59 protein-coding genes and 1 other RNA gene (1 of these 60 cut by a window edge) are annotated in these 53,446 nt (G+C 65.7%); 27 read left to right on the forward strand and 33 right to left on the reverse strand.

Going from position 1 to position 53,446, the window contains the following annotated elements:
• Window positions 1-139: 139 nt before the first annotated feature.
• Window positions 140-1,081 carry a nucleoside hydrolase gene (locus tag ACT6QU_RS08250; RefSeq protein ID WP_444564140.1) on the reverse strand — a complete coding sequence of 314 codons (942 nt, stop codon included), beginning with the start codon at window positions 1,079-1,081 and terminating at the stop codon, window positions 140-142.
• A 113-nt stretch (window positions 1,082-1,194) separates the two neighbouring features.
• Here ACT6QU_RS08250 and ACT6QU_RS08255 point away from each other — a divergent pair, with 113 nt between their 5' ends.
• Both ACT6QU_RS08255 and ACT6QU_RS08260 read left to right on the forward strand, forming a co-directional pair.
• Window positions 1,195-1,620: an Hsp20 family protein gene (locus ACT6QU_RS08255; protein ID WP_444564139.1), complete on the forward strand. Its 426-nt coding sequence runs from the start codon at window positions 1,195-1,197 to the stop codon at window positions 1,618-1,620.
• Window positions 1,621-1,699: 79 nt separating this feature from the next.
• A complete protein-coding gene (locus ACT6QU_RS08260; RefSeq protein WP_024586905.1) occupies window positions 1,700-1,960 on the forward strand; it encodes a DUF1150 family protein in 261 nt (86 codons plus the stop codon).
• A 99-nt stretch (window positions 1,961-2,059) separates the two neighbouring features.
• On the opposite strand, the gene ptsN is transcribed toward ACT6QU_RS08260, so the two are convergent.
• The 6 genes from ptsN to lptC all read right to left on the reverse strand — a co-directional run bounded on the left by ptsN (window position 2,060) and on the right by lptC (window position 7,001).
• Window positions 2,060-2,524: a PTS IIA-like nitrogen regulatory protein PtsN gene (gene ptsN, locus ACT6QU_RS08265; RefSeq protein WP_444564138.1), complete on the reverse strand. Its 465-nt coding sequence runs from the start codon at window positions 2,522-2,524 to the stop codon at window positions 2,060-2,062.
• Window positions 2,525-2,570: 46 nt separating this feature from the next.
• A complete protein-coding gene (gene hpf, locus ACT6QU_RS08270; RefSeq protein WP_024586907.1) occupies window positions 2,571-3,158 on the reverse strand; it encodes a ribosome hibernation-promoting factor, HPF/YfiA family in 588 nt (195 codons plus the stop codon).
• A gap of 235 nt (window positions 3,159-3,393) precedes the next feature.
• On the reverse strand, window positions 3,394-4,887 hold the full coding sequence (gene rpoN / locus ACT6QU_RS08275) for an RNA polymerase factor sigma-54 (protein ID WP_444564137.1): 1,494 nt from the start codon (window positions 4,885-4,887) through the stop codon (window positions 3,394-3,396).
• A gap of 109 nt (window positions 4,888-4,996) precedes the next feature.
• Complete coding sequence (gene lptB / locus ACT6QU_RS08280; protein WP_444564136.1) at window positions 4,997-5,776, reverse strand: LPS export ABC transporter ATP-binding protein; 780 nt, start codon at window positions 5,774-5,776, stop codon at window positions 4,997-4,999.
• An 8-nt stretch (window positions 5,777-5,784) separates the two neighbouring features.
• Window positions 5,785-6,348 (reverse strand): LptA/OstA family protein, encoded by a 564-nt coding sequence (locus tag ACT6QU_RS08285; RefSeq protein WP_024586910.1) that lies wholly within the window; start codon window positions 6,346-6,348, stop codon window positions 5,785-5,787.
• Window positions 6,348-7,001, reverse strand: a complete 654-nt coding sequence (gene lptC, locus ACT6QU_RS08290) for an LPS export ABC transporter periplasmic protein LptC (RefSeq protein WP_444564135.1) — start codon at window positions 6,999-7,001, stop codon at window positions 6,348-6,350. The genes ACT6QU_RS08285 and lptC overlap by 1 nt, the downstream gene beginning before the upstream one ends.
• Window positions 7,002-7,293: 292 nt before the next feature.
• Here lptC and sppA point away from each other — a divergent pair, with 292 nt between their 5' ends.
• From sppA to ACT6QU_RS08305, 3 genes are all read left to right on the forward strand, one after another.
• Window positions 7,294-8,262: a signal peptide peptidase SppA gene (sppA, locus tag ACT6QU_RS08295; protein ID WP_444564134.1), complete on the forward strand. Its 969-nt coding sequence runs from the start codon at window positions 7,294-7,296 to the stop codon at window positions 8,260-8,262.
• A 157-nt stretch (window positions 8,263-8,419) separates the two neighbouring features.
• Window positions 8,420-8,710, forward strand: coding sequence for an integration host factor subunit beta (locus ACT6QU_RS08300; protein ID WP_024586913.1), 291 nt, complete (start codon window positions 8,420-8,422; stop codon window positions 8,708-8,710).
• Between the two features lie 28 nt (window positions 8,711-8,738).
• The gene (locus ACT6QU_RS08305; protein WP_444564133.1) at window positions 8,739-9,044 is read left to right on the forward strand and encodes a DUF1049 domain-containing protein; all 306 of its coding nucleotides are present in this window, start codon (window positions 8,739-8,741) and stop codon (window positions 9,042-9,044) included.
• On the opposite strand, the gene ACT6QU_RS08310 is transcribed toward ACT6QU_RS08305, so the two are convergent.
• Window positions 9,041-9,745, reverse strand: a complete 705-nt coding sequence (locus tag ACT6QU_RS08310; RefSeq protein ID WP_444564132.1) for an HAD family hydrolase — start codon at window positions 9,743-9,745, stop codon at window positions 9,041-9,043. The genes ACT6QU_RS08305 and ACT6QU_RS08310 overlap by 4 nt on opposite strands.
• A gap of 59 nt (window positions 9,746-9,804) precedes the next feature.
• Entirely contained in the window at window positions 9,805-10,203 is a 399-nt protein-coding gene (locus tag ACT6QU_RS08315; protein ID WP_444564131.1) for a hypothetical protein, read from the reverse strand.
• A gap of 293 nt (window positions 10,204-10,496) precedes the next feature.
• Between ACT6QU_RS08315 and ACT6QU_RS08320 the strand changes: the two genes are divergently transcribed.
• The 6 genes from ACT6QU_RS08320 to ACT6QU_RS08345 all read left to right on the forward strand — a co-directional run bounded on the left by ACT6QU_RS08320 (window position 10,497) and on the right by ACT6QU_RS08345 (window position 17,099).
• On the forward strand, window positions 10,497-11,414 hold the full coding sequence (locus ACT6QU_RS08320) for a class I SAM-dependent methyltransferase (RefSeq protein WP_444564147.1): 918 nt from the start codon (window positions 10,497-10,499) through the stop codon (window positions 11,412-11,414).
• Window positions 11,411-12,262, forward strand: a complete 852-nt coding sequence (locus ACT6QU_RS08325; protein ID WP_444564130.1) for a TrmH family RNA methyltransferase — start codon at window positions 11,411-11,413, stop codon at window positions 12,260-12,262. Before ACT6QU_RS08320 ends, ACT6QU_RS08325 begins: the two co-directional genes overlap by 4 nt.
• Window positions 12,259-12,759 (forward strand): signal peptidase II, encoded by a 501-nt coding sequence (lspA, locus tag ACT6QU_RS08330; RefSeq protein ID WP_444564129.1) that lies wholly within the window; start codon window positions 12,259-12,261, stop codon window positions 12,757-12,759. The genes ACT6QU_RS08325 and lspA overlap by 4 nt, the downstream gene beginning before the upstream one ends.
• Before the next feature lie 60 nt (window positions 12,760-12,819).
• Complete coding sequence (gene acuI, locus ACT6QU_RS08335; RefSeq protein ID WP_444564128.1) at window positions 12,820-13,809, forward strand: acrylyl-CoA reductase (NADPH); 990 nt, start codon at window positions 12,820-12,822, stop codon at window positions 13,807-13,809.
• 87 nt (window positions 13,810-13,896) lie between these two features.
• On the forward strand, window positions 13,897-16,134 hold the full coding sequence (locus ACT6QU_RS08340) for a response regulator (RefSeq protein ID WP_444564127.1): 2,238 nt from the start codon (window positions 13,897-13,899) through the stop codon (window positions 16,132-16,134).
• 134 nt (window positions 16,135-16,268) lie between these two features.
• Window positions 16,269-17,099 carry a GNAT family N-acetyltransferase gene (locus tag ACT6QU_RS08345; protein WP_444564146.1) on the forward strand — a complete coding sequence of 277 codons (831 nt, stop codon included), beginning with the start codon at window positions 16,269-16,271 and terminating at the stop codon, window positions 17,097-17,099.
• A gap of 7 nt (window positions 17,100-17,106) precedes the next feature.
• Here the strand turns inward: ACT6QU_RS08345 and ACT6QU_RS08350 are convergent, their stop codons facing one another.
• The 3 genes from ACT6QU_RS08350 to gyrB all read right to left on the reverse strand — a co-directional run bounded on the left by ACT6QU_RS08350 (window position 17,107) and on the right by gyrB (window position 21,147).
• Window positions 17,107-17,745, reverse strand: a complete 639-nt coding sequence (locus ACT6QU_RS08350) for a trimeric intracellular cation channel family protein (protein WP_444564126.1) — start codon at window positions 17,743-17,745, stop codon at window positions 17,107-17,109.
• A 134-nt stretch (window positions 17,746-17,879) separates the two neighbouring features.
• Window positions 17,880-18,557: a nucleotide exchange factor GrpE gene (grpE, locus tag ACT6QU_RS08355; protein WP_024586923.1), complete on the reverse strand. Its 678-nt coding sequence runs from the start codon at window positions 18,555-18,557 to the stop codon at window positions 17,880-17,882.
• Window positions 18,558-18,672: 115 nt separating this feature from the next.
• Entirely contained in the window at window positions 18,673-21,147 is a 2,475-nt protein-coding gene (gyrB, locus tag ACT6QU_RS08360; RefSeq protein WP_444564125.1) for a DNA topoisomerase (ATP-hydrolyzing) subunit B, read from the reverse strand.
• A 251-nt stretch (window positions 21,148-21,398) separates the two neighbouring features.
• On the opposite strand from gyrB, the gene ACT6QU_RS08365 reads away from it, so the two are divergent.
• Window positions 21,399-23,432 carry a sensor histidine kinase gene (locus tag ACT6QU_RS08365; RefSeq protein ID WP_444564124.1) on the forward strand — a complete coding sequence of 678 codons (2,034 nt, stop codon included), beginning with the start codon at window positions 21,399-21,401 and terminating at the stop codon, window positions 23,430-23,432.
• Between the two features lie 52 nt (window positions 23,433-23,484).
• Here ACT6QU_RS08365 and ACT6QU_RS08370 read toward each other — a convergent pair whose 3' ends face one another.
• Complete coding sequence (locus tag ACT6QU_RS08370; protein ID WP_444564123.1) at window positions 23,485-23,928, reverse strand: response regulator; 444 nt, start codon at window positions 23,926-23,928, stop codon at window positions 23,485-23,487.
• 266 nt (window positions 23,929-24,194) lie between these two features.
• Here ACT6QU_RS08370 and ACT6QU_RS08375 point away from each other — a divergent pair, with 266 nt between their 5' ends.
• Window positions 24,195-25,562: a cytochrome P450 gene (locus ACT6QU_RS08375; protein WP_444564122.1), complete on the forward strand. Its 1,368-nt coding sequence runs from the start codon at window positions 24,195-24,197 to the stop codon at window positions 25,560-25,562.
• Between the two features lie 54 nt (window positions 25,563-25,616).
• Here the strand turns inward: ACT6QU_RS08375 and ACT6QU_RS08380 are convergent, their stop codons facing one another.
• The 6 genes from ACT6QU_RS08380 to rph form a co-directional block, all read right to left on the reverse strand.
• A complete protein-coding gene (locus tag ACT6QU_RS08380; protein WP_444564121.1) occupies window positions 25,617-25,976 on the reverse strand; it encodes a YraN family protein in 360 nt (119 codons plus the stop codon).
• Window positions 25,969-26,865 (reverse strand): 16S rRNA (cytidine(1402)-2'-O)-methyltransferase, encoded by an 897-nt coding sequence (gene rsmI / locus ACT6QU_RS08385; RefSeq protein ID WP_444564145.1) that lies wholly within the window; start codon window positions 26,863-26,865, stop codon window positions 25,969-25,971. The genes ACT6QU_RS08380 and rsmI overlap by 8 nt, the downstream gene beginning before the upstream one ends.
• A gap of 164 nt (window positions 26,866-27,029) precedes the next feature.
• The gene (hemW, locus tag ACT6QU_RS08390) at window positions 27,030-28,181 is read right to left on the reverse strand and encodes a radical SAM family heme chaperone HemW (RefSeq protein ID WP_444564120.1); all 1,152 of its coding nucleotides are present in this window, start codon (window positions 28,179-28,181) and stop codon (window positions 27,030-27,032) included.
• Between the two features lie 216 nt (window positions 28,182-28,397).
• Complete coding sequence (gene rdgB, locus ACT6QU_RS08395; RefSeq protein ID WP_024586931.1) at window positions 28,398-29,045, reverse strand: RdgB/HAM1 family non-canonical purine NTP pyrophosphatase; 648 nt, start codon at window positions 29,043-29,045, stop codon at window positions 28,398-28,400.
• A complete protein-coding gene (locus ACT6QU_RS08400; protein WP_444564119.1) occupies window positions 29,046-29,477 on the reverse strand; it encodes a VOC family protein in 432 nt (143 codons plus the stop codon).
• A gap of 181 nt (window positions 29,478-29,658) precedes the next feature.
• On the reverse strand, window positions 29,659-30,375 hold the full coding sequence (gene rph / locus ACT6QU_RS08405) for a ribonuclease PH (protein WP_444564118.1): 717 nt from the start codon (window positions 30,373-30,375) through the stop codon (window positions 29,659-29,661).
• Window positions 30,376-30,532: 157 nt separating this feature from the next.
• On the opposite strand from rph, the gene hrcA reads away from it, so the two are divergent.
• Window positions 30,533-31,600, forward strand: coding sequence for a heat-inducible transcriptional repressor HrcA (hrcA, locus tag ACT6QU_RS08410; protein WP_444564117.1), 1,068 nt, complete (start codon window positions 30,533-30,535; stop codon window positions 31,598-31,600).
• A 217-nt stretch (window positions 31,601-31,817) separates the two neighbouring features.
• Window positions 31,818-31,994: a hypothetical protein gene (locus tag ACT6QU_RS08415; RefSeq protein ID WP_161632253.1), complete on the forward strand. Its 177-nt coding sequence runs from the start codon at window positions 31,818-31,820 to the stop codon at window positions 31,992-31,994.
• A gap of 66 nt (window positions 31,995-32,060) precedes the next feature.
• Here ACT6QU_RS08415 and rpsU read toward each other — a convergent pair whose 3' ends face one another.
• Window positions 32,061-32,333, reverse strand: a complete 273-nt coding sequence (rpsU, locus tag ACT6QU_RS08420; RefSeq protein ID WP_024586936.1) for a 30S ribosomal protein S21 — start codon at window positions 32,331-32,333, stop codon at window positions 32,061-32,063.
• 270 nt (window positions 32,334-32,603) lie between these two features.
• Between rpsU and rpe the strand changes: the two genes are divergently transcribed.
• A complete protein-coding gene (gene rpe / locus ACT6QU_RS08425; RefSeq protein ID WP_444564116.1) occupies window positions 32,604-33,293 on the forward strand; it encodes a ribulose-phosphate 3-epimerase in 690 nt (229 codons plus the stop codon).
• Window positions 33,294-33,498: 205 nt separating this feature from the next.
• A complete protein-coding gene (locus ACT6QU_RS08430) occupies window positions 33,499-34,605 on the forward strand; it encodes an acyltransferase family protein (RefSeq protein ID WP_444564115.1) in 1,107 nt (368 codons plus the stop codon).
• 53 nt (window positions 34,606-34,658) lie between these two features.
• Here ACT6QU_RS08430 and ACT6QU_RS08435 read toward each other — a convergent pair whose 3' ends face one another.
• The 3 genes from ACT6QU_RS08435 to ACT6QU_RS08445 form a co-directional block, all read right to left on the reverse strand.
• Complete coding sequence (locus ACT6QU_RS08435; protein ID WP_444564114.1) at window positions 34,659-35,276, reverse strand: ribonuclease D; 618 nt, start codon at window positions 35,274-35,276, stop codon at window positions 34,659-34,661.
• A 5-nt stretch (window positions 35,277-35,281) separates the two neighbouring features.
• Window positions 35,282-36,673, reverse strand: a complete 1,392-nt coding sequence (locus ACT6QU_RS08440; RefSeq protein WP_444564113.1) for a M20/M25/M40 family metallo-hydrolase — start codon at window positions 36,671-36,673, stop codon at window positions 35,282-35,284.
• Between the two features lie 204 nt (window positions 36,674-36,877).
• On the reverse strand, window positions 36,878-37,498 hold the full coding sequence (locus ACT6QU_RS08445; RefSeq protein ID WP_444564112.1) for a L,D-transpeptidase: 621 nt from the start codon (window positions 37,496-37,498) through the stop codon (window positions 36,878-36,880).
• A gap of 204 nt (window positions 37,499-37,702) precedes the next feature.
• Here ACT6QU_RS08445 and ACT6QU_RS08450 point away from each other — a divergent pair, with 204 nt between their 5' ends.
• Window positions 37,703-38,206 (forward strand): MmcB family DNA repair protein, encoded by a 504-nt coding sequence (locus ACT6QU_RS08450; protein ID WP_444564111.1) that lies wholly within the window; start codon window positions 37,703-37,705, stop codon window positions 38,204-38,206.
• Between the two features lie 31 nt (window positions 38,207-38,237).
• Here the strand turns inward: ACT6QU_RS08450 and ACT6QU_RS08455 are convergent, their stop codons facing one another.
• On the reverse strand, window positions 38,238-38,522 hold the full coding sequence (locus ACT6QU_RS08455; RefSeq protein WP_444564110.1) for a SelT/SelW/SelH family protein: 285 nt from the start codon (window positions 38,520-38,522) through the stop codon (window positions 38,238-38,240).
• A complete protein-coding gene (locus ACT6QU_RS08460; protein WP_444564109.1) occupies window positions 38,522-39,271 on the reverse strand; it encodes a YebC/PmpR family DNA-binding transcriptional regulator in 750 nt (249 codons plus the stop codon). The genes ACT6QU_RS08455 and ACT6QU_RS08460 overlap by 1 nt, the downstream gene beginning before the upstream one ends.
• 153 nt (window positions 39,272-39,424) lie before the next feature.
• Here ACT6QU_RS08460 and ACT6QU_RS08465 point away from each other — a divergent pair, with 153 nt between their 5' ends.
• On the forward strand, window positions 39,425-40,216 hold the full coding sequence (locus tag ACT6QU_RS08465) for an MBL fold metallo-hydrolase (RefSeq protein ID WP_444564108.1): 792 nt from the start codon (window positions 39,425-39,427) through the stop codon (window positions 40,214-40,216).
• 18 nt (window positions 40,217-40,234) lie between these two features.
• Here the strand turns inward: ACT6QU_RS08465 and ACT6QU_RS08470 are convergent, their stop codons facing one another.
• From ACT6QU_RS08470 to ssrS, 4 genes are all read right to left on the reverse strand, one after another.
• Window positions 40,235-41,014 carry a TerC family protein gene (locus tag ACT6QU_RS08470; RefSeq protein WP_024586946.1) on the reverse strand — a complete coding sequence of 260 codons (780 nt, stop codon included), beginning with the start codon at window positions 41,012-41,014 and terminating at the stop codon, window positions 40,235-40,237.
• Window positions 41,015-41,128: 114 nt separating this feature from the next.
• Window positions 41,129-41,953, reverse strand: a complete 825-nt coding sequence (locus ACT6QU_RS08475; protein WP_024586947.1) for a TIGR00282 family metallophosphoesterase — start codon at window positions 41,951-41,953, stop codon at window positions 41,129-41,131.
• Window positions 41,954-41,960: 7 nt separating this feature from the next.
• The gene (locus ACT6QU_RS08480; RefSeq protein WP_444564107.1) at window positions 41,961-42,542 is read right to left on the reverse strand and encodes a 5-formyltetrahydrofolate cyclo-ligase; all 582 of its coding nucleotides are present in this window, start codon (window positions 42,540-42,542) and stop codon (window positions 41,961-41,963) included.
• A 102-nt stretch (window positions 42,543-42,644) separates the two neighbouring features.
• A non-coding RNA gene (gene ssrS / locus ACT6QU_RS08485) (6S RNA) lies at window positions 42,645-42,802 on the reverse strand.
• Between the two features lie 380 nt (window positions 42,803-43,182).
• On the opposite strand from ssrS, the gene ACT6QU_RS08490 reads away from it, so the two are divergent.
• Both ACT6QU_RS08490 and ACT6QU_RS08495 read left to right on the forward strand, forming a co-directional pair.
• Window positions 43,183-43,452 carry a hypothetical protein gene (locus tag ACT6QU_RS08490; RefSeq protein WP_444564106.1) on the forward strand — a complete coding sequence of 90 codons (270 nt, stop codon included), beginning with the start codon at window positions 43,183-43,185 and terminating at the stop codon, window positions 43,450-43,452.
• Between the two features lie 128 nt (window positions 43,453-43,580).
• Window positions 43,581-44,420 carry an AAA family ATPase gene (locus ACT6QU_RS08495; RefSeq protein ID WP_444564105.1) on the forward strand — a complete coding sequence of 280 codons (840 nt, stop codon included), beginning with the start codon at window positions 43,581-43,583 and terminating at the stop codon, window positions 44,418-44,420.
• Window positions 44,421-44,472: 52 nt separating this feature from the next.
• Here the strand turns inward: ACT6QU_RS08495 and ACT6QU_RS08500 are convergent, their stop codons facing one another.
• The 3 genes from ACT6QU_RS08500 to ACT6QU_RS08510 all read right to left on the reverse strand — a co-directional run bounded on the left by ACT6QU_RS08500 (window position 44,473) and on the right by ACT6QU_RS08510 (window position 47,056).
• A complete protein-coding gene (locus tag ACT6QU_RS08500; protein WP_444564104.1) occupies window positions 44,473-44,934 on the reverse strand; it encodes a hypothetical protein in 462 nt (153 codons plus the stop codon).
• Between the two features lie 66 nt (window positions 44,935-45,000).
• Window positions 45,001-46,071, reverse strand: a complete 1,071-nt coding sequence (locus ACT6QU_RS08505) for a TraB/GumN family protein (RefSeq protein WP_444564103.1) — start codon at window positions 46,069-46,071, stop codon at window positions 45,001-45,003.
• Window positions 46,072-46,105: 34 nt separating this feature from the next.
• The gene (locus ACT6QU_RS08510) at window positions 46,106-47,056 is read right to left on the reverse strand and encodes a tyrosine recombinase XerC (protein ID WP_444564102.1); all 951 of its coding nucleotides are present in this window, start codon (window positions 47,054-47,056) and stop codon (window positions 46,106-46,108) included.
• Between the two features lie 78 nt (window positions 47,057-47,134).
• Here ACT6QU_RS08510 and rimM point away from each other — a divergent pair, with 78 nt between their 5' ends.
• The 6 genes from rimM to ACT6QU_RS08540 all read left to right on the forward strand — a co-directional run bounded on the left by rimM (window position 47,135) and on the right by ACT6QU_RS08540 (window position 52,652).
• Entirely contained in the window at window positions 47,135-47,674 is a 540-nt protein-coding gene (gene rimM, locus ACT6QU_RS08515; RefSeq protein ID WP_444564101.1) for a ribosome maturation factor RimM, read from the forward strand.
• Window positions 47,671-48,357, forward strand: a complete 687-nt coding sequence (trmD, locus tag ACT6QU_RS08520; protein ID WP_444564100.1) for a tRNA (guanosine(37)-N1)-methyltransferase TrmD — start codon at window positions 47,671-47,673, stop codon at window positions 48,355-48,357. Before rimM ends, trmD begins: the two co-directional genes overlap by 4 nt.
• A 203-nt stretch (window positions 48,358-48,560) precedes the next feature.
• On the forward strand, window positions 48,561-49,082 hold the full coding sequence (gene rplS, locus ACT6QU_RS08525) for a 50S ribosomal protein L19 (protein ID WP_444564099.1): 522 nt from the start codon (window positions 48,561-48,563) through the stop codon (window positions 49,080-49,082).
• Window positions 49,083-49,199: 117 nt separating this feature from the next.
• Window positions 49,200-49,703, forward strand: coding sequence for an MgtC/SapB family protein (locus ACT6QU_RS08530; protein WP_252926817.1), 504 nt, complete (start codon window positions 49,200-49,202; stop codon window positions 49,701-49,703).
• 225 nt (window positions 49,704-49,928) lie between these two features.
• The gene (gene leuC / locus ACT6QU_RS08535; RefSeq protein ID WP_444564098.1) at window positions 49,929-51,341 is read left to right on the forward strand and encodes a 3-isopropylmalate dehydratase large subunit; all 1,413 of its coding nucleotides are present in this window, start codon (window positions 49,929-49,931) and stop codon (window positions 51,339-51,341) included.
• Window positions 51,342-51,443: 102 nt separating this feature from the next.
• On the forward strand, window positions 51,444-52,652 hold the full coding sequence (locus ACT6QU_RS08540; RefSeq protein WP_444836869.1) for a GGDEF domain-containing protein: 1,209 nt from the start codon (window positions 51,444-51,446) through the stop codon (window positions 52,650-52,652).
• Here the strand turns inward: ACT6QU_RS08540 and ACT6QU_RS08545 are convergent.
• Window positions 52,646-53,446, reverse strand: the 3' portion of a protein-coding gene (locus ACT6QU_RS08545) for a hypothetical protein (RefSeq protein ID WP_444564096.1). It continues 30 nt past the right edge of the window; only the last 801 of its 831 coding nucleotides appear in the window; its start codon lies beyond the right edge, outside the window — the gene reads right to left on this strand; the stop codon is at window positions 52,646-52,648. The two genes, ACT6QU_RS08540 and ACT6QU_RS08545, sit on opposite strands and share 7 nt — an antisense overlap.

Below are 53,446 nucleotides of genomic sequence, written 5' to 3' on the forward strand. Positions count from 1 at the left end.
CCCAAGCTGACCGCTCATCAAACCGCCTCCAAACAAAGACGACTGAATCACAATCAGCCAATTTTGCAACGATCTCCCTTGTGGGGAGGGATAAAGGGTGGGGGTCAATTCAGAAAAAACCCTTTGCAACTCCCCCAGATCAAAGTCGCCCCAGCCGCTCCGTCAACAACCCAAAAAAACCATCCGCGTCGATGTCGCGCATGACCTTGGCGTTCTTCGGCCGGCCGGTCGTGCCCCACCAGTCGACGACGGTCGCGCCCATCGTCAGTTCCGACATGGTCTCGACGGTGACGTTGCAATCGCGCCCCAAGAACAGCTCCGGCTTCAAAAGCCAGGCGATGACACAAGGGTCGTGCAGCGGCCCGCCATCGGTGCCGTATTTCTGTTCGTCGTAGCGCTCGAAGAAATCGAGCAGCGCTGCCGTCGCCTCGCCGACCGGCGTTCCAATTGCGCGGATCGCCTCGACCCGGGCGCGCGTCGTCAGCGCCTTGTGGGTGACGTCGAGCGGCATCATCACGATCGGCACGCCCGATTTCAGCACGACGTCGGCGGCGTGCGGGTCGACATAGATGTTGAATTCGGCGGACGGCGTGACGTTGCCCTGCTCGAAATAGCCGCCGCCCATCAGCACGATCTGCTTGATGCGGCTTGCGATCTTCGGCTCCTTGATCAGCGCGAGCGCGATGTTGGTGAGCGGCCCGAGCGGGCAGAGCGTGATCGTGCCCTCCGGCTCGGCCATCAGCGTCTCGACCAGATAGTCGACCGCGTATTGCTTCTGGAGCTGCATGGTCGGCTCCGGCAGGTCCGGGCCGTCGAGGCCGGTTTTGCCGTGGACTTCCTCGGCGGTGACGAGCTGGCGCATCAGCGGCCGGACTGCACCGGAATAGACCTTGATGTCGGGGCGGCCGGCAAGCTCGCAGATCTTGCGCGCATTCGTCTCCGTCAGCGCCAGCGGCACGTTGCCGGCGACCGCCGTGATGCCGATCACCTCCAGTTCGGGGCTCGCCAGGGCCAGCAATATGGCCACGGCATCGTCCTGTCCGGGGTCGGTGTCGATGATGATCTTTGCGGCCTGCGACATGTGATTGGTCCCTCGCGTTCGACTTGAACTGCGTATGGCGACAATCCATATCAGGGTCAACGGCCAGAACGCCTTCGGGGTCCGGCCAGACCGTCGCTCTTCGAGGACACGAAATGACGCGCATGACACCTTTCTCGAATCCGCTTCTGCTCGGGTTCGACACGATGGAAAAGACGCTCGAACGGGTCGCCAAATCCGGCGATTCCTATCCTCCCTACAACATCGAGCGCCTGGCATCGGGCGAAAATGCCGGCCATCGCCTGCGCATCACGCTGGCCGTGGCGGGCTTCGCCGAAAGCGATCTCGACGTGTCGATCGAAGAGAACCAGCTCGTCGTCCGCGGCAAGCAGGTCGACGACGGGGAACGCGATTTTCTCCACCGCGGCATCGCCGCAAGGCAGTTCCAGCGCATCTTCGTGCTTGCCGACGGCATGCGTGTGACCGGTGCGGCCCTGAAGAACGGGCTTTTGGGCATCGATCTCGACCGTCCGGAACCGGAACGGCTGGTAAAGAAAATCAACATTTTAGTGAAAGATTGATCGCAGGATCAATCGGAACCGAAAGGCTCGGCTGCGGGTTGGTCCTGTGAGACGTCCCGCCAGGCTCAGGAGGCTGACGATGACTGAGAACGAACATCACGACAATCCGCTGACGAACGACGAACTCGCGCATCTGGGCGAGGGAACCGTCGCCTATCTGCGCCAGATGGATTCGGACGATCTGCGCGGCAAGTTCCCCGGCATGCCGGAAATGGCGTCGGGGCTGCGGCTCTGGGCGGTCTTTGCCGCCGATGGCCGGCCGATCCTTCTGACCGACCAGCGCGAGACGGCGATCGCCGGCGCGATGCAGAACGATCTCGTGCCCGTCAGCATTCACTGACACACCCGTTTCGACCGGATTTCCCTGCGCGCCCGAACGCTGCAGGGGAACATGAAAAAGGCGGCCCGAAGCCGCCTTTTTTCGTGCCGTGAGCAAAGCTCAGGCGGCGTTGGTGGTCGCGTTTTCGGCCAGGAAAGCGTGGATCGCGGAGGCGTCCGTGGTGCCCCTGATCTTGGCGACCGTCTCGCCGTCGCGCAGCACGCGAGCGGTGCGCGACAGCGCCTTCAGGTGATCGGCGCCCGCGCTTTCCGGCGCGAGCAGCAGGAAGACGAGATCGACCGGCTGGTCGTCCAGCGCCTCGAACTCGACCGGATGGTCGAGCCGGGCGAAGACGCCGGTGATCTTCGCGATACCGGGCAGCTTGCCATGCGGAATGGCGATGCCGTTGCCGACGCCGGTCGAGCCGAGGCGTTCGCGCTGCAGGATCGTGTCGAAGATTTCACGCTCGGGCAGGCCGGTGATCGATGCCGCCTTTTCGGCCAGAAGCTGCAGAAGCTGCTTCTTGGAATTGGCCTTCAAGGCCGGCATCACTGCCGAAGCCTCGATCAGATCGCTCAGATCCATTGGAAATCCTCTTGATCCCGCATTCGGCGAACGTTTCTCGCCGGTGCTAGTTCGCGTTCGCGCCCAAAGCCGAAGACGGGTCGATCCAGCCGATATTCCCGTCGGGGCGTCGATAGACGATGTTGACCGAATCCGTCCCGGCATTGCGGAAGACGACGACCGGCGTGTCCTTGGTGTCGAGTTCGATGACCGCGGTCGCGACTGACATGGTCTGCAACGCGACGGTCGATTCGGCGACGACGGCGGGTGCGTAATCGTCCGGCACCTCGTCGTCTTCTTCGCCGACAGGCGACATGATCCGATAGGCCATGTCGATGGCGTCAGCGCCGTTGGCGCCGGTATTGTGCGACTTCAGGCGGCGCTTGTAGCGGCGCAGGCGCTTTTCGATGCGCTCTGCCGCGCCGTCGAAGGCGAGCTGCGGGTCCTGCGCCTGTCCGGTCGCCTGCAGCACCATGCCCGTGTCGATGTGGATCGAGCAGTCGGCGGTAAAGCGCGAGCCGGCCTTCTCGACGGTCACCCGTCCCGAAAATCCGCCGTCGAAATACTTGTCGACGGCATCGCCGATACGGCTCTCGATCCGCGTGCGGAACGCTTCGCCGATCTCCATGTGCTTTCCCGAAATGCGCAGACTCATGACCTATCTGACCTTCTGTTCATGCTGACCGGGCCGTTGGTGACCCATCTGGGTACATAGGCGAGTGTATACCCGTCGCCAGCCTGCACAAGGTTTTCCGGCGCCGTCTCCCCACGACGTCGGGGGTCGGGCCGGAGGCGAACATGCGCCGAAGACCGGATGGCATTTGCGCCCCGGCCCATTGCGGCGCGGCTTCTAGTCCCTTAACGAAACCTTGTCAATGAAGCCGCCCGGCTCAGCCCGAAAACGCCGCTCTTGCGCGCTTTTCGCGGCGGCGCTGGACGGAGGAGGCGATGTTCATTCCCTCGCGATATTTCGCCACCGTGCGCCGCGCGATGTCGATCCCGTCCGCCTTCAGCGCGTCCATGATCGCGTCGTCGGAGAGGACGTTCTCGGGCCGCTCGGCGTCGATCAAGGCGCGAATGCGGTCGCGCACCGCTTCCGACGAATGCGCGTCGCCGCCGCCGGAGGCCGCGATGGCGACGGTGAAGAAATAGCGGAACTCGAAGACGCCGCGCGGCGTCATCATGAACTTGTTCGACGTCACCCGGCTGACGGTGGATTCGTGCATCCCGATCGCGTCGGCGACGGTCTTCAGGTTGAGCGGGCGCAAATGCCGCACGCCATGGGCGAGGAACGCGTCCTGCTGGCGCACGATCTCGGTCGCGACCTTCAGGATGGTTCGCGCGCGCTGGTCGAGCGAGCGTACCAGCCAGTTGGCGCTCTGCAGGCATTCGGAGACGAAATCCCGGTCCTCGCGCTGCCGCGCGCCCTTGGAGACGGTCGCGGCATAGGTTTGGTTGACGAGAATGCGGGGCAGGGCGTCGGGGTTGAGGTCGATCGCCCAGCTCCCGTCCGGCGCCGCGCGGACCACCACATCGGGCCGGATGATCTCGGCCGTGTCGACGACGAAGGCGAGGCCGGGCTTCGGGTCGAGGCCGCGCAGTTCGGCCAGCATGTCGAGAAGGTCCGCCTCGTCGACGCCGCAAATCTTTTTCAGCGTCGCGAAATCGCGCCGGGCGACCAGTTCCAGATGGGCGACCATCGCCGCCATCGCCGGGTCGAGCCGGTCGCGCGCGGCAAGCTGCAGCGCGAGGCACTCGGCAAGGTCGCGCGCGAAGAGCCCGGCCGGGTCGAAGCGCTGGCAAAGGCCAAGCACGCGTTCGGCCTCGGCCGCCGGCACGCCCAGCCGGTCGGCGATCTCGCCGGTGTCGGCGCGCATATAGCCATCCTCGTCGAGCGCGTCGGCAAGCTCCCCCGCGATGAACCGGTCCTGCGGCGCGCGGATCGACAGCGCGATCTGCTCGCGCACATGCTGGCGAAGGTCGGGCTTGCCGGGCGCGAAATCGAAACTGTCGAAGCCGGTATCGGTCGGTCCCGAAGCTGACGGCGCCGAAGAGGAAAGCGCCGCGAGAGCCGGTTCGTCGGGAAAGACGTTTTCCAGCGAGGTGTCGAGCTGGTCGGCCATGCGTTCCGAACTCGAGCCATCGCTGGCCTCGAACCATTGATCGACGCCGTCCTCGGCGGATGGCTCGTGGCCTGGCGCGTCCTCGTCGGGAGCGTCGTCGGCCTCTGCCCGTTCGAGCAGCGGATTGCGCTCGATTTCCTCATCGATGAACTTGTCGAGCTCGAGCTGGGTGAACTGCAGGAGACGGATCGACTGCAGCAATTGCGGTGTCATCACCAGCGATTGCGACTGCCTAAGCTGAAGTCTGGCCCCAAGCCCCATTTCGACCCGATCCCGTAAGGGCCTTTTTCGGCCTCTCGTCAGGGCGATACAAAACTGGCGCGGGACTTGCTTGTCAAGCCGATTGGACTTCGGGCCGGCGCAAATCCGGCTAAAGGGTAAAGCCTTCGCCCAGATAGAGCCGGCGCACGTCCGGATTGGCGACGATTTCGGTCGGCCGGCCATGCGTCAGCACCTGGCCGGCATGGATGATGTAGGCGCGGTCGATCAGCCCGAGCGTCTCGCGCACATTGTGGTCGGTGACGAGCACGCCGATGCCGCGCGCCGTCAACTGGCGCACCAGATGCTGGATGTCGGACACCGCGATCGGATCGACGCCCGCGAAGGGTTCGTCGAGCAGCATGAAGTTCGGGTTCGACGCCAGCGCGCGCGCGATTTCCAGCCGCCGCCGCTCACCGCCCGACAGCGAGATCGATGCGGCCTTGCGCAGATGCGAGATGTTGAATTCTTCCAGAAGCTCGTCGAGCCGCTCCTCGCGGATCTTCCGGTTTTTCTCGGTGACCTCGAGAATGCCACGAATGTTCTGCTCGACCGAAAGGCCGCGGAAGATCGACGCTTCCTGCGGCAGATAGCCGATGCCGAGGCGAGCGCGGCGATACATCGGCAGCGAGGTGACGTCGTTGCCGTCGATCTCGATCGTGCCCGCATCGACCGGCACGAGCCCGGTGACCATGTAGAAGCAGGTCGTCTTGCCCGCGCCATTGGGGCCGAGCAGCCCGACGGCCTCGCCCGCGCGCACGCCCAGCGAGACGCCCGAGACGACCTGGCGCCCCTTGTAGCTCTTCGTCAGGCCGCGCGCGATCAGCGTGCCCTTGAAGCGGCGCGGATCGGTGGTGCTGGCCGTGGCCGCAGGTTCCGGTCGGTTGAGCATCGGGCCGATTACTGCCTCTGCGAGCCGGGCTGGAGCAGCATGCGCACGCGCCCGCCGCCCTGGTTGCCGCAGCCGTCGAGTTCGGCGACGCCGGTGTTCATCTGGACGCGAAGCTGGCAGCCGACGATGACGTTCTCGCCTTCGGTCAGCACGACCTCGCGGCCGGAAAGCGTCAGAAGCTCGGTGCCCATGTCGAACGTCCCGCGATCGCCGGTGGCGACCTGCGTGGCGGTCTGGATATAGACCGTTTCCTCGACCTCGATGCGCTCGATGTCCGAAGCGCCGGTCGAAGGCGTCGAGGCGCCGGAGCCGTCGCTGACGTAATGGACGACCATGCGCCCGGCGCGCAGCGTCGTCTCGCCCTGCACCACCTGAACGTTGCCGGTGAAGACGGCGGTGCCGTCATTGTCTCGCACTTCGAGCCGGTCGCTCTCGATCTCGATCGGCTGGTCGCCGTCGAGCTGCAGCCCCGACATGCGGCTTGCCTGCTGGGCCGTCGCGACGGACGCCATGACGAGCGCAAGCCCGAGCACGGCCGCGCCGCCGAAAATCCCCCTGATCCCCGTCCCCATTACTGCGTCACTCCACTGGCATTGGACGCGGACTGCAGTTTCGCCCCGTCGATGCGCATGCGCACCCGGTTCTCGAAGATCAGCACCGCGCCGTCATCGGCGATCTGCATGGAGTCGGCGGTAACGTTCGTTCCGTCAAGATCAATTTCGACCGGATCGTTCGTTTGCAGCGCTCCGCTCGAAATGTCGACGACTGCCGACTGGAAGCGCGCATTGATGCCCTTCTCCGTCTGCACGCTCATCGGGCTCGTCACGTCGAGCCGGTTGGCCGTGCGGTCGAACGTGCCGCTTTCTGTGATCACGGTAACCCAGTCGTCGCCTTCGAGCGGCAGCCGGGCGTTGATCTGTTCCAGGTCGATCCGGTCGCCTGCACCGATCACCTGCGAGGCGCGCGCCGCGCTCATCGAATAGGGGCGGTTGTCGGAGGTGAAGCCGTCGAGCTTGGGGTTCTGCATGACGAGGCGCCCGTCTTCGACCGAGGTCGAGCCGAGCTGGAAGCCGATGGAGCCCGGCGAGGACAGCCATGCGGCGGCCCCGAAGATGACGACGAGCGCCACCGCGCCGACGGGCAGGGCGCGTTTCATGAACCGCACCCGGCTCGAATGGCGCTGCGCGCGCACGAAGCGGTCGTCCGGCCTTGAAATGTCGGTCATCTCGAACCTCTGCCAGGGCCTTGAGAACGGCCCTGCTTCTCGATCTGTGCTGCGATCGGCATGCGGATCGCAGGATTTGTCGCTGCTATGCGCCGTTTTGCCTGAAACTTCTATGAACGAAATCTTCGAACGACTTGGATAAGCGCCCAATATGGTGATTTTCCGGCTATTGAACAGGGGTGCCTCTCACGCAAGGTGATGCGGCCATGTGCGTGGCTGCCCTGCGCCGCCTCTTCTATCCGCCTCTGCCATCGGATAAGAAAAGCCTTCGCGAAGAAGAAGGACGACCGGCATGGCCGCACGAGCCGACGATCTGATCGACCGCAGACGGTTGCGGCGCAAGCTCTCATTCTGGCGCGTCGCCGCCATCCTGCTCGTCGCGGCGATCGTCGTCGCGACCACGGGCTATTTCTGGCGCGACGGCACCGGCGTGGGCATTGCGCACATCGCCCGCATCAAGATCGAGGGCACGATCACCGAGGACGAGGAGCTTCTGGAGCGTCTCGAGCGCGTCCGGGAATCGGCGATGGTCCGCGGCGTGATCCTGCACGTCAATTCGCCCGGCGGCACGACCGCGGGCGGCGAGGCGGTGTTTGAGGCGGTGCGCAAGCTGGCTGCCGAAAAGCCGGTCGTCGCGCAGGTCGGAACGCTCGCCGCCTCGGCCGGCTACATGATCGCCAGCGCCGCCGACCACATCGTCGCGCGCCAGTCCTCCATCGTCGGTTCGATCGGCGTCCTCTTCCAGTATCCGGACGTCACCGGGCTGATGGACAATCTCGGGATCAAGGTGGACGGCGTGAAGTCCTCGCCGCTCAAGGCCGAGCCCTCGCCCTTCACGCCGACGACCGAGGAAGAACGCGCGATGATCCGCGCCCTCGTCATGGACAGTTATGAATGGTTCGTCGGCCTCGTTCAGGATCGCCGGCCGCTCGATCGCGCCGAGGTGCTGGCGCTTGCGGACGGCTCGATCTTCACCGGCCGTCAGGCGCTGGACAGCAAACTGGTCGACAGCCTCGGCGGCGAGGAGGAGGCGGTGCGCTGGCTGGGCACGCGCGGCGTCGATGGCGAACTCGAAGTCGTCGAGTGGAAGCCGCGCAATCAGGGCGGCTGGTGGGGTGTCGGATCGCAGGCGACCATCGCCTCGCTTCTCGGCCTCGACCGCCTCGTGAACGCGCTTTTCGCCCGCGCCGGACTGGAGCCCTTGTTTCTTGACGGGCTTGTATCGGTCTGGCAACCTCGCTCCTCATCGACGGCCGACTAAAAATTTAATGAAATCATTCGGCTAGAGCATCGTTGTCAGGAATGGTAACCGGTTTTGCGGATCGGTGCGATGCGCGATGGGTCATGTGGATCGCCACAAGCTCCGACGAGGGGGCAGGCGGTCCTGCTGCGGCGGGTCCTGGGAGAGGGATGGGACGATGATCAAATCCGAACTGGTGCAGACGATTGCCAACCGCAATCCGCATCTTTTCCTTCGCGACGTCGAGAATATCGTCAACGCGATCTTCGACGAGATTACCGAGGCCCTGGCACAGGGAAACCGCGTGGAACTGCGCGGCTTCGGGGCCTTTTCGGTCAAGAACCGGCCAGCGCGCGTCGGGCGGAACCCGCGCACGGGCGAGGCCGTTGAAGTGGAGGAAAAGTGGGTCCCCTTCTTCAAGACCGGCAAGGAACTGCGCGAGCGGCTGAACACCGACGCCTCGTCCTGAGCAGCCAAGCCCGCCAAACGGAGCACCTATGCGCAAATTCGTCGGCCTCGCCATCTATCTTCCGGTAGCGATCCTCCTGATCGCGCTTGCGGTGGCGAACCGCGGCTGGGTGCCGTTCTCGCTCGATCCGTTCAACGCCGACAATCCGGCGCTCACCTTCCAGGCGCCGCTTTTCGTTCTTCTGTTCCTGACGCTGGTGCTGGGCATGTTCCTCGGCTCGATCGCGACCTGGCTGCGCCAGGCGCCCTATCGCAAGATGGCCCGCCAGCAACGCGCCCAGCAGCCCGAATCCACGGACGCTTCCGGCAAGGTCGTCGCCCGCCCACGCGCCTAGCCGTCGATTTCACCGACCAGCGCGGCCAGCCCGGAAAGGTCCGCCATCTCGCGAAAGCGCGGATGTGCGTCCGGCTTGTCGGCGTGCTCGAAGCTCCATGTCAGGTCGTGCGGCACGTAGACGCCCCAGCTCCCCGCATCGAGTGCCGGGACGACGTCCGACTTGAGCGAGTTGCCGATCATCATTGCCGTGGACGGGTCGTGCCCGCCGACCGAGAAGATGCGCGCATAGGTCGCCTCGCTCTTGTCCGAAACGATTTCCACCGCGTCGAAATGCTCGCCGAGCCCCGATGCGGCGAGCTTGCGCTCCTGGTCGAAAAGGTCGCCCTTTGTGATGAGGACCAGACGATAGCGCCCCGCAAGCGCCTCCAGCGCCTCGGCGGCATGCGGCAGCGTCTCGACCGGATGGCGCAGCATCTCGCGGCCGGCCGCGAGGATCTTCGCGATCGTCTCCGCCGGCACCCGCCCATCCGTGATCTCGATCGCCGTCTCGATCATCGACAAGGTGAAGCCCTTGATGCCGAAACCGTAATGCCCGAGATTACGCTTCTCGGCCTCGAGCAGCCGCTGCGTCAGATGCTCCCTTTCCGCGTGATCGGCCAGCAGCGCGGCAAAATGCGCCTCGGTCATGCGGAAGAACTGTTCATTCTGCCACAATGTGTCGTCGGCATCGAAGCCGATGGTCGTGAGTGCGCCTGCCATCTGCCGCCAATCCCTTTCGGACCGGCGGCAGAATTCATTGCATGCGAGCGATGTCAAGCTCAGCCGAAGGGGAAGCGCCGTCCGCTGGCGTTGATCATCGTGTAGCTGGTTCCGTTGGTGACGACCCGGTCGCAGCGGTTGGCGCCGGTGTTGAACTTTACACAGACGCGACCGTCAGTAATCTCGTAGCGGCCCGGGTCGGCGCCGCGATAGAGATAGGTGCCGTCGGCCTTGTAGGTCATGCCGCCGGACATCGTCCGGCCCACGGCTACGGCGCGGATTTCATCCGCAGTGGCCGGACGTTCGGCCGCGGCTGCCGGCGCCGATGCTGCCGCGGCGTTGGCCGCGGGGTCCGCGCTTTGGCAGGCTGCAAGCGCCAGGGGCGCCGCAACTGCTAGAGCGACGGCAAAAATAGAGTGCGCCCGGCGAATGCCGGACAACAACATGATGTTGGACATAGGAGCATCTCTTCTGTCTTGAAGCAGGAATGGTGGCCCCTCTAAGTAAATATGCATATTTTTACTTGAACCGCAAGTATCCATGTTGCGGACGCCGGCCCAAGCCACGAACCGCGTGGTGCCGGCTTTCCTGCATTCCTTGCGGTTGCCGCGCCTCTATGGCAGAAGCGCGCGCATCTGTCCTGAACGAGAACGAGAGCTTGAAATCCAGGGAGCGCAACAGGCGCCGCGACCGGCCCGAGACGTCCGACCGTGCGCCGCAATCCGCGCCGGCGCCGAAGGCCGCGCGCGATCTGTCGCGCCGCAAGGGCGCGTTGCCGGCAGAAAACCTGCCGCTGATCCTCGAGGTCGCGCCGAATGACGACTATGCGCTGATCGATTCCGGCGCCGGGCTGAAGCTCGAGCAGTACGGCCCCTACCGCATCGTGCGCCCGGAAGGGCAGGCGATCTGGCAGCCGGCGCTCGGGCCCCGCGATTGGGAGAACGTCGACGCGGTCTTCACCGGCGACACCGACGAGGAAGGCATGGGCCGCTGGCGCTTTCCGAAAAGCCCGCTCGGCGAGACTTGGCCGATGAAGCATGACGGGATCGACTATCTCGGCCGCTTCACCTCGTTCCGCCATGTCGGCGTCTTCCCCGAGCAGGCCTCGCACTGGTCGCAGATGGAAGACTGGATCAAGGCGGCCAAGCGGCCGGTCAAGGTCCTGAACCTCTTCGGCTATACCGGCCTCGCCTCGCTGGTTGCCGCACGCGCCGGCGCCGAGGTCACCCATGTCGACGCCTCGAAGAAGGCGATCGGCTGGGCGCGCGAGAATCAGGAAATGGCGGGCCTCGCCGACAAGCCGATCCGCTGGATCTGCGAGGACGCGATGAAGTTCGTCGAGCGCGAGGAGCGCCGCGACAGCCGCTACGACATCATTCTATTCGACCCGCCCGCCTATGGGCGCGGCCCCAAGGGCGAGGTCTGGCAGCTTTTCGAGGACCTGCCGGCGATGGCCGACATCTGCCGCTCGATCCTGACGGACAGGCCCATCGGCGTCGTCCTGACGGCTTATTCGATCCGCTCGTCCTTCTTCGCGATCCACGCCTTGATGCGCGACATCTTCGCAGGTCAGGGCGGGTGCGTGGAATCGGGCGAACTCATCATTCGCGAGAAGTCCGCCGGCCGCGCGCTGTCGACCTCGCTCTTTTCGCGGTGGGTGGCGCAATGAGCGAGCCGAGGACGCCCCGCGTGGGCCAGGTGAAGGAAATCACCAGCCTCTCCAATCCGATCGTCAAGGACATCAAGGCGCTGGCCTTGAAGAAATTCCGCGACGAACAGCACGCCTTCATGGCCGAGGGGTTGAAGCTCGTCATCGACGCGCTCGAGGGCGGCTGGACGATCCGGACGCTGATCTATTCCAAGGCCGGCATCGGCAATCCGGCGGTGGAGAAGGTCGCCGCGCGCACCGTCGCGCTGGGCGGTCTGGTGCTCGAAGTCTCCGAAAAGGTGCTCGGCGCGATCACCCGCCGCGACAATCCGCAGATGGTCGTCGGCGTCTTCGAGCAGAAGCTGACGAAGCTGCCCGACATCCGCCTTTCTGCCGGCGATGTCTGGGTGGCGCTCGACAGGGTGCGCGATCCGGGCAATCTCGGCACCATCATCCGCACGGTCGACGCGGTCGGCGCCAAGGGCGTGGTCCTCGTCGGCGAGACGACCGATCCGTTCTCCCTCGAAACCGTACGCGCCACGATGGGCTCGGTCTTTTCCGTGCCCGTCGCGCGCGCGACGCCGGAGGCCTTCCTCGCCTGGAAGGCGAAGGCGGGCGCCATGCTCGTCGGCACGCATCTCAACGGCTCCGTCGATTATCGCACGCCGCGCTATCAGGGCCGCCCGGTCGTCCTCCTGATGGGCAACGAGCAGCAGGGCCTGCCGGACGAACTGGCCCGCGCCTGCGACGAACTGGTGCGGATTCCCCAGGCCGGACGCGCCGATTCGCTCAATCTGTCGGTTGCGACCGGCATCATGCTTTACGAGGTGCGCCGCGCCGCCCTCGAAATCGGAGACAGACTGGCGTGAGCGAAACCCATCCCCGCAATCCGCGCGTCCTGATCGGCTACGGCCTCGTCGTCATCGTCGCCGTCGCGCTCGACCAGTGGATCAAATTCTGGGTCGAAACGCACATGGCGATGCACGAGCGCATCGATATCGTGCCGATGCTGGCGCTGTTCCGCACCCACAACACCGGCATCGCCTTCTCGCTCCTGTCCGAGTTCGGCTCCGTCGGCCTCGTCGTGATGACGGGCGCGGTGACGCTGTTCGTCCTCTATCTCGCCGCCAAGTCCGAACCGCACCAGCGCTGGGCGCGGCTCGGCTTCGCGCTGATCATCGGCGGCGCGATCGGCAATCTGATCGACCGCGTCTGGCTCGGCTACGTCGTCGATTACGTCCTCTTCCACCTGCCCAACTGGTCGTTCGCGGTGTTCAATCTCGCCGACGCCTTCATCACGGTCGGTGCGATGCTGGTGGTCCTCGAAGAGATCATCGCCTGGCGCAAGTCCCGCACGCCAAGTTGACGGCGCGCATCTGACGTCGGAAACTCGCTGCAACGCAAAAGCAGATTTCAGGGAGTTTCGATGTCGGAGAGTTTCAAGGCCATCCTCGTCTCGCGCGACGACAACAAGGTCCAGTCGGTCAACACGGTCGATCTGACCGACGCCGACCTGATGGAGGGCGACGTCACCATCGCCGTCGAGGCCACCACGGTCAATTACAAGGACGGGCTGGCGATCACCGGCAAGGCGCCCGTCGTGCGCAAATGGCCGCTGATCCCCGGCATCGATTTCGCCGGCACGGTCTCGGCTTCGAGCCATCCGGACTGGAAGGCCGGCGACAAGGTCATCCTGAACGGCTGGGGGGTCGGCGAGACCCATCACGGCGCCTATGCGGGCCGCGCGCGGGTCAAGGGAGACTGGCTGGTGCGCCTGCCCGCCGGCATGACCGCGAAGGATGCGATGGCGGTCGGCACCGCCGGATACACGGCGATGCTCTGCGTCATGGCGCTGGAGCGGCACGGCATCGTTCCCGCCCGCGGCCCGGTCGTGGTGACGGGCGCCGCCGGCGGCGTCGGCTCGGTCGCGATCGCGATCCTCGCCCGCCTCGGCTACCGCGTCATCGCCTCGACCGGCCGGACTTCGGAAAGCGACTATCTGAAATCGCTCGGCGCGAGCGACATTATCGACCGCGAGGAACTGTCGCAGCCGGCCAAGGCGCTCGGCAAGGAACGCTGGGCCGGCGGCATCGATGCGGTCGGCAGCCACACGCTGGCGAACGTCCTGTCGATGACCTCCTATGGCGGCGCGGTCGCTGCCTGCGGGCTGGCCGGCGGCATGGACCTGCCGACCAGCGTTGCGCCCTTCATCCTGCGCGGCGTTTCGCTGCTCGGCATCGATTCGGTGATGGCCCCGCGCGAAATCCGTGAGGAGGCGTGGAAGCGCATCGGCACCGATCTCGATGCCGCCAAGCTCGCCTCCATCGCCACGACCATCGGTTTCGACGGCATCGAACAGGCGGCGCGCGACATCGTCGACGGCAAGGTCAGGGGCCGCGTGGTCGTCGAAATGTAGAGCCCTTTGAGGGGCTTTCGGCGCAATCGCTAAAATTGGAACGATTGCGCCGATCCTTCCCTAACGGGGCCGTGGCATGGTTCGGCGATGAAGCCGGGCCTCCATACGCGCCGCGCGGGCAGCGAGCCGACCGCCGCCATCGGGCACGCGGACGACGCGTCGTCGCGCCGCGTCGTCGCCTCGCCGCCCATGGCGATGGATCTGCCGGATGCGCCGCAACCGGCGATCTATACGGCCGGACTGCCGGTCGCCGGTTTCCTGATGGCGATCGCTGCCGTCGCCTTCCTGACCGACGCGTCCTATCTCGTTTCCGTACCGCTCGTCGCCGGCGCACTGACGCTGGCCGGCCTTTCGCTCTTCGCCCCGCAGCGTGCCATGCGCAGGAAGGCGGGTCCGGCGCGGCTGCGTCTGCCCGCGCCTGCGGTGCCGCCGCTCGACCCCTGGTCGACGCCGGACCTGATCGAGGCGCTGGGCCTCGGCCGCATGACCCGTGACGGCGACGGCCATATCCTCGCGATCAACGCTGAACTCGCGCGGATGCTCGGCCACGAGCCGACAAAACTGCGCGGCGCCACGTTGAAATCCCTGGGCGTCGACCTTGCGAGCGCACCCGATGCCGCCTTTGCTGCCAGACCCGCGATCAGCGCTTTGGAATTCGCGCTGCCCGGCCAGCCGACGGAGCGCTGGCTTTCCTGGCTGGAACTGTCCGAGCGCCGCCAGGACGGCACGGTCCGCCATCATGCGGTCGCCCGCGACATCACCCAGCGCAAGACCGCGGAAGCGGCAGGCGAGGTCTCGCGCCGGCAGGCGGTCGAGGCGAGCCGCGCGAAGTCGCGCTTCCTCGCCACCGTCAGCCACGAGATCCGCACGCCGATGAACGGCATCATGGGCATGGCGCAGCTTCTCGGCCAGACGGCGCTGTCGCCCGAACAATCGACCTATGTCGGGGCGATCTCGACCTCGTCGAGCGCGCTTCTGGCGCTGATCGAGGATCTGCTCGACTATTCCAAGATCGAGAGCGGCCGTCTCGATCTCGACCGCCGCCCGACCGACCTGCGCGAATTGTGTGAGAACGTCGTCGAACTTCTGGCCGCGCGCGCCCATGCCAAGGGTATCGGACTCGGCCTCTACGTCGCCGCCGACGTGCCGGAGCGCGCGCTGCTCGACGGCGGCAAGGTCCGGCAGATCCTTCTCAACCTCGTCGGCAACGCGATCAAGTTCACCGATCGCGGCGGGGTCCTGGTGAAGCTGGTTCGCAAGCGCGTCGATGGCGTCGAGATGATCCGGCTGAGCGTGCGCGACACCGGGCCCGGCCTTGCGCCCGCCGATTTGTCGCGCATCTTCATGGAATACGAGCAGGCAGGCTCGGACGCGGCGCTGCGGCAGGCGGGGGCGGGGCTCGGTCTGGCGATCTCCCAGCGCATAGCCGAGGCGATGGGGGGCCGGCTGACGGCGGCGAGCAAGCCTGCCTACGGCAGCATCTTCGCGGCGCAGATTCCCATCGAGGTGCTGGAGGAATCGTCCCCCGGCGCGCCGCTGTCCGGCAAGCGCGTGCTGATCGTCTCGCGCAACCGCATGGAGGCGGAGGCGATGGCGCTGTGCGTGCGCGATCATGGCGGCATGGCCGCCGTCGCGCGCACGGTCGAAGAGGCGGCTCACCTTGCCGAAGGCAGCGGCTTCACGCTTCTGGTAGTCGACGCCGCACTGGAGAACGACGATGGCGCGCTGTTGCGCCGGCTTCGTCAGGTCTGCGGTCATGACGCGCCCGCGATCACCCTGGTCGACCCCAAGTCGCGCGGCCGGATGGGGCATTTGCGCGCCCACGGCTATGGCCATTTCCTGCCGCGCCCGCTCCGGCGCGACACGCTGCTAAAGGTCCTGCTCGAACGGATCGAGCAGGCGAGGCCAACACGGCGCATGACGCTCGCCCAGGCGCGCACCGCGCTCAGCGTCCTCGTCGCCGAGGACAATGAGATCAACGCGCTTCTCGCCCGCTCCGCTCTGACCCGCGCCGGCCATCGCGTCGAGACCGTCGCCAACGGGCGGCTCGCGCTGGAAGCCGCCACGATGCGGCCCGGCATGCGTTTCGACGTCATTCTGATGGATCTGCAGATGCCGGTCATGGACGGCTCGCAAGCCATCGCCGCGATCCGCGCCCATGAAGCCGAGAACGGCCTGCCGAGCGTGCCGATCCTGGTCCTGACCGCCGACGACCGGGCCGAAAGCCGGCAAACGATCCTCGCGCTCGGCGCATCCGGCGTCATCGCAAAGCCCGTCGACCCGGCCCGCCTCATCGCCGTTCTGGACGAGACGGCGGCTCGCTGACCTGCCGGCGGCGTGACTTTCGCGCCTGTCATGATAATGTTGCCCAAGGCGGCTATGGATCGCACATCCGGTGATGTGGAGACTGGCCGATGAACCCGATCCTTCTTCCGCGCGACGAGACGACCGGCCTTGTCATGACCGATGCACCCCGCCCGCAGCTATCGACCGGCCCGCAGACATGTCTCGGCCGCATCGGCGCGCTGGAAGTGCATCTGGCGACGAGCGCCTGCGAGATCGAGGCGGCGCAAAGGCTGCGCTACCGCGTCTTCTACGCCGAACGGGGCAACGGAGCGCCGTGCGACCTTTCGCGCGACGCCGATCGCTTCGACAACATCTGCGATCATCTCCTCGTCATCGATACGTCCCTTGCGGTCCCGAACCGGGAGCGCATCGTCGGCACCTACCGATTGCTGCCACAGGAAAAGACCTCGGCGACGGGCGGCTTCTATTCGAGTGCCGAATTCGACATCGAGGCGCTGGCGGCGCGCCACCCGGGCCTCAACATCCTCGAACTGGGACGCTCCTGCGTCCTCCCCGCCTATCGTTCGCGTCGCACGGTCGAGCTTCTCTGGCAAGGCATCTGGGCATATACGCGCCGCCACGGCATCGACATCATGGCCGGCTGCGCCTCGTTCGAGGGCACCGTCCCGGCCCGCCATGCCGAGGCGCTCTCCTTCCTTCATCACAATTGCCGCGCAACCGGCGACTGGGCCGTGCGCGCGGTCGCGGACCGGCTCGTGACGATGGATTTGATGCCCGCCGAGGCCGTTCGCACGCGCGAGGCCCTTGCAGCCATGCCTCCCCTGATCAAGGGCTATCTGCGCCTTGGCGCGATGATCGGCGAGGGCTGCGTCATCGACCACGAATTCGGCACCACGGACGTCTTCGTCGTCCTGCCGGTCGCAAAAATTTCGGCGCGCTACATCAATTACTACGGCGCCGAAGCCCAGCGCTTCGCCGCATGATTCCGGTCTATTCCGTCGGAATGTCTTCCGGAGCCCGGCCGGGCCGGCTCCTGTAGGCGGGGAACGTCCAGCCATAGGCCAGCGCACCGCCGCGCACGCAAAACGCGATGGAAAACGCGATCAGCGCCGCGCCGCCGGCAGGTGATCCGCCAAGGTCGGCGAGGACATAGGCGACCGACCCGGACAGCGCCGCGGTGACGTAGATTTCGGGCCGCAGCAGCACCGATGCCTCGCCCGCCAGAAGATCCCGCAGGATGCCGCCGAACGTCGCCGTCAGCACGCCTGTGACCACGCCGATCACCGGCGATCCCGTCACTTCGAGGCCCTTGTAGGCGCCGAAGACGCTGTAGGCCGCAAGGCCCACCGCGTCGAGCCACAGCAGCAACCGGTAGCGCGATTCGACCAGATGCGCGCCGAAGAAGACGGCGATGGCGACGATGGCGCAGACGAGCAGATAGTTGTGATTGGCGATCCAGAAGACCGGCACGTCGAGAACGAGGTCTCGGAAAGTGCCGCCGCCGATCGCCGTCACCCCGGCGAGGAACAGGAATCCGATAATGTCGAGCTGCTTGCGCGAGGCGGCCAGCGCACCGGTCGCCGCGAACACCGCGATGCCGGCATAGTCCAGGAAAAGGAGCAGGTTCAATTTGGCCTCCCGCGCGAAATCGCGCTCGGACCATCCGAGCAAGTGCGGGTTAAGGTCCAATGAAAGCGCGCGGTTAACGCCGCCCGGATGTGCGATTGCCCACGAAAAAGGCGCCCGCAGGCGCCTTTGGATCGCTATGCGTCCTTTTCGGACTGCGCATTGGGCGGGCCGGGTTCGGCCGGCGCATCCGCCGGTCCCGCCTTCGGTCCGCCCTTGGAGACGCCGACCATCGCCGGGCGCAGCACGCGCTCGCCGATCACGTAGCCGGTCTGGACGACCTGCAACACGGTGTTGTTCGGCACGTCCGGGTTGGGAATCTCGAACATCGCCTGGTGGAAGTTCGGGTCGAAGCGCTCGCCTTCGGGCGCCAGACGCTTGACGCCGTGCCGCTCCAGTGCGCCGAGCATGTCGCGCTCGGTCATCTCGACGCCTTCGATCAGCGCCTTGAAGCCGGCATCGTCCGAACCCTTCGCCTCGGCCGGGATGGCGTCGAGCGCGCGGCGCATATTGTCGGAAACCGACAGCATGTCGCGGGCGAAATTGGCGACCGCATAGCTCTTGGCATCAGCGATCTCACGCTGAGTGCGCCGGCGCAAATTCTCCATCTCGGCCGCCATGCGCAGCGCGCGGTCCTTCAGTTCGGCATTCTGCTTGGCCAGGTCCTCGTTTTCCCCGGCAAGCCGCATGAAGGCCTCGAAATCGGCCTGGCTGTCCTGGCTTTCCGCCATGTCGGCGCTGGCCTCGATGTTCGGATCGGTGTGCGTCTCACCGCTCTCGCCGCTCATGCGTTCGTTTTCCGGACGATCGTTCATGGCTGATCCCGTCTTCCTTCGAAAATTCGTGAGTTGGCGCCGATATCGATGTTCGCGGCGCCAAAATCAAGGGGCCGCGCCCGAAGACGCGGCCCCGTATGGCTCGTCTGGGCGGTCAGATGTCGAGATTGGCGACCGACAGCGCGTTCTCCTGGATGAACTCGCGGCGCGGCTCCACCTCGTCGCCCATCAGGCGCGAGAACAGCGAATCCGCGTCGGTCGCGTCGTTGACCTTCACCTGCAGCAGCGAGCGCGCATTGGGGTCGAGCGTCGTCTCCCAGAGCTGGTCGGCATTCATTTCGCCCAGCCCCTTGTAGCGCTGCAGCGACAGGCCCTTGCGGCCGGTGGCGAAGATCGCGTCGAGCAGCGCCATCGGCCCCGCGATCACCTCCGCCTTGTCGTTGCGGCGCAGCACCGGCTGCTTCATGTAGACTTCCTGAAGCCGCTGGGTATAGCGGTCGATGGCCCGCGCGTCGGCCGAGCCGATCAGCCCGGCATCGAGCGTGACGATTTCGCGTACCGAGCGCACGGTGCGCTCGAAGACGACGCCGCCGGCACCCTCGTTCGACGGATTGACGCGGCCTTCCCAGCCCCGCTCAGTCTCCTCGGAGATCATGTCGAGCCGATCGGCAACGGTCTGCACGATGGCCGGCACCTGCGCCGCGTCGCCCATGCGCTCGGCATTGAGCGCGCCGCCGATCGCCGCCTGCTCGACCACCGAGCGCGAATAGCGCGTGTGCAGACCCTGGATCAGCGACCGGACGCCCAGCGCGTCGTTGATGACGGCCCGCAGATCCTGCCCGGCCCGAACCTCGCCCGTCGACAGTTCGAGCGAAGCCTCGTCGAGACCCTGCCCGATCAGATAATCCTCGAAGGAAGGCTCGTCCTTGATGTACTGGACCGACTTGCCTCGGCTGACCTTATAGAGCGGCGGCTGGGCGATATAGAGGTGCCCGCGCTCGATCAGCTCCGGCATCTGGCGGAAGAAGAACGTCAAAAGCAGCGTGCGAATATGCGCGCCGTCGACGTCGGCGTCGGTCATGATGATGATCTTGTGGTAGCGCAGCTTGTCGGCGTTGAACTCGTCCTTGCCGATGCCGGTGCCGAGCGCGGTGATCATCGTGCCGATCATGTCGGACGAAAGCATCCGGTCGAACCGCGCGCGCTCCACGTTGAGGATCTTGCCGCGCAGCGGCAGGATCGCCTGGTTCTGGCGCGAGCGCCCGCCCTTGGCCGAGCCGCCTGCCGAGTCACCCTCGACGATGAAGATTTCGGACTTGGCCGGATCGCGCTCCTGGCAATCCGCCAGCTTGCCGGGCAGTGAACTGATTTCGAGCGCACCCTTGCGGCGGGTCAGTTCGCGCGCCTTGCGCGCAGCCTCGCGCGCCGCCGCCGCCTCGATCACCTTGCCGATCAGCACCCTGGCCTCGGCCGGATGTTCCTCGAACCAGGTGCCGAGCGCGTCGTTGACGAGGTTTTCGACCACCGGGCGAACCTCGGACGAGACCAGCTTGTCCTTGGTCTGCGAGGAGAATTTCGGGTCAGGCACCTTGACCGACAGGACGGCCGTCAGCCCCTCGCGGGAATCGTCGCCCGTGATCGAGACCTTTTCCTTCTTGGTCAGACCGGAAACATCGGCATAGCTCGTCACCTGGCGCGTCAGCGCGCCGCGGAAACCGGCCAGATGCGTGCCGCCGTCGCGCTGCGGGATGTTGTTGGTGAAGCACAGCACGTTCTCATGGTAGGAATCGTTCCACCACATGGCGACTTCGACGGTGATGCCGTCGCGCTCGGCTTGAATCGCGATCGGCGCGGGGATCAGCGATTTCTTGGACCGGTCGAGATATTTGACGAACTCTTCCAGCCCGCCTTCATAGAAAAGTTCCTGCACCTTGACGTCGGCATGACGCTTGTCGGTGAGGACGATGCGCACACCTGAATTCAGGAAGGCGAGTTCGCGCAGGCGATGCTCCAGCGTTCCATAATCGAAATCGATCATCGTGAAGGTTTCGGCGGACGGGAAGAAGGTGATTTCCGTGCCGGAGCGCCCGTCATTGGTGCCGGGCTGCTTGTCCTCGACATAGGTGCCGGTAACCGTCAGCGGCCCGTCGGCATTGCCATGGGTGAAGCTCATCTCGTGGAACTTGCCGTTCCTGCGGATCTTCATCTTCAGCCATGCCGAGAGAGCATTGACGACCGAGACGCCGACGCCGTGCAGGCCGCCCGAGACCTTGTAGGAATTCTGGTCGAACTTACCGCCGGCATGGAGCTGGGTCATGATGACCTCGGCCGCAGAGACGCCCTCGCCCTTGTGCATGTCGGTCGGGATGCCGCGCCCATTGTCGGTCACGGTGACCGAACCGTCGGGATTGAGCGTGACGGTGACGAGATCGGCATGGCCGGCGAGCGATTCGTCGATCGCGTTGTCGACGACTTCGTAGACCATGTGGTGCAGGCCCGAGCCGTCATCCGTGTCGCCGATATACATGCCGGGGCGCTTGCGCACCGCGTCCAGTCCCTTGAGAACCTTGATGGATTCGGCGCCATATTCGGCCGGTTCGCCGGGGAGGTTTTCGGGCGTGTCGCTCATGAAATTCCGATCTTCGTGGATGTCGTCGTCAAGCGCGCGGACAAGTCATGCGACTCAGGCGCTTTTGGTGACCCGAATATAGGGGCGAACGCCTGATTTTCCAAGTTTTGCACGGCTTTGCGGCGCCTTCACGTCCACTTTTCCAAAGCCTTGCGCAAACTTGTCGCGACCTGCGTGTTGTCATGGTGAACCAACGGCGATTAAACACGTTGGAAGCCTTGAGAGGCCGGGCCGGATTTGGGGGAACTTTCTTGCGTCGACAGCTTGCGTTTTTTGCTGCCGCATTGTGCCTGCCGCTTCTGGCTTTCATGGCCTACATCCTGTTCAACCTGGCCATCGCCGAGCGCGAGAGGCTGGAGGCGCGCGCATCCGAAGCCGCGCGCGACCTGTCGGCCGCGATCGATCGCGAATTGCTGAGCCTGACCTCGGCGCTCGAGGTTCTCGCGGTATCGCCCCAGCTTCAGTCCGGAGACATCGAGGCTTTCCACGCCAAGGCCTCGCAGGTCGATGACAGGCTCGGCTTCAACGCGGTGCTGCGCACGCCCGACGGCCAGCAGCTCGTCAATCTGCGCCGCCCGTTCGGCTCGGAATTGCCGCGTACGCCTCAGCCGACGGACGCCGACGTTCTGGCTTCGGACGAACCGTTAATCCTCGATCTTTTCGACGGCCCGGTCGCTGGCGAACCGCTTTTCGCGGTGACGATGCCGATCGTCGTCGATGGCGAGCCGCGCTACATCCTCAGCCTGGCCGTTCCCGCAACCCGAATCCGCGAACTGCTCCTCGCACAGCAATTGCCCGAAAGCTGGACCGTCGCGGCGATCGACAACAACGACCGCATCGTCGCCCGCAGCAGGCGGCACGAGGAATTCGTCGGCGAGATCGCCACGGACGATCTGCGCGCCAATACGGCCGGCTATTTCGGAAGCTGGAACGCGACGACAGTCGAAGGCGAGGCGGTTTTCGGCACCTATTCGCGGTCGCTGGTTTCGGACTGGCGCATCGCCATCGGCGTCATGCAGCGCGAACTCAACGCGCCCGCGGTGCGATTCGTGCAGTTCTTCGTCCTGCTCGGTCTGCTTGCACTTGGTCTTTCGGCCCTGCTTGCCTCGCTGTTTGCGCGCCGTCTGGCCCAGTCGGCGACGGGCCTGGCCGCCCAGGCGCATCAACTGGCCGATGGCGAGCCGGTCACACCACGTCCGTCGCGCGTGCGCGAATTCTCGGAAATCGGCGCGATCCTCGTCGCGGCGTCCGAGCGCCTGCGCGGCCGTGAAGCGGACCTGAAGGAAAGCGAGGCGAAGTTCCGCGCCATCGCCGACACCATGCCGCAAATGGTCTGGTCGACCACGCCGGATGGCCTGCACGACTACTACAATGCCCGCTGGTACGAGTTCACCGGCGTTCCGGTCGGATCGACCGACGGCGAGGGCTGGAACGGCATGTTCCATCCCGACGACCAGCCGCGCGCCTGGGAGCAATGGTCCCATTCGCTGCGCACCGGCGAGCCCTACGACATCGAATACCGCCTTCGTCACCATTCGGGCGAATATCGCTGGACCCTCGGCCGCGCCCTGCCGATCCGCGACGACAAGGGACGCATCATCCGCTGGTTCGGAACCTGCACCGACGTTCACGAAACCAAGATCGCGGCCGAGGAACGCGAGGTCGTCGCGCAGGAGCTGTCGCACCGGATCAAGAACATCTTCTCCGTCCTCGGTTCCATCGTGGGCTTGACCGCGCGCACCCGGCCCGAGGCGCAGGAATTCGCCGCCGAGCTGCGCGCCCGCATCCTGGCGCTCGGCACCGCGCACGAATTCGTCCGTCCGCGTGCCCTGGAATCATCGGTCGACGGGCATGCCTCGCTTCACGGTCTGCTGCGCGCTCTGCTGGCCGCCTATGACGGCGACGGCACCCATGTGTCGATCAGCGGCCCGGACCTGCCGATTGCCGAGGGGGCGGCGACGCCGCTCGCCTTGGTCTTCCACGAACTGGGAACCAATGCCGCCAAATATGGCGGGTTCTCGGGGGCGGACAGCCGCATCGAAATCACCACTTTTGCCGATGACGCCGACTACCACGTCACGTGGAAGGAGCACGTCGCAGGCGCCTCGCCGTCCGCCGAAGCGGCATCGGACAGCGGTTTCGGCTCGCGACTGATCGAGTTGAGCATTCGGGGGCAGATGGGCGGGACGATCGAGCGCATCTTCGAGCCGGATGGATTGCGGGTCGAGATCACGGTGCCCGTCTGGGCCCTGTCGCGTGCGGCAAGGTTGCGACGCGGCGTGTAGGGCGCTTCAGGCAGCTTCGAGGGCAGTGATTGTCACGGGCAGGGGGCTGGCGTCAGCCGTGCGCCCCGCGCCCAGGTTGGCCGCCCGGCGTCATGAAAAGCTGCAGGCGGGCGGGGGGCTGGGCGTCCATGTGCTCGTTGTGGCAGGCGACCGCATAACGGATCGCGTCGCGCAACTCGCTGTCAGCGACAGGTTTGGCGATCACGCCGAGTGTGCCGGGGACACCGTCGCCGAGCTGCGTCGGGTTCGCGGTCATGAAGACGACGGTCACGTCGTGGCGGCTGGCGAGTTCCCGGCCGATCTCGATGCCGGTCGCGCCGTCGCGCAAATTGAGGTCGACGAGCGCCACTTCGGCGCGCTTTCCCATCTCGAGCGCAGACGAACGATCCGCCGCAATTCCGACCGGTTCATGGCCGAGTTCGCCGATGGCGTATTCGATTTCGATCGCGACGAATATCTCGTCTTCGACCACCAGTATCTTGCAAGCGTTGTCCAACTTACGTCTACCCAAGTCCACGGCAGCTCGGCCCAACTCATGTCGAGGCCGATGGTTGCACGACTAAAGGAAAAGTCTTTATTTTTTTCGACTTTGCGTGGCGATTGCGCCACGCGACCGGCCTTCGTGCCGTTCCGCCCGCAAAATGCCGATCCCGCCGCAAGGTTCCAGCCTCCGGCACGGGCAAAATTGTCGCAGGGCCGAGGCGCGATGCTGGCGAGGCCGCCCGGCGCTCCCTAGATTGATCGGAACCGAGGAGCGCCGCCATGGACACCAAGCCCGCCCATTTCGTGCCGCCGGCGCCCCGGCCGCGCCAGTCGCCGCCCTCGACGTTGCAGATGATGCGGATCGTCTACAACAACCCGCTCGAACTGTGGGGCGAGCCTTCCTACAACGAGAAATGGATCTCGATCTCGACCGGCATCGGCGGCCCGCTCGTCATCGCCAACGATCCGGGCCTCATCCGCTACGTCCTCGTCGAGAACGCGAAGAACTACAAGATGGCGCGCGTGCGCCAGAAGATCCTCCGCCCCATCCTGCGCGACGGACTGCTCACCGCCGAGGGCGACGTCTGGAAGCGCTCGCGCAAGGCGATGGCGCCGGTCTTCACGCCGAAGAACATCGACGGCTTCGCGCCCGCCATGCTGTCGACATCGCTCGCCTTCGCCGAGCGCTACCGCGACACCCACCGCGCCGACGTATCGCGCGACATGACCATGTTGACCTACGACATCCTCGCCGAAACGCTCTTTTCCGGCGAGATCGCGGGCGAGCCCGGCTCCTTCGCCCATCAGGTCGACCGCCTGTTCGAGACTATGGGCCGCGTCGACCCGATGGACCTTCTCGGCGCCCCCGACTGGCTGCCCCGCTTCACCCGCATCCGCGGCAAGAAATCCCTCGCCTTCTTCCGCAAGATCGTCGCCGACACGATCGCCTTGCGAAAGGCCCGCATGGATCGCGGCGAGGACGTTCCGGCCGATTTCCTGACGCTGCTGCTGAAAGCCGAAGGCCCGGACGGCCTCACGCGCGCCGAGATCGAGGACAACATCATCACCTTCATCGGCGCCGGCCACGAGACCACCGCCCGCGCCCTCGGCTGGACGCTCTATTGCCTCGCCGAATCCCCATGGGAGCGCGACAGGATCGAGGCCGAGATCGACGCGGCGCTCGCCAAAGACCTGCCCCCGCAGGACTGGATCGACGCCATGCCGCTCACCCGCGCCGCCTTCGAGGAGGCGATGCGGCTCTACCCCCCGGCCCCCTCGATCAACCGCGAGGCCATCGCCGCCGACCGCTACGAGGATCTCGAGATCGTCAAGGGCGCGCAGGTGCTCGTCATGCCGTGGACGGTCCACCGCCACCGCAAGATCTGGGACGACCCGGAAGCCTTCATCCCCGCCCGCTTCCACCCGGAAAACCGTGACTCGCTCGACCGCTACCAGTACCTCCCCTTCGGCGCCGGCCCTCGCATCTGCATCGGCGCCGCCTTCGCCATGCAGGAAGCCGTCATCGCCCTCGCCGTCCTGATGTCGCGCTACCGCTTCGACACGCTGCCCGAAACGAAACCCTGGCCGGTCCAGAAACTCACGACCCAGCCGCAAGGCGGCTTGCCGATGAAGGTGAGCCGGCGCTGATCCTCCCCCGTTCAAGGGGGAGGTGGCGCGAAGCGACGGAGGGGGCGCTATGGCTCAATTTCGTCCCTGAAACAAATTCTCCACATGCACCGGCCACCGCCGCGGCAAGACGGCAACGAGGTCGAACCGCACCGACAGCCGCCCATAATCCGGCTGGCGCGAGAGCCAGTGGTCCGCCGCCGCCTCGATCCGCCGCTGCGCCGCGACGCCCACCGCATCCATCGCGGCAACGAGATCGCGGCGCGCTTTGACCTCGACGATCGCGACCAGATCGCCGCGCCGCGCCACGATGTCGATCTCGCCCGCCTTGGTGCGAAAGTTCCGCGCCACGATCCGATAACCCTTCAGCCGCAGCGCCATCGCCGCCAGCCATTCCGACCGGTTGCCGTGCCGATAGGCGCCGAGCCTATCCATCCTGCGCGTCCCGCAATTCCACCAGCCGGCGGAACAGATCCTGCTTGGCCTGCCCCGTCATCTTCGCCGCCTCGCCGGCCGCCTTCGACGCCGGCATGTCGCGCGCCAGGTCGAGCAGCAGCCGGTCGACGTCCACCCCCTCCGCCGCAGCTTGTTCCAGCGGCGGCCCGACACAGACGACGACCTCGCCCTTCGGCGTATCGGCTTCCGCATAATGCGCCGCGAGTTCAGCCAGCGTCCCGCGCCGCGCCTCCTCGAATGTCTTGGTCAGCTCCCGCGCCACCGCCGCCGGCCGGTCGCCCAGCACGTCCAGCATGGCCTTCAGGCTCGTCGCCAGCCGGCGCGGGCTTTCGAAGAAGATCAGCGTGCCGGGAATGCGCGCGACCTCGTCGAACCGCGTGCGCCGCTGCCCGTCCTTGACCGGCAGAAATCCCGCAAAGAAGAACGCGTCCGACGGCAGCCCGGCGATCGAGAGCGCGGCGAGCGTCGACGACGCGCCGGGGATCGGCACCACGCGATGCCCGGCCTCCACCGCCTCGCCGACCAGCCGGAAACCGGGGTCCGAGACGAGCGGCGTCCCCGCATCCGAGCACAGCGCGACCGACTTTCCCTCACCGAGCGCCGCGATCAGCTTCGGCCCGGCCTCGGCCGCATTGTGCTCGTGATAGGCGACCAGCCTGCGCCTGATGCCATAGCGCTCCAGCAGGATGCGCGTCACCCGCGTGTCCTCGCAGGCAAGCACATCCGCGCCCGCCAGCGTCTCCAGCGCCCGCAGCGTGATGTCGGAGAGGTTTCCGATCGGCGTCGCGACCAGATAGAGCGCAGGCTCGGGCACCGGCGCACGCATCTGCGCCTGTCCGATCATGTAGATTCGCTCGCCCTCCGCCATCGCCATCTTCCTTTATCCGGACGCCGAAAATTCGCCGCGATCGGTGGGAACAATTTGGGCATCTGCCCGGTTCGAAGGCAGAATGCGGAGGTTTCCCCAATGCCCCTGACCATCCAGGACAGTTTCGAACCCTATTACGCCGGCAAGACCGCGCGAAACGACAATCAGCGCGCCAAATCCGCCACCACCGCGTCGAGCACGATCATCCCGTCCGCTGTGGCCCGCAGCCGCGAATTGCCGACCGGTGCGACGAGACGCTCCTCCTGGAGCACCGCGATCCGCTTCGAGGACAAGGACCGTCCGGACAACGATTCGTAGCGCACGAGGTCGATCCCCTCGGCCAGCCGCAGCCCCATCAGCAGGAACTCGTCGGCCTCCTCCTCGCGCGTCAGCCGCTCGCCGCCGGTAATGCCATGCCCGCGCGCCTCGACGCGCTCCAGCCACGCCTCGGGTAGCTTTTCGGTGAACGTCACGATCCGCTCGCCATTCTCGACGAACCGGCCATGCGCCCCCGGCCCGATGCCGACATATTCGCCATAGCGCCAGTAGATCAGATTGTGCCGGCTCTCCGCGCCCGGCCGCGCATGGTTGGAAATCTCGTAGGCCGGCAGCCCGCGCGCCGCGGTCACCTCCTGCGTCAGCTTGTAGAGGTCCGCCGCGTGGTCCGGCTCCGGCATCACGAATTTTCCCGCCTCATGCAGAAGCTGGAACCGCGTCCCGTCCTCGATGGTGAGCTGGTAGAGCGACAGATGATCGGCGGCATAGCCGATCGCCCGGTCAAGCTCCGCCGCCCACTGGTCGAGGCCCTGGTGCGGCCGCGCATAGATCAGGTCGAAGGAAAGCCGCGGGAAAATCTCGCGCGCCAGCCCGATCGCATGCAGCGCCCCCTCGACATCGTGAAGCCGTCCGAGGAACCGCAGATCGGCGTCGTTCAGCGCCTGGACGCCGAGCGAAACCCGATTGACCCCCGCCGCCCGATAACCGCGGAATCGCGCCGCCTCGACGGATGACGGATTCGCCTCCAGCGTAATCTCAATCCCGTCCGGCACGGTCCAGTAGCGCGCGACGCTCTCCAGCACCGCCCCCACCGTCTCCGGCTCCATCAGCGACGGCGTGCCGCCGCCCAGAAAGATCGAATCGACTTTTCGACCGCCCGTCCGCGCCCGCATCGTCGCCATCTCGCGATCGAACGCCGCGGCAAACCGCGCCTGATCGACCGGCTGATGGCGGACATGGGAATTGAAGTCGCAATAGGGACACTTGGCCGCGCAGAACGGCCAGTGGATATAGACGGCGAAACCCGGATCGTCGGTCATCGGCCAGTCCTGACAGGGCGCACACCCCCACCCTTGCCCTCTTCACAAGGGGGAGGGGGCATCCACGCCCCGCCTAAATTTGGCTCACCCCACAAGAGATCGCGCAACGCAGACGCCTTCCCTCCCCCTTGTGGGGGTCCGAAGGACGGGCGAGACCCGCGGCTCGCACTGAAAAGGGTGGGGGTCCCCTTCGTCAAAACAACCACTCCGTCCAACTCACCCCGCCCCCAGCATCTCGCGCGCAAACGCCTGAAACGCCCTTGCCCGGTGCGAAAGCGCCTCGTCCTGCCCTGGCTTCCAGCCATGCTTCTCCTCGGCGCTCATCTCGCCGAACGTCCGCTCGTGACCGGACGGCTGGAACATCGGATCATAGCCGAAACCACTCGTCCCGCGCGGTGGCCAGACCAGCGTTCCCTGCGCCTCGCCGCGAAAATACTCGGCATGCCCGTCCGGCCAGGCAACGCAGATCACCGAGACGAACTTGCCCTGCCGGTCCTGCGGCATATGCGCGTTTTTCTGGTCGAGCAGCTTCTGCGTGCGCTCCATCGCCACCTGAAAGTCGCGCGTGCCGTCGGCAAGCTCGGCCCAATTCGCCGTATAGACGCCCGGATCGCCGCCCAGCGCATCGACCATCAGGCCCGAATCGTCCGACAGCGCCGGCAGCCCGGTCGCGCTCGCCGCCGCATGCGCCTTGATGTAGGCGTTCTCCTCGAACGTCGTCCCGGTCTCGTCAGGCTCGGGCAGGCCATATTCGGCCGCCGACTTCGCCTCGAAGCCGAACGGCGCGATCAGGTCGGCGATCTCCGCCAGCTTGCCCTTGTTGTGGCTCGCCACCACGATCTTGCGGTCGTCCAGAGTGCGCATTCAAAGTCCCCAGATCTTCGGATTGGCGATTTCCAGCGAATTGCCCGCCGGATCGCGAAAATAGATGGAGCGTCCGCCCGATGGTTCGTCCGGCTTCGACGACGGCCACCGGAAATCGGCCTCGATGGCAACGCCGTGCGTTTCCAGATGCCCCTTCCAGCGCTCGATCTCGTCCTCGGTGCCGGCAAAACACAGATGTCCCGCACCGCTCGCGCCATGCGGCGGAACGGGAAGCCTGGCATCAGGTGCCGGCGGCTTCACCGTCTGCGCGGGATCGAACAGCAAAAGCACGCCGGTGCCGCACTTGAAGAACACGTGCCGCCCGTCGACCTTGGCGATGCGTTGCAGGCCCATCACGTTGCGGTAGAAGGCTTCGGCCGCGTCGAGGTCGTCGACATACAGCGCGGATTCGAGGATCGATGTCGGCGTCATCGCGAGACACCCCGCATCAAAGGCTGCGCCCTACGTTGCCCCCCTCTGTCCTGCCGGACATCTCCCCCGCGAGGGGGGAGATCAGCCAATCGCACACCTGGTCGCGCGTGATCTCCCCCCATGCGGGGGAGATGTCCGGCAGGACAGAGGGGGGCAACGTAGGGCGCAACCATCGACAAACCTACCCCATCGCCATCTTCTGCAAATCCACCAGCCTTGCGATGCCCTTCTTCGCCAGCCCCATCAACTGCGCGAACTCCGCCTCCGAAAACGGCTCGCTTTCCGCCGTTCCCTGGATTTCGACGATCCCGCCGCGCCCGGTCATGACGAAATTCGCGTCCGTGTCGGCCGCCGAATCCTCCGGATAGTCGAGGTCGATCACCGGCACGCCATTGTAGATGCCGCACGAGATCGCCGCGACATGGTCCTTCAGCACCTTGGAAACCTGCACCATCTGGCGCGCTTCCATCCAGCGCAGGCATTCGTGCAGCGCGACGAAGCCGCCGGTGATGCCCGCGGTGCGGGTGCCGCCATCGGCCTGGATGACGTCGCAATCGACCGTGATCTGCACCTCGCCCAGCGCCTGCAGGTCGACGACGGCTCTCAGGCTTCGCCCGATCAGGCGCTGGATTTCCAGCGTGCGGCCACCCTGCTTGCCGGCCGAGGCCTCGCGGCGCATCCGGTCGCCCGTCGCGCGCGGCAGCATGCCGTATTCGGCCGTTACCCAGCCCTTGCCGGAATTGCGCAGCCATCCCGGCACGCGCTCTTCGAGGCTCGCTGTGCACAGCACGTGCGTATCGCCGAACTTCACGAGACACGAGCCCTCGGCATGTTTGGAGACGCCGCATTCGAAGGAGATCGCCCGCATTTCGTCGGGCTGGCGCTTGGATGGCCGCATGGGTCGGGGCTCTTTTCGTTCGGTTGAGGTTCGTCCCCCGTCTAGCGCCACCGGGATGACGAGGCAAAGGAAAACCGGCCGCCGCGATGGATCACCAGTTCCGCACCGGGCGCAAATGCCTATATTCAGAGGTAGAATGCTTGAAGATCGCGATTGAATGAACCCTTTGACCGACCTGACGCTGACCAATCTGGACGCGCGCTCGCGCGAAATCTTCCGGCTGATCGTCGACAACTACCTGCGCGAGGGCGAACCGCTCGGCTCGCGCAACCTGTCGCGCCTGCTGCCAAGCTCGCTGTCGCCGGCGACCGTGCGCAACGTCATGTCCGATCTCGAGCATCTGGGTCTCATCTACGCGCCGCACGTCTCGGCGGGACGTCTACCGACGCAGGCCGGCCTGCGCTTCTTCGTCGACGCTTTCATGGAACTGGGCGACCTGACCACCGAAGAGCGCCGCCAGATCGAGGCGCAGGTGCGCGCGTCGGGCTCCGGCCAGACGCTGGAGCACATCCTCACCGACGCCAGCCAGATGCTCTCCGGCCTGTCGCGTGGCGCCGGCCTCGTCATGACCGCAAAGAGCGAGGTGCCGCTGAAGCATATCGAGTTCATCCGGCTCGAACCGACCAGGGCGCTCGCCGTCATGGTCAGCCAGAACGGCGACGTGGAAAATCGCGTCGTCGATCTCCCGGCCGGCGTCACCTCCTCGCAGCTCGTCGAGGCGTCGAACTTCCTCAACGCCCACATTCGCGGCCGGACCCTGGCCGAGGCGAAGGCGGAGATCGGACGGCTGAAGGAAGAGACGCGCACCGCCCTCGACACGCTGTCGCAGGACCTCGTGGAACGCGGGCTGGCGGTCTGGGCAGGCGAGGGCTCGGGGCTTCAGGCCCGGCTCATCGTGCGCGGCCATGCCAACCTCCTGGAGAACGTTACCGCCCAGGCCGATCTCGAACTCCTGCGCCATCTCTTCGAGGACCTCGAAACCAAGGACGGGATGCTGCAGCTTCTCGACCTGGCCGAGGAAGGACCGGGCGTTCGCATCTTCATCGGCTCGGAAAACAAGCTCTTTTCGCTCTCCGGTTCCTCGCTCGTCGTCGCGCCCTATCGCGACAAGGACGCCCGCGTCATCGGCGCGCTCGGCGTCATCGGCCCGACCCGGCTGAACTATGCCCGCATCGTTCCGATGGTCGACTACACCGCCCAGATCATCACCCGCATGCTCGGCTGAAATCTCGCCGACACGCTTCCATCACGGCATGACGCAGCGGAATATTCTTTCGCGCGACCCGTTGGCGAAGGGCGATTCAGAAAGGGTTAAGTCAAATTTTACTACAATTGATCGTTTCGTGGCCGGGAACGCTGTGTTCCGGAACCAACCCGCCCCGAAGGCGGTTCTTCTCCTGCAAACGAGGTTGTGAGTCATGTCTGCAAGGAAGCGAATTGAGATGAGAGAGGCAGAACTTTCCACCGTGATCGTCAAGGAACTGGGCTCGGAAACGAACCGCAGGTTTCTCAATCGCATGCCCGGCCTGCGCGCCGAGCACGCGCTGCCGCAAAACCTGCGCAGCCTGCTCGAGCGTCTCGACGACGTCGAAGACGGCCCGCGCACCTACAGGCACTGAAGGGTCCAGCCTCGTTGCAACAAAAAAGGCGGCCGGATGGCCGCCTTTTTGCTGTTCAGCAAAATCTTATGCCGCCGAGCTTTCGGGGCGTGCGCCCGGACGGCCCGTCGGGCGTGCCGGCTTCTTCTTCATCGGCAGCAGGCCTTCGCGCTGCGCCTGCTTGCGGGCGAGCTTGCGCGAGCGGCGCACGGCTTCCGCCTTCTGGCGGGCGCGCTTTTCCGACGGCTTCTCATAGGACCGGCGCGCCTTCATCTCGCGGAAGATGCCCTCGCGCTGCATTTTCTTCTTCAGCGCGCGAAGCGCCTGCTCGACATTGTTTTCACGTACGACGACCTGCAATGTGATCCTGTCCTTTCTCGAATTGAAATGGCATCGAACACCGCCGGAAGCGGGCCGATGCAGCGAATTTTGCCGGAAGGAACCGACCGAACACCCCTGCGCCGCCGGGCGGCATGATTGCGGGACAATGGCCCGAAGCAGGGGCGGGATGACCTCTATATAGGCTCTTTTCGCCAAAAGGCAAAACCGGATCACTCCGCCCTTCTGGACTCCGGCCCGCCAAGGCTTTAGGCGAAGCGCACTGTAAATCGCCTCGGAAATCCTGCAGCCATGACGACCAGCCCGACCCTCATCGCCCCGTCCGTCCTCTCGGCCGATTTCTCGAAGCTCGGCGACGAGGTCGAAGCCGTCGTCAAGGCAGGCGCGGACTGGATTCACCTTGACGTGATGGACGGCCATTTCGTGCCCAACATCACCTTCGGACCGCAGATCATCAAGTCGATCCGAAACCGCACTGACAAGGTGTTCGACTGCCATTTGATGATCGCGCCGACCGACCAGTACCTCGCCGCCTTCGCCGATGCGGGCTGCGACATCATAACCGTCCACGCCGAGGCCGGCCCCCATCTCGACCGCTCGCTTCAGGCGATCAAAAACCTCGGCAAGAAGGCCGGCGTCTCGCTCAATCCCTCGACCCCGGAGAACGTCATCGAATACGTTCTCGACCGGCTCGACCTCGTCCTCCTGATGACCGTCAACCCCGGCTTCGGCGGCCAGGCCTTCATCCCCGCCGTCGTTGAGAAGGTCGCGCGCATCAAGGCGATGATCGGGAACAGGCCGATCGACATCGAGATCGACGGCGGCGTGACGCCGGAGACGGCGCCGCTGGTCGCGAAGGCCGGTGCGAACGTCCTCGTTGCCGGCTCGGCGGTCTTCAAGGGCAACTCGGTCGAGAGCTATGCGAAGAATATCGCGGCAATCCGCGATGCGTCGGACGGCGCGCGCGGACTGATCGCCTGAACTTATCCGCGCCTCGCTGGAAACTGCGCGTTTTCGCCCGAAACCTCCGATCAACGGCTGGTTTCCAGCGAATTTTAGGCAATTTTTACCGCGAAACTTCAGCTTTCGTTAAGGTTTCGGCCGGGTTTTAACCCCGCATTAACACATCGGCGAACTTATCCGCGTATTGCTCTGGACAAAGCCTCATCGTTCGGAGTGAACGCAAGTGCAGACCGCCAACCGAGCAGCATTCGCCGATCGCGTCGGCTGGGTCGATGCCGCCAAGGGCATCTGCATCGTCTTCGTCGTGATGATGCATTCGACGCTCGGCGTCGGCAAGGCGATGCACGATCATGGCTGGCTACACTATGTCGTCGAGTTCGCTCGGCCGTTCCGGATGCCCGATTTCTTCCTGATTTCCGGCCTCTTCCTCGGCCTCGTCATCGACCGGCCCTGGATGCGCTTTCTCGACCGCAAGGTCGTCCATTTCGTCTATTTCTACGTGCTCTGGCTGACCATCCAGTTCGCCTTCAAAGCGCCGGGGATCGCGATGGAGGAGGGCGCCGCAGCGCCGCTGCACCACTATCTTCTGGCCTTCGTCGAGCCCTTCGGAACGCTCTGGTTCATCTACATCCTGCCGATCTTCTTCGTCGTCACTCGCCTCGTGAAGAACCTGCCGGTGGCGCTCGTTTTCGCCGCTGCGGCGGCGCTGGAAATCCTGCCGATCGAGACCGGGTGGATGTTGGCCGACGAGTTCGCCTCGCGCTTCGTCTACTTCTTCGCCGGCTACGCCTTCGCCGCCAACATCTTCCGCATCGCCGCCTGGCTGCAGGCCCGGCCGGTCGTGGCGCTGGCGATTCTGGCGCTGTGGGCGCCGGTCAATGGCTGGCTGGTCTTCACCCCTGCGCCGGCGCATCTGGCGCATCTCCTGACGGCGGAGATCGACCAGTCCGGCGCGACGCACGGCCTTGCCGAATTGCCCTTCGTCTCGCTCATCCTCGGCCTTGCCGGCGCGCTGGCGGTGGTCGCGGTCGCGGCGCTGGTCGCCGAAAGACCGTGGAGCCGCTGGCTTTCCTGGCTCGGCGCGCATTCGATCGTGATCTACCTCGCCTTTTTCCTGCCGATGGCGATTTCGCGCGCGGTGCTGATCCGCACCGGGCTCGACACCGGCACGATCTCCGCCCTCGTCACCGTCGCCGGCATCGTCGGTCCGGTCATGCTCTACGGCCTGATCCAGATGACGGGCTACGGCCGCTTCCTGTTCGAGCGGCCCGACTGGGCGCGGATCGACGGCCGGCGCGGCGCGGAAGGCCGCATGGTCGCGGCGGAGTAAGTTTCTGATCTTTCGCAAGAAAAAGGCGAGCCGCGCGGCTCGCCTTTTTCGTTTCAGCTATGCGCGAAGATGTCTTCTTCCGGCCAGCCCATCAGATCGAGCTTGGCCCGCGTCGGCAGGAAGGTGAAGCACGCTTCGGCCTCTGCCATCCGGTTCTCGCGGCGCAGGCGCTCCAGCAGCTTTTCGCGCAACTGGTGAAGATAGAGAACGTCCGAGGCGGCGTAGTCGAGTTGCTCGGGCGAAAGCTGCGTCGCGCCCCAGTCGGAGGATTGCTGCTGCTTCGACAGGGAGATGCCGAGCAACTCGTTGCAGACGTCCTTGAGGCCGTGGCGATCCGTATAGGTGCGCGTCAGGCGCGAGGCGATCTTGGTGCAGAAGACCTGTTCGGCCAGGGCGCCGAAGGCGTTGTAGAGAACCGCGATGTCGAAACGGCCATAGTGGAAGAGCTTGGTCTTCTGCGAATCATTGATGAGCGCGACGATGTTCGGCGCCTCTTTCTGTCCGGGCGCGATCTGCACCACGTCGGCCGTGCCGTCGCCCGGCGAAAGCTGGACGACGCAGAGCCGGTCGCGATGGGGATTGAGGCCCAGCGTCTCGGTGTCGATGGCGACGGCGAGACCGCGATAATTGTCGAGATTGGGCAAATCGCCCTTATGGAAGCGAACGGTCATCGAGTTCAAGCCTTGGAAAGAGCGTCGAGGATGCGCGCCCAGGAGCGCTGGCCCTTGGCGAATGAGGTGAGGTTGTATTTCTCGTTCGGCGAGTGGATGCGGTCGTCGTCGAGGCCGAAGCCGACGAGCAGCGATTCCATGCCGAGCATGCGCTTGAAGTCGCCGACGATCGGGATCGACCCGCCCATCGCGATCATCACCGCCGGCTTGTTCCACTCTTCGGTCAGCGCGGTCTGCGCCTTGACCAAGAAGGGCGCATCGTAGCCGAGATTGATGGCGGGCGAGCCGCCATGCGGATGGAACTCCACCGAGCAGTCGGACGGAATCCGATCCTCGACGAACTTGCGGAACGCGGCGCGGATGGCGACTGGGTCCTGGCTGCCGACGAGGCGGAAGGAGACCTTGGCGGAGGCCTCGGCCGCGATCACCGTCTTGAAGCCCTTGCCCGTATAGCCGCCGGAAATGCCGTTGAACTCGGCCGTCGGCCGCGCCCAGACCAGTTCGAGCACATGGCGGCCCTTTTCGCCCGAAGGCTCGGACAGGCCAATCGGCCCGAGGAACGTCTCGGCCGTCTCGCCGAGGCCCTTCCACGATTCGAGAATCTGGCTCGGCGTCTCTTCGACCCCGTCATAGAAGGCGGGAATGGTGATGCGGCCGGTTTCGTCATGCATGTCGGCGAGGATCTTCGCCAGGATGCGGATCGGGTTGGCTGCGGCGCCGCCATAGGAGCCGGAGTGAAGGTCGCGATCGGCGGCCTTGACCGTGATCTCCTCGCCGACGAGGCCGCGCAGCGCGGTCGAGATGGCGGGCGTCTCGGCGTCCCACATGCCCGTGTCGCAGACCAGCGCAAAATCGGCGGTCAGTTCCTTGGCGTTGGCTTCGAGGAACGGTTTCAGCGAAGGCGAGCCGGATTCTTCCTCGCCTTCGAACAGGATGGTGATCTCGCAGGGCAGTTCGCCATGGACGGCCTTGTAGGCGCGGCAGGCTTCGACGAAGGTCATCAACTGGCCCTTGTCGTCGGCCGAGCCGCGGCCGGTGATGACCTTGACGCCGTCCAGCTCGACGATCTTCGCCTCGAACGGATCGGCGTTCCAGAGCTCGACCGGATCGACCGGCTGGACGTCGTAATGGCCGTAGAAGAGGACATGCGGCGAAGTCTTGCCGGCGGGGCCTGCGTGGTGGGCGACGACCATCGGCCGGCCCGCCGTCGGGCGCACCGAGGCTTCGAAGCCGATCGACTGCAGGTCGGCGACCAGCCATTCGGCGGCGCGACGGCACTCGGCGGCATAGGAATCGTCGGTCGAGATGGACGGGATCGCGATCAGGTCCACGAGGCGCTCGACGCTGGCGTCGAGCTCGGCGTCGAGGCGGGAAAGGACGGGGGAAATATCGGACATGGGCAGGCCTTTCGATTCAATCGGGCCGGACCCTAGTCGGTTTGGCGCGGGGCGGGAAGCGGGAAGGCGTTGAGCCAGAAGGTTCGGCAGGAGATGACCGCGCGCCGCAGGCATGGGGCGCTGGTCGATGCCGCGAAAACAAAAAAGCCGGGCGTTGCGGCCCGGCTTTCCTGATGGCGGTGTCCTGTTGCCTGGACGGTTCGCCTAAAGAACGATGACCTTGGCGCCGTTTTCGGCGCGATTGTAGAGGTCGATGATGTCCTGGTTGATGAGCCGGATGCAGCCCGACGACATCGCATGGCCGATCGATGCCCATTCGGGCGTGCCGTGCAGCCGGTAGCCGGTATCGCCGCCCGAATTGAAGAGGTAGAGCGCGCGGGCGCCGAGCGGATTGTCGAGCCCGCCGGGCTGGCCGCCCCGCCATTTGGCGAGTTCCGGCTGGCGCTTGATCATGGCGGCGGGTGGCGTCCAGCGCGGCCATTCGCGCTTCATGGCGATGCGCGCGGTGCCCTTCCACTCGAAGCCTTCGCGGCCGACGCCGATGCCGTAGCGCATCGCCTTGCCGTCTTCGAGGACGAGATGGAGGTGCTTGGCATTCGTATCGACGATGATCGTGCCGGGCTTCTCGTCCGTCTGGTACTTGACGATCTGCCGCTGATACTGGCGCGGCAGCTTCGACAGCGGCACGGCGGGGACCTGATAGCCCGCATCGCGCACGGAGGCGTAATTGTCGCTGAAGACGCGCCCGCCAAGGTCGGTCGAGCAGCCGGCAAGGCCAAGGCCGGCGAGAACTGTCAGGGCGACTGCGAATTTCGAGGCGTTCATCGACGGGCGATCCCAAAGGCCGCAAGCCGACCTTTCTTCGGTCACGATTTATTCGCGCCGGACATGCTCTGCCAAGATAAAAACGGTTGAATGAGCAGTTGCGAGCGCATTGGCACCTCCCGCTGCGGCAAAAGCGCAACAATTCGCACCCGCTTCCTTTGCGAAACTCTTTGCCGCGCGAGCGAATCCTGCGAAAATCGTGTCATGCCGATCGTCTCTCCTGTCTCCATCAATCCGCTCGCGGACGGGCGCCAGTCCGACCGCGCCCTGCTCGTGCGTCGCGGCGTCCAGCGGCTTTTCGCCCAGATGGGCGCATCCGTCCTGCCGGAACTGTGCCTTCCGACCGGGCGCCGGGCCGATCTCGTCGCCCTGACCGCCAAGGGCGATATCTGGATCGTCGAGATCAAGACGTCGATCGAGGATTTCAGGGTCGACCGCAAATGGCCCGAATACAGGCTCCATTCCGACCGGCTCTTCTTCGCCACCCATCCCGGCGTGCCGGCCGACATCTTCCCCGAAGAGTGCGGCTTCATCCTGTCGGACGGATACGGAGCCGAGATCATGCGCGAGGCGCCGGAGCACCGGCTGTCGGCACCGTTGCGCAAATCGCTGACCTTGCGGATCGCGCGCGCCGCCGCGGCGCGGATCACGGCGGCCGAGATCGCCGGCGTGCCGGTGCCGCTGCTCGAGCCAAGGGACGAATGCTGAAGGGCCTTGCCCCGATCGTAGGCGGAAGCGGCTAGCGGTCCGAATGGCCGAGATCGCGCTGCGGCCATGCCACGTCGCGCACGCGCTGCTTTAGCACCTTGGCCTCGGGAAACCCGCCATCTTCCTTGCGGTCCCAGATGGTCTGCCCGTCGAGCGTGACGACAAAGATGCCGCCGGTGCCTGGCATGAGGGCGACTTCGCTCAGATCCTGACCGAAGGTGGAGAGGAGTTCCTGCGCCATCCAGGCCGCGCGCAGCATCCAGTTGCACTGGGTGCAATAGGTGATGGCGATGCGCGGCCGGGGAGCGTCGGTCATCAGGCGGCGGAGAGCTTCGCCATCGTGGCCTCGTCGACCTCGAAATTGGCATAGACGTTCTGCACGTCGTCATCGTCGTCGAGCGTGGCGACGAGCTTCAGGATCGACTGCGCCCTTTCCTCGTCGACCGGCGTGCCCGTCTGCGGGCGCCAGATCGCCTTGACCGATTCGGCCTCGCCGAGCGCTGCTTCGAGCGCGGAGGTGACGTCGCCGATATCCTCGAAGGCGCAATAGATCGTGTGGCCGTCCTCGTCCGACTGGACGTCCTCGGCGCCCGCCTCGATAGCCGCTTCCATCACCTTGTCGGCGTCGCCGACCTCGAGCTTGTAGACGATCTCGCCGACGCGATCGAACATGAAGGCGACCGAGCCGGTTTCGCCCATCGCGCCGCCGGACTTGGTGAAGGCTGCGCGCACATTGGAGGCCGTGCGGTTGCGGTTGTCGGTCAAGGCCTCGACGATGACGGCGACGCCGCCGGGGCCGTAGCCCTCGTAGCGCACTTCCGCATAGTCGTCGCCTTCGCCGCCGGCGGCCTTGTTGATGGCGCGCTGGATGTTGTCCTTGGGCATGGACTGGGCCTTGGCGTTCTGGACGGCAAGACGCAGGCGCGGGTTCATCGCGGGGTCGGGCGCACCCATCTTGGCGGCGACGGTGATCTCGCGCGCGAGCTTGGAAAACATCTTGGAGCGCACCGCATCCTGGCGGCCCTTGCGGTGCATGATGTTCTTGAACTGTGAATGGCCGGCCATGGCACCCCTGTCGATCGTTCGGCTGAGTGGAAATTTGGCCGGGTTATAATGAAAACCGCCATGGGCGTCCAGAAGCCTGGCCTCGCGCAATCGTGACCCCGGGGCGTTCATGCGGCGGTTACGCTGCGGCAGACTTCGCCCGGAGCCCTGCCCATGAAACTTCTGCTCGCCGCCGCTCTCTTCATTTTTGTTGGCCTTCCAGCCGCCGCGCAGGACGCGCCCGTGCCCAGCCAGTGCCTGGCGATCGCCAAAGCCGTCCCGAACGTCGTCTACGCGAATTTCACGCCGGTCCAGGCCGAGGCGGAAACCATCACGATCACCTATGCCGGGCATTCGACCTACATCATCGAGACGCCTGGCGGGGTCCGGATCGCGACCGACTTCTCGGGCGCCTACGGGGCCGATCCGCTGCCCGATATCGTCACCATGAACAAGGCGCACGGCACCCATTTCACGCTCAACCCCGACCCGCGCATCGCCCATGTCCTGCCGGGCTGGGGTGAGGAGGGCCCGGCGCGGCATGCGCTGGTGGTCGACGACGTCTATGTCCGCAACGTGCCGACCGACATCATGCGCTGGGGTGCGACGGAGGAGGGCGGCAACTCCATCTTCATCTTCGAGGTCGCGGGGCTGTGCATCGGGCATCTGGGCCATCTGCACCACGCGCTCGCGCCCGAGCATTACGGCGCGATCGGCCGGCTCGACGTGGTGATGGTGCCGATCGATGGCGGCATGACGCTGTCGCTTGGTGACGTGTCGGAGATCACGGCGCGGCTGCAATCCTCGATCGTCCTGCCGATGCACCGCTTCTCGACGCCGATCTCCACCTTCGCGGCGATGATCGGCGAGACTTTCGAGGTCGAGTATCGCGACAGCCGGTCCTTCGACGTGTCGCTTCGCTCGCTGCCGAGGCGTCCGACCGTGCTCATCCTCGAAGGAGTTTGAGCACGGCCGATTCTGGCCTCAGTGCGTGGGCGTGACGGTGTCCGCGGCGGGCGGCATGGACTTCGCCTTCCTGCGCCGGGCCAGCATGTTGAGCGCCTCGACCAGCGCCGAGAAGCCCATCGCGGCGTAGATGTAGCCCTTGGGCACGTGGAAGCCCATGCCTTCGGCGATCAGAGTCATGCCGATCATCAGCAGGAACGCCAGCGCCAGCATGACGATGGTCGGGTTCTTGCCGATGAAGTTGGCGAGCGGCGTCGCGGCGATCAGCATCACGGCAACCGTGATGATGACGGCGATGTACATGATCGCGATGTGCTCGGTCATGCCGACGGCGGTGATGATGGAATCGACCGAGAAGACGAGGTCGAGCAGCAGGATCTGGAAGATCGCCCCGCCCATCGTGACCGTCGCCGTGCGCGAGACCATGTCCTCCTTGTGGTCGACCGGGTCGACCGTGTGGTGGATTTCCTTGGTCGCCTTCCAGACGAGGAACAGGCCGCCGACCAGAAGGATGATGTCCTTCCAGGAGAATGGCTCGCCGAAGAGGGTGAAGACCGGCTGTGTCAACTGGACGATGAAGGCGACCGTGCCGAGCAGGATCAGGCGCATGACGAGCGCCGCGCCGATGCCGAGCCGGCGGGCGCGCTCGCGCTGGTGCTCGGGCAGCTTGTTGGAGAGGATCGAGATGAAGATGAGGTTGTCGATGCCGAGCACGACTTCCAATGCGATGAGGGTGGCGAGTGCCACCCAGGCGGTGGGGTCACCGGTCCAGTCGAAGTAGCCGAGAAGCCATTCCATTGTCGTGATTCCAGCCGCAAAGGATCGGGTGCGGGTGCCCTGATGTCGTGAAGCGTTAGGCGCCGGCCAAAGGGCCGTCAACCAACGGTTCGCAACAATGGCGAAACACGCGTTTTAGTTCCAGAAGGCGGGAATGGTTTCTTCGAGCCGCGGCCCGAGACGCAAGGGCGCGATCTTCTCGGCAAGGCCGGTGCGGTCGGAAATCTCGACACTGACGCCGCAGATCGTCGCCGGGCCGGAAGCGGCCTCGAAGCGGCCCTTCGGCACCTTGGACAGGAACCGGTTCAGCGGCTCCTCCTTGTCCATGCCGAGCGAGGAATCGTAGTCGCCGCACATGCCCGCATCGGTGAGATAGCCGGTGCCGCCGTTCAAGATCTGATGGTCGGCGGTCGGGTGGTGGGTGTGGGTGCCGACGACGAGGCTGGCGCGGCCGTCGACGAAATGGCCGAAGCACATCTTTTCCGACGTCGCCTCGGCATGGAAGTCAATCACCACCGCGTCGGCCTGCTCGCCGAGCGGGCAGGCGGCGAGTTCTTCCTCGGCGCATTTGAACGGATCGTCGAGCTCGGGGTGCATGAAGACCCGGCCCATGATGTTGGAGACCAGCACGCGCGCGCCGTTCTTCGCCATGTAGACCCCGGTGCCGCGTCCGGGCGTGCCCTTGGGAAAGTTGGCGGGGCGCAGGAAGCGTTCCTCGTGCGGGGCGAACTGAAGCGCCTCGCGCTGGTCCCAGACGTGGTTGCCGGTGGTCACGACATCGGCGCCGGCATCGAGCGTCAGGCGGAAGATCTCTTCCGTGATGCCGAAGCCGCCGGCCGCGTTTTCGCCATTGACGATGACGAAATCGAGCTTGAAATCGGAGATGAGGCCCGGCAGCCGGTCCCAGACTGCCGTCCGGCCCGTCCGTCCCACCATGTCGCCCAGAAAGAGAAGTCGCATCGCCTCCCTATAGCCCGTTCAAGAAGGGGCGCAACCCGCTTTCCGTCAGGATTTCGGGAAGCTGGACGTCGTGGTCCTGGTCGGGCACGCGCTCCACCTCCTGGCAATCGAAGGCGATAGCGACGAGGCGCGGGGCGTGGCCCTTTGCCTGCAGGCGGTCGATTGCGCGGTCGTAATAGCCCGCGCCATAGCCGATCCGGTGGCCGCGATCGTCGAAGGCGGCGAGCGGGATCAGCATCAGATCGGGATCGAGCTCGGCGGCATCGGGGCCGGGCCCGAACGTGCCGAAGCCCATGTCGACCATCTTCCCGTCACGCACGAGTTCACGAAAGACGATCGTCTGCTTGTCGAGGATGGCGGGCAGGCAAAGCCGTGCGCCGCGTTCGCGCAGGGCGAACATCAGCGGCCGCACGTCGACCTCCGAGCGCATCGGCCAGAAACCCGAGACGACCATGCCCGGCTCGACGCCGAGACGGTCGGCGGCTTCCGCCATGCGCAGCGATGCCTCGATGCGCCATTGCGAATCGAGCCCGTCGCGCCTCGCAAGCGCTTCCTCGCGCAGGGCCTTCTTCAGTTCGCGTGGAGTCATGCTTCGCCCTCCTGTCCATCCCCGATTACAGATCGAAGCGGGGAGACGGAAGGGGAGAAGGCGACATGAAGGTGTCGCGTGCGAGCGAATGGAAGGAGGAAAAAGCGAACCACGACGACCGATGGAGAGGTTGATCCCGGGTGCCTACAACGTAGGTGGGCGCCGTGTGTCCGAACCCACGGGTCCGGCCAGGGACAGCTCCCTAGAGATCAGTAAGGCCCCGAGAATTAAGTTACTCCTGTCGAGAAGCGCAGAACGCCGATCCCAATATAGAGAGAGGCCGCCCGTTTCGCCAGTCGCGTTCACGAGGCGCCGCCGGATTTCGTGACGGCGCGCGTGAGCCGCGTCACGGCGCGGCGACGCGCCGGCGCGCATCCGTCCCGCCTCGTTGTTTTGCCAGTGAATTCGCAACCGCTCATATTCGCATCCAGAGCTAAGTGACCTCGGGCGGAAGGTTCCAGGGGTCCGGTCACGAAGCCGCGATGAAATCGGTGACGGATTGTTCAACGTTGAACACATTGCGACCCCTTAGCCGATTTCCCAAATGCCACTCATCGGACGGCGACATGGCCGCCTCGAATTTCAACGGTCCCAAAAGCGCATCCTCCCAAGGGCGTCGGACCAAACCAGGAGTACTACCATGAACCGCATTCTTCTCGCCTCCGCACTCGTCCTCGGCGTTTCGGGCGCAGCCTTCGCACAGCAGGCTCCCTACTATGCCGGCAATTACGACGGCGCCGTCCTGACCCAGCTCAACGATGCGGTCTCCGGCTCGAACGTCGCCGTGGCGCCTGCTCCGGCCGGCAATTTCGAGACGATCACGACCGCCTCGATCAACGACATGTCGAGCGCCCCGGCAACCGCGATGGACAACGTCTACAATGCCTGGCAGGTCGGTTCGGGCCGCTAAAGCCCGATCGAACGACGCTTCAAAGCCCCGTTGCGCACCTGCGCAGCGGGGCTTTTTTCATGGCTGGTTCTTGCGCCGCCGAAAAGCCCTCCCTACTGTCCGCCCCTGTTTGAAAACGGAGTTCGCGGATGCGTTTCGAAGGAACATCGTCCTATGTCGCCGACAAGGATCTGATGGTTGCGGTCAATGCGGCGATCGCGCTGGAACGACCGCTGCTTGTCAAGGGCGAGCCGGGCACCGGCAAGACCGAACTCGCCAAGCAGATCGCGGCATCTCTCGGGCTCGACCTCCTCGAATGGCACGTCAAATCGACGACCAAGGCGCAGCAGGGCCTCTATGAATATGACGCCGTCTCGCGCCTGCGCGACAGCCAGCTCGGCGACGAGCGGTTCAACGACATCCGCAACTACATCAAGCGCGGAAAATTGTGGGAAGCCTTCGCGACCGACCGCAAGGTCGTGCTCCTGATCGACGAGATCGACAAGGCCGACATCGAGTTTCCGAACGACCTTCTGCAGGAACTCGACAAGATGGAATTCTATGTCTACGAGACCGGCGAAACGGTGCGGGCCGTGCACCGGCCGATCGTCATCATCACCTCGAACAACGAGAAAGAACTGCCGGACGCGTTTTTGCGCCGCTGCTTCTTCCACTATATCCGCTTCCCCGACGCCGAGACGTTGTCGAAGATCGTCGACGTCCACTATCCGGGCATCAAGCAGGAACTGGTGCGCTCGGCGCTGACGCAGTTCTATGAGGTGCGCGAGGTGCCGGGGCTGAAGAAGAAGCCGTCGACCTCCGAGGCGCTGGACTGGATCAGGCTGCTCGTCGCCGACGATGTCGACCCCGCCGACCTTCGGGCCGATCCGAAGAACGCGCTTCCGAAGCTGCACGGTGCGCTGTTGAAGAACGAGCAGGACGTGCACCTGTTCGAAAAGCTCGCCTTCATGGCGCGCCGGCAGGGGTGACGCACGAAAAAGCCCCGCTGCAAGAGCGGGGCTTGATCGGTGTGGGCCGCTGTTATTCGGCCGGTTCGGTGGCCGGAGCCTCGTCGGCAGGGGCCGGAGCGGTGTCTTCGGCAGCCGGAGCGGCCGGGGCCGTGTCAGCCGGAGCCGTCGTTGCCGGAGCTTCAGCCGCCGGAGCCGGGGCGGTCGCGTCGCCGGCGGGTGCCGGTGCCGTCGCGGCGGGCTCCTCGACGGCCGCGCCGCCGGGATCGACCGCAGTATCCGCGCCGGGCGACCAGTTCATGAACACCAGGAGCGCAACGACGATCGCAGCGGCGACGACGCCGATTACGAGCGCATTGGAGCCACCGCCCGAGCGGCCGGTATTGTCGACGACGACCGTATCGGAAGGCCGCGCCGCGCCCGTTGCCGGGTCGACATAGCGGGGATCGTTGGCTGCATAGCGGGGGTCCGCCGGATCGGCGGGGTTCAGCGGATCATGCGCGATGGGATCGCGGTTACGCAGGGGGTCGGCCATGGTTCAGGCTCCTCAAGATGACTTATCGGAACCTAAACGTTCACAAGAGCGTGCAGTTCCCGCGGCTCAATCGCCGGAGGGGAGCGGGGTGGCGGAATAGCCGGCTTCCTGAAGAAGCGCGACGACGCCATCCTCGCCGGGAAGGTGCAGCGCGCCGATGGCGACGAAGGCGCCGCCGGCGTCGAGGAGAGGCTGCATGCGCTCCGTCATCGTCCGGTTGCGGTCGACGATCACCGACTGCTCGAAGCCGGCAATGGCGATCCCGTCCGAGGCGTCGCCAGGCAGGGCGGCCTGGAAGAAGGGCCAGAACAGCCCCGGCTCACCGCGCGCGTGGATGACGACCATCGTCTCGATAACGTCATCGATCGTCTCGCCCAGCGCGATCGTCTCGACGAGGGCGCGCATGTGGAAATCGAGCGGCAGGGCGGCCATCGCACCAAGCTGCTCCGCCGTCGTCTCCAGCCCCTCGATCTCGATTCCCGCCGCCTTGGCGCGGGTGGCAAGCGCGACGTCGAGGATTTCGGCGCCGGCGGATTTGCGCGCGAGTTCGCAGGTCGGCAGCGTCGCCATCGCGGCGATCATCCACGGCTTCATCTTGTCGACGGCGCCCAGCGAAAGGCCGCGCTCGTTCATGGCTGCCTCGATGCGCTCGCGATCGGCCTCTTCGAGGAGCGAGGACAATGTGGTCGCGTCGGTGAACATCATCAGCTCGGGGTGCTCGGCCATCGTCGCCATGATCGCGGCGGGGTCGAGGATGTCGGTCGTCTCGATGACCAGCGTTTCGGAGACGTCGAAGGCGGCGCTTGCCTTAGCATCGAGTTCGAAGATGCGCGGATCGGTGACGTGCATGGTGCCGTAGAGATGCGAGACGGCGCCGCCGGGCGCCTCGATCTGCCACAGCATGGCCTCGCCGTTGACCGTCGCGGCCGAGGCGTCGAGGAGGCGCGCATAGGCAGCCGGGTCGTCGCGCTCCATGATGGCGAGTAGATCGTCGCCGGTGCACACGGTTTCGGCCCGCGCCATCCATGTTCCGGCGAAAAGGATGAGCGTGAAGCTTGCGAAGGCGAGCGTCGTCAGCGCGGCGAGGAGGCGCAGCGCGGCATCGGCAAGGCGGTCGGGATCGAGGCGCATCAACATGGCCGGAGCCTAGCTGGGATTTGAGGCGAAATCGTTAAGCGGCAGAGCGGCTGCGCGGATGGGCCTTGTCATAGATTTCGAGCAGGCGTGCGGAATCGACGCCGGTATAGATCTGCGTCGTCGCCAGGCTCGCATGGCCAAGCAGTTCCTGGATCGCGCGCAAATCGCCGCCGCGGGCGAGGAGGTGCGTCGCGAAGGAATGGCGCAGCGCGTGCGGCGTCGCGGTTTCGGGCAGGTTGAGTGCGGAGCGCATCTTCTTCATCTCGCGCTGGATGATGGCCGGCGCGAGCGGCCCGCCCTTGGCGCCGCGAAAGAGCGGCTTGGCGGCGTCGAGGTGATAAGGGCAAAGGCGGCGATAGTCTGCGATGGCGGCGAGGGCTGCGGGCAGGACCGGCACGAGCCGCGTCTTGCCGCCCTTGCCGGTGACGCGCAGCACGGTGTCGGCCGTGGTCGAGAGATCGTCGCCGGTGAGGCCGAGCGCTTCGGAAATGCGCAGGCCGCAGGCGTAGAGCAGCGTCAGCACGGCGGCGTTGCGGGCCGCGATCCAGGGTTCTTCGGCAAGCTGGTCGCCTTGCGAGACGACGCGGCGCGCGTCGGATGCCGTCAGCGGCTTGGGCAGCGATTTTGGCTGTTTCGGCGAGCGCAAGGCCGAAGCGCCGGCGGAATTGACGAGGCCGCGACGCTCCAGAAATTTCAACAGCGAGCGGATGCCGGCAAGGCCGCGCCCCAGCGTACGCGCGCCTGCGCCATCGCCGCGCCGTGCAGCCAAATAGGCGCGCAGGTCGGCCGGGCGCAGATCGGCGATGTCGGAAATTGCAGGCGGGGCGCCGAGATGGCCGGTCAGGAACTGGAAAAACTGGCGCGTGTCGCGCTCATAGGCCTCGACCGTCAAGGCGGCGAGACGGCGCTCGACAGCAAGCGATTTCAGCCACGCCGCGCGGGCATCCTGCAGGTCGGGCCGGGCGATGACGAGGAATTCGGACATGACGTCATCTTCACCGTCCAAGGTTGACAGGCGATGAAGGGCGGCGTTTGAAGCTGACTGACACAGGAAGCGAATGAAATGAGCGACGACCAGCGAGTTCTGATGGCGGTGATCGGCGCGCCGCATGGCGTGCGCGGCGAGGTGCGGATCAAGACTTTCACCGGCGATCCGCTGGCGCTCGGCGACTACGGCAAGCTGACCGACGCCAAGGGCGCGGCCTACACGATCGCCAATCTGCGCCCAGCGAAGAATGTCGTCGTCGCGCGCATCAAGGAGATCACGACGCGTGAAGCGGCGGAAGCGGCAAACGGGACGGAGCTCTTCGTTTCGCGAAGCGCGCTGCCGGATGATCTCGGCGAGGACGAGTTCTACCATGCCGACCTGATCGGGCTCGAAGCGGTGGACGAGGCCGGCGCAAGGCTCGGGACGGTCAAGACGATGCACGATTTCGGCGCCGGCGACATCATCGAGCTGACGCTTTCGACGGGCGGCACGGCGATGGTGCCGTTCACCCGCGCGGCGGTGCCGCAGGTTTCGATTGCCGAGCGGCGGATCGTCGTCGACCCGGCGGCGGCAGGCCTGCTGCCCGACGAGGACGAGGACGAAGAGCAGCCGTGACGTTCCGCGCGACGGTCCTGACGCTCTATCCGGAGATGTTTCCCGGCACGCTCGGCCTGTCGCTCGCCGGCCGGGCGCTGGCCGAGGGCACCTGGTCGCTCGACACGGTACAAATCCGCGACTTCGCTACCGACCGCCATCGCACGGTGGACGACACGCCGGCCGGCGGCGGGGCGGGCATGGTGCTGAAGGCGGACATCATCGCCAAGGCCGTCGACCATGCCTCGCCGGAAGGCGACGCCCGGCCGCGCCTCCTGATGAGCCCGCGCGGAAAGCCGCTGACGCAGGCGCGCGTGCGTAACCTCGCCGCCGGGCCGGGTGCGGTGATCCTCTGCGGCCGGTTCGAAGGCGTCGATCAGCGCGTGATCGACGCGCGCGGCCTCGAGGAGGTCTCGATCGGCGACTACGTATTGTCGGGCGGGGAGATCGCCGCGCAGGTGCTGCTCGACGCCGTCGTGCGGCTTCTGCCGGGCGTCATGGGCAACTTGGCGTCGGGCGAGGAGGAAAGCTTCGAGAGCGGCATGCTGGAGCATCCGCACTATACGCGTCCGGCCGAGTTCGAGGGCATGGCGATCCCGGAGGTCTTGACCTCTGGAAATCACAAGAAGATCGCCGAATGGCGGCGGGCGCAGGCGCTGGAACTGACGCGGGCACGACGGCCGGACCTCTTGGGCGAAAAATGACGCGGCGGGCGTGACAATCGCGCCAAAGCCATGTATGAGCGCGTCGCTGAGCCCGGATTGCGTGTCCGGACCCGTCAAGAATTACTGACCACCGCTCCTGCTTCCGGCCTTGGCCGGTTCGCATAGCCTGCCGGTCCATCGAGACTGAGAAGGCGAGTGCCGAGCGCTCTGGCTGTTCGAAGAATAAGAAGAGGTTTAGTCCGATGGACATCATTCGTCAGCTCGAGGCCGAACAGGCCGCCAAGATTGAAGAGAAGCGCAAGCTCCCCGAATTCCAGCCGGGCGATACCGTCCGCGTGCTGGTCCGCGTCACGGAAGGCACGCGCACCCGCGTGCAGGCCTATGAGGGCGTCTGCATCGCCCGCTCCGGCGCCGGCCTCAACGAGAACTTCACCGTCCGCAAGATCTCCTATGGCGAAGGCGTGGAGCGTGTGTTCCCGGTCTATTCGCCGATGGTCGAGGGCGTCGAGATCGTCCGCCGCGGCAAGGTGCGTCGCGCCAAGCTCTATTACCTGCGCGATCGTCGCGGCAAGTCGGCCCGCATCGTCGAGAACACGAGCGTTCGCGCCCGCAAGCTCAACGACGCCGAGCGCGAAGCCGCCAATGCAGAGAAGGCCCGTATCGAGGCCGAGAAGGTCGCCGCCGCACAGGCGCTCGCCGCCGAGAAGGCCGCAGCCGACAAGGAAGCCGCCGACAAGGCCGCTGCCGAGGCCGACAACGCATAAGTTTCCTGCCTTTCGGGCAGATCGAGAAGGGCGCGGGTTTCCGCGCCCTTTTTCGTTTTGCGGCCGGAAAAACCCGGCTATGGATGACGACGCCGTCAACCGGACAACGACACACGCATGAGCGACATTCTCGCCGATTTCGGCCATCCGACCTACCTGCCCTTTGGCGTCATCACGGCCCGGCTGCTCGTCGCCGCGCTGTTCGGGGCGATGATCGGCTTCGAGCGCGAATGGCGCGACCATCCGGCGGGCCTGCGCACGCATATGCTCGTTTCGCTCGCGGCAGCATCCTTCGCGATCCTCGGCATCGAGATCGTGCATTCCTCGCAGTTCGATGCGGATGCCTCGCGTCTCGATCCGCTGCGCCTGATCGAGGCGGTGACGGCGGGCGTCGCCTTCCTGGCGGCCGGCACGATCATCTTCGCGCGCGGCAAGGTGAAGGGCCTGACGACCGGCGCGGGGCTCTGGCTCTCCGGCGCGATCGGGCTCGCGGCCGGGCTCGGCTTCTGGCAGGTGGCCGCGCTGGCGACCGTGCTCGCCATCATCGTGCTCGGCGCGATGCACGTTCTGGAAAAGAAGGTCGGGCGCATCGACGGCAGGGACGGCCCGCCCGACGACTGAGACGGACAGATTGAAGGCCGGCCGAAAGGCTGGTAATGAAACGGTCCATGGAAAAGCTCTTCGGGAACCCGGCCTATAAGAGGTTCGTGCTGCAGGATCGCAAGCGCCTGCCGTCCCGTTTCTTCGCCCGGTTTTCCGGCGCGACGGCGAGCCTCGCGCGCTAGGCGCGCACCCCCGCCTTTCGCCATTTTCCGACTGCTTCTTCGACCGAACGGATTCCACGCCATGAGCGCACCGCGTACACTCTACGACAAGATCTTCGACGACCACGTCGTCGACCGCCAGGATGACGGCACCTGCCTCCTCTATATCGACCGCCATCTCGTGCATGAGGTGACCAGCCCGCAGGCCTTCGAAGGGCTGCGCATGGCCGGCCGCAAGGTGCGCCATCCCGAGCGCACGCTGGCCGTCGTCGATCACAACGTGCCGACCTCGCCCGACCGCAAGCTCGGCATCAACCGGAACGAGGAAAGCCGCATCCAGATCGAGGCGCTGGCGAAGAACGCGGCCGATTTCGGCGTCGAATATTACGACGCCGCCGACATCCGCCAAGGCATCGTCCACATCATCGGGCCGGAGCAGGGCTTTACCCTGCCGGGCATGACGATCGTCTGCGGCGACAGCCACACCTCGACCCATGGCGCGTTCGGCGCGCTCGCCCACGGCATTGGCACCTCAGAGGTCGAGCACGTGCTCGCCACGCAAACGCTGATCCAGAAGAAGGCGAAGAACATGCTGGTGCGCGTCGACGGGCAACTGCCCCAAGGCGTCACCGCCAAGGACATCATCCTCGCCATCATCGGCGAGATCGGCACCGCTGGCGGCACCGGCTACGTCATCGAATATGCCGGCGAGGCGATCCGCGCGCTGTCGATGGAAGGGCGCATGACGATCTGCAACATGTCGATCGAAGGCGGCGCCCGCGCCGGCCTGATCGCGCCCGACGAGACCACCTTCGCCTATGTGAAGGACAAGCCGCGCGCGCCGAAGGGCAAGGCGTGGGAGATGGCGCTCGACTACTGGAAGACGCTGAACTCGGACAAGGGCGCGCATTACGACAAGGTCGTCGTGCTCGACGCAGCCAACCTGCCGCCGATCGTCTCCTGGGGCTCCTCGCCCGAGGACGTGGTCTCGGTGATGGGCGAAGTGCCGGACCCGGCCGCGATCACGGACGAGAACAAGCGCACCTCCAAGCAGCGCGCGCTCGACTATATGGGCCTGAAGCCGGGCACCAGGATCACCGACATCGCCATCGACCGCGTCTTCATCGGCTCGTGCACCAATGGCCGGATCGAGGATCTGCGTGCGGCCGCCGCCGTCATCGAAGGACGCAAGGTCGCGGCGACCGTCGACGCCATGGTCGTTCCGGGCTCGGGGCTCGTGAAGCAGCAGGCGGAAGAAGAAGGTCTCGACAGGATCTTCATCGAAGCCGGCTTCGACTGGCGCGAGCCGGGCTGCTCCATGTGCCTGGCGATGAACGACGACCGCCTCAAGCCGCAGGAACGCTGCGCTTCGACCTCGAACCGCAATTTCGAAGGTCGGCAGGGCTTCAAGGGCCGCACCCATCTCGTCTCGCCGGCCATGGCTGCGGCGGCTGCGATCGCGGGTCATTTCGTCGACATCCGCGAGTGGAAATAGGGTGCAGAACCGGGTCGAAACGTCGCCTGACGCTGCGCCCGGTTAACGGCTTGTTCGGCTTTCGCGCCTAGCTTCGGCGAAGGTTGGGTGGGGCCGGCGGTCTTGGATTCATCTTTGTTCATTGCGCTGATCATACCGACGCTCAGCGGTATCTTCTCGGCGGCGCTTTTCCTGCTCGCACGGCATCAGGCGGACCGCGTCGTCGAACGCGCGGCCTGGTCCTATGCCGGCTTCGCCATCGGCATGTCGCTCCAGTATTTCGAGCCGTTCGGTTTCGAACTGTCGCGGTTCTTGTCGAACGCGATCTTCCTTGGAAGCATGGTGCTTTTGTCGACCGCGCTGATGGCGCGGCATGGCAGGCGCGCGCCGTTGGGCGCGATGTGCGCAATCACGGCAATCTCGCTGACAGTGCTCGCCGCCGGTCTCGTCGGAGAGCCGAACCTTGCGCTGCGGGTCGCGGCGGCCAGCCTTGGGTTCGCCGCCGTTTCTGCATTGCTGGCGTATAAATTATGGCGGGCCGGCGCGCAGACGCTCGTCGATCGACTTCTGCTCGGATCGGTCGCTTTCATTTCAGCCGGATCGGTCATCCGGCCGGCAGTGATCTACCTGCTGCAGGGTGGGCTCGGCACCGAACAACTGTTCTTCCAGTCGCTCTACTGGCTGTCGCTGGTCCTGTCTGCGGTGTTCTTCCTGTCGGTCATCGCGCTGACGCTCATTTCCTCCGCCTCGCTCGATACGATCGAGGCGCTGCGAACCGAGGCGGGCACCGACATGCTGTCGGGCGTGCTCAACCGGCGCGGCTTCGAGCAGGGTGCGATCCGGCTCATCCGCAAGGCCGAGCGGCAGGGCCAGCCGGTCTCGCTGGTTCTGGCCGATCTCGATCATTTCAAGCAGGTCAACGACCATTTCGGCCATGCCTGTGGCGACGCGGCGATCCGTCAGTTCGCCGCGTGCCTTGCTGCGCGGGCGGGAGCGGATGCGGTGGTCGGCCGGATGGGCGGAGAGGAATTCGCCATTTTGGCGAGCGGCACGACCGCCCAGGCGGGACGGTTGATGGCGGAGGGCATGCGGATGGGATTGTCCGTCTGCGAACTCGACTTCATGCCCGCCGGCAGGCGGCTGACCGCCAGCTTCGGCGTCGCGCAGCGCGTGCCGTCCGACACGCTCGCCAGCCTGATCGACCGTGCCGACCAGGCGCTCTACGCGGCCAAGGCGGCAGGTCGCGACCGCGTTCGCGTGTCAGCGGAAGCCGAAGAGGAGCGCGACGGCGACGAGGTGGCGGCGCCCCTTCGCGCCGGCCATCGTCACTGAAGACGAGCCATCGGCCCGGTCGATGTGACGAGCTTGTAGCCGGCCATTTCCTCGGCCGACAGATAGTAGAGCGCGCGCGGCGGCGTATCGAGCGCGTGCAGCCACATGGCCGGATCGACGCCCATTTCCGACAGATAGCGCGAGATGCGCGCGGCGGTGACCTGCGCGTCCGACATCGCCTGCTCGGGCCCGGGCAGGCTGGACGTGCCGGCATAGAACTGATGCAGGCCGATCGCAGCCTTGTCGCCGACCGTGCGGGTGGTGCCGCCGGCGAAGACCAGCGGGCAGGACGAGGCGCACAGCGCGCCGTCCGGCACGAGGGTCGCCAGATCGCGCTCGCGGATCATGCGCGCCATCGCCATCGCATCCTCGAGCGAGCCGCCGGGCGAGTTGAGCGAGACGGTCTGGACATATTCGCCGCGCGCATCGAGTTCGGCGGCAAGGCGCGCAGAGGAGCCGACATCGATCGAGCCGGTCGCGGCAAGGACGCCGCCGGGCTTCAGCTCGAACCGGACGGCATCCTTCAGAAGCGTCTCGTCGGTCTGGACGTTCTCGCGCGGGTCCTGCGAGCCGGAAGACGAACCATCGGTCTCGACCGCGGGTGGCAGGATCGGCTCGGTGACGTGCACGGACGCCTGGTCGGACGGCCACAACCCGCCGGCCTGTTGGCGCAGTTCATAGAGGTCGAAGGCGAGGACGCCGACGACGCCGGCGAGCATCGCGCCAAAGGTGAAGCGCATGACGTTGCCGTCGTCGACGCGATCGACGAGCCGGGCGAAGCGGCCCTGCGGTGC

The organism is Aliihoeflea sp., from assembly GCF_052435475.1.
Taxonomy (GTDB): Bacteria; Pseudomonadota; Alphaproteobacteria; order Rhizobiales; family Rhizobiaceae; genus Aliihoeflea.

What these genes read in the sequence shown, in the direction of transcription:
- ACT6QU_RS08250 (WP_444564140.1), bottom strand. Translation starts at nt 1,081, where the DNA reads ATGTCGCAGGCCGCAAAGATCATCATCGACACCGACCCCGGACAGGAC.
- ACT6QU_RS08255 (WP_444564139.1), top strand. Translation starts at nt 1,195, where the DNA reads ATGACGCGCATGACACCTTTCTCGAATCCGCTTCTGCTCGGGTTCGAC.
- ACT6QU_RS08260 (WP_024586905.1), top strand. Translation starts at nt 1,700, where the DNA reads ATGACTGAGAACGAACATCACGACAATCCGCTGACGAACGACGAACTC.
- ptsN (WP_444564138.1), bottom strand. Translation starts at nt 2,524, where the DNA reads ATGGATCTGAGCGATCTGATCGAGGCTTCGGCAGTGATGCCGGCCTTG.
- hpf (WP_024586907.1), bottom strand. Translation starts at nt 3,158, where the DNA reads ATGAGTCTGCGCATTTCGGGAAAGCACATGGAGATCGGCGAAGCGTTC.
- rpoN (WP_444564137.1), bottom strand. Translation starts at nt 4,887, where the DNA reads ATGGGGCTTGGGGCCAGACTTCAGCTTAGGCAGTCGCAATCGCTGGTG.
- lptB (WP_444564136.1), bottom strand. Translation starts at nt 5,776, where the DNA reads ATGCTCAACCGACCGGAACCTGCGGCCACGGCCAGCACCACCGATCCG.
- ACT6QU_RS08285 (WP_024586910.1), bottom strand. Translation starts at nt 6,348, where the DNA reads ATGGGGACGGGGATCAGGGGGATTTTCGGCGGCGCGGCCGTGCTCGGG.
- lptC (WP_444564135.1), bottom strand. Translation starts at nt 7,001, where the DNA reads ATGACCGACATTTCAAGGCCGGACGACCGCTTCGTGCGCGCGCAGCGC.
- sppA (WP_444564134.1), top strand. Translation starts at nt 7,294, where the DNA reads ATGGCCGCACGAGCCGACGATCTGATCGACCGCAGACGGTTGCGGCGC.
- ACT6QU_RS08300 (WP_024586913.1), top strand. Translation starts at nt 8,420, where the DNA reads ATGATCAAATCCGAACTGGTGCAGACGATTGCCAACCGCAATCCGCAT.
- ACT6QU_RS08305 (WP_444564133.1), top strand. Translation starts at nt 8,739, where the DNA reads ATGCGCAAATTCGTCGGCCTCGCCATCTATCTTCCGGTAGCGATCCTC.
- ACT6QU_RS08310 (WP_444564132.1), bottom strand. Translation starts at nt 9,745, where the DNA reads ATGGCAGGCGCACTCACGACCATCGGCTTCGATGCCGACGACACATTG.
- ACT6QU_RS08315 (WP_444564131.1), bottom strand. Translation starts at nt 10,203, where the DNA reads ATGTCCAACATCATGTTGTTGTCCGGCATTCGCCGGGCGCACTCTATT.
- ACT6QU_RS08325 (WP_444564130.1), top strand. Translation starts at nt 11,411, where the DNA reads ATGAGCGAGCCGAGGACGCCCCGCGTGGGCCAGGTGAAGGAAATCACC.
- acuI (WP_444564128.1), top strand. Translation starts at nt 12,820, where the DNA reads ATGTCGGAGAGTTTCAAGGCCATCCTCGTCTCGCGCGACGACAACAAG.
- ACT6QU_RS08340 (WP_444564127.1), top strand. Translation starts at nt 13,897, where the DNA reads ATGAAGCCGGGCCTCCATACGCGCCGCGCGGGCAGCGAGCCGACCGCC.
- ACT6QU_RS08345 (WP_444564146.1), top strand. Translation starts at nt 16,269, where the DNA reads ATGACCGATGCACCCCGCCCGCAGCTATCGACCGGCCCGCAGACATGT.
- grpE (WP_024586923.1), bottom strand. Translation starts at nt 18,557, where the DNA reads ATGAACGATCGTCCGGAAAACGAACGCATGAGCGGCGAGAGCGGTGAG.
- gyrB (WP_444564125.1), bottom strand. Translation starts at nt 21,147, where the DNA reads ATGAGCGACACGCCCGAAAACCTCCCCGGCGAACCGGCCGAATATGGC.
- ACT6QU_RS08375 (WP_444564122.1), top strand. Translation starts at nt 24,195, where the DNA reads ATGGACACCAAGCCCGCCCATTTCGTGCCGCCGGCGCCCCGGCCGCGC.
- ACT6QU_RS08380 (WP_444564121.1), bottom strand. Translation starts at nt 25,976, where the DNA reads ATGGATAGGCTCGGCGCCTATCGGCACGGCAACCGGTCGGAATGGCTG.
- rsmI (WP_444564145.1), bottom strand. Translation starts at nt 26,865, where the DNA reads ATGGCGGAGGGCGAGCGAATCTACATGATCGGACAGGCGCAGATGCGT.
- hemW (WP_444564120.1), bottom strand. Translation starts at nt 28,181, where the DNA reads ATGACCGACGATCCGGGTTTCGCCGTCTATATCCACTGGCCGTTCTGC.
- rdgB (WP_024586931.1), bottom strand. Translation starts at nt 29,045, where the DNA reads ATGCGCACTCTGGACGACCGCAAGATCGTGGTGGCGAGCCACAACAAG.
- ACT6QU_RS08400 (WP_444564119.1), bottom strand. Translation starts at nt 29,477, where the DNA reads ATGACGCCGACATCGATCCTCGAATCCGCGCTGTATGTCGACGACCTC.
- rph (WP_444564118.1), bottom strand. Translation starts at nt 30,375, where the DNA reads ATGCGGCCATCCAAGCGCCAGCCCGACGAAATGCGGGCGATCTCCTTC.
- hrcA (WP_444564117.1), top strand. Translation starts at nt 30,533, where the DNA reads ATGAACCCTTTGACCGACCTGACGCTGACCAATCTGGACGCGCGCTCG.
- ACT6QU_RS08415 (WP_161632253.1), top strand. Translation starts at nt 31,818, where the DNA reads ATGAGAGAGGCAGAACTTTCCACCGTGATCGTCAAGGAACTGGGCTCG.
- rpe (WP_444564116.1), top strand. Translation starts at nt 32,604, where the DNA reads ATGACGACCAGCCCGACCCTCATCGCCCCGTCCGTCCTCTCGGCCGAT.
- ACT6QU_RS08435 (WP_444564114.1), bottom strand. Translation starts at nt 35,276, where the DNA reads ATGACCGTTCGCTTCCATAAGGGCGATTTGCCCAATCTCGACAATTAT.
- ACT6QU_RS08440 (WP_444564113.1), bottom strand. Translation starts at nt 36,673, where the DNA reads ATGTCCGATATTTCCCCCGTCCTTTCCCGCCTCGACGCCGAGCTCGAC.
- ACT6QU_RS08445 (WP_444564112.1), bottom strand. Translation starts at nt 37,498, where the DNA reads ATGAACGCCTCGAAATTCGCAGTCGCCCTGACAGTTCTCGCCGGCCTT.
- ACT6QU_RS08450 (WP_444564111.1), top strand. Translation starts at nt 37,703, where the DNA reads ATGCCGATCGTCTCTCCTGTCTCCATCAATCCGCTCGCGGACGGGCGC.
- ACT6QU_RS08455 (WP_444564110.1), bottom strand. Translation starts at nt 38,522, where the DNA reads ATGACCGACGCTCCCCGGCCGCGCATCGCCATCACCTATTGCACCCAG.
- ACT6QU_RS08460 (WP_444564109.1), bottom strand. Translation starts at nt 39,271, where the DNA reads ATGGCCGGCCATTCACAGTTCAAGAACATCATGCACCGCAAGGGCCGC.
- ACT6QU_RS08465 (WP_444564108.1), top strand. Translation starts at nt 39,425, where the DNA reads ATGAAACTTCTGCTCGCCGCCGCTCTCTTCATTTTTGTTGGCCTTCCA.
- ACT6QU_RS08470 (WP_024586946.1), bottom strand. Translation starts at nt 41,014, where the DNA reads ATGGAATGGCTTCTCGGCTACTTCGACTGGACCGGTGACCCCACCGCC.
- ACT6QU_RS08475 (WP_024586947.1), bottom strand. Translation starts at nt 41,953, where the DNA reads ATGCGACTTCTCTTTCTGGGCGACATGGTGGGACGGACGGGCCGGACG.
- ACT6QU_RS08480 (WP_444564107.1), bottom strand. Translation starts at nt 42,542, where the DNA reads ATGACTCCACGCGAACTGAAGAAGGCCCTGCGCGAGGAAGCGCTTGCG.
- ACT6QU_RS08490 (WP_444564106.1), top strand. Translation starts at nt 43,183, where the DNA reads ATGAACCGCATTCTTCTCGCCTCCGCACTCGTCCTCGGCGTTTCGGGC.
- ACT6QU_RS08495 (WP_444564105.1), top strand. Translation starts at nt 43,581, where the DNA reads ATGCGTTTCGAAGGAACATCGTCCTATGTCGCCGACAAGGATCTGATG.
- ACT6QU_RS08500 (WP_444564104.1), bottom strand. Translation starts at nt 44,934, where the DNA reads ATGGCCGACCCCCTGCGTAACCGCGATCCCATCGCGCATGATCCGCTG.
- ACT6QU_RS08505 (WP_444564103.1), bottom strand. Translation starts at nt 46,071, where the DNA reads ATGTTGATGCGCCTCGATCCCGACCGCCTTGCCGATGCCGCGCTGCGC.
- ACT6QU_RS08510 (WP_444564102.1), bottom strand. Translation starts at nt 47,056, where the DNA reads ATGTCCGAATTCCTCGTCATCGCCCGGCCCGACCTGCAGGATGCCCGC.
- rimM (WP_444564101.1), top strand. Translation starts at nt 47,135, where the DNA reads ATGAGCGACGACCAGCGAGTTCTGATGGCGGTGATCGGCGCGCCGCAT.
- rplS (WP_444564099.1), top strand. Translation starts at nt 48,561, where the DNA reads ATGGACATCATTCGTCAGCTCGAGGCCGAACAGGCCGCCAAGATTGAA.
- ACT6QU_RS08530 (WP_252926817.1), top strand. Translation starts at nt 49,200, where the DNA reads ATGAGCGACATTCTCGCCGATTTCGGCCATCCGACCTACCTGCCCTTT.
- leuC (WP_444564098.1), top strand. Translation starts at nt 49,929, where the DNA reads ATGAGCGCACCGCGTACACTCTACGACAAGATCTTCGACGACCACGTC.